Source organism: Streptomyces sp. NPDC058279 (assembly GCF_042881255.1).
Classification (GTDB): domain Bacteria; phylum Actinomycetota; class Actinomycetes; order Streptomycetales; family Streptomycetaceae; genus Streptomyces.
Genome location: NZ_JBHVYA010000023.1, coordinates 1 through 53,878, shown reverse-complemented (window position 1 = coordinate 53,878; position 53,878 = coordinate 1). Strand labels below are relative to the sequence as shown.

Annotated in this window: 56 protein-coding genes (1 of these 56 cut by a window edge); 33 read left to right on the top strand and 23 right to left on the bottom strand. The window is 73.0% G+C overall.

From position 1 onward, the window contains the following. The 3 genes from ACFVXJ_RS28880 to ACFVXJ_RS28870 form a co-directional block, all read left to right on the top strand. A protein-coding gene (locus tag ACFVXJ_RS28880; protein WP_389666125.1) for a plasmid stabilization protein crosses the window boundary here: on the top strand, positions 1 to 56 show its 3' portion. 268 nt of this gene lie to the left of the window's left edge; only the last 56 of its 324 coding nucleotides appear in the window; its start codon lies off the left edge, out of view; its stop codon occupies positions 54 to 56. Between the two features lie 75 nt (positions 57 to 131). After that, positions 132 to 863, top strand: coding sequence for an HAD family hydrolase (locus tag ACFVXJ_RS28875; RefSeq protein ID WP_389666123.1), 732 nt, complete (start codon positions 132 to 134; stop codon positions 861 to 863). Further along, positions 860 to 1,903, top strand: a complete 1,044-nt coding sequence (locus tag ACFVXJ_RS28870) for an NAD-dependent epimerase/dehydratase family protein (RefSeq protein ID WP_389666121.1) — start codon at positions 860 to 862, stop codon at positions 1,901 to 1,903. Before ACFVXJ_RS28875 ends, ACFVXJ_RS28870 begins: the two co-directional genes overlap by 4 nt. 111 nt (positions 1,904 to 2,014) lie before the next feature. Here the strand turns inward: ACFVXJ_RS28870 and ACFVXJ_RS28865 are convergent, their stop codons facing one another. After that, on the bottom strand, positions 2,015 to 3,199 hold the full coding sequence (locus ACFVXJ_RS28865) for a zinc-dependent alcohol dehydrogenase (protein WP_389666120.1): 1,185 nt from the start codon (positions 3,197 to 3,199) through the stop codon (positions 2,015 to 2,017). Between the two features lie 136 nt (positions 3,200 to 3,335). Between ACFVXJ_RS28865 and ACFVXJ_RS28860 the strand changes: the two genes are divergently transcribed. The 3 genes from ACFVXJ_RS28860 (at position 3,336) to ACFVXJ_RS28850 (ending at position 5,992) form a co-directional block, all read left to right on the top strand. Next, positions 3,336 to 4,076, top strand: coding sequence for a HemK2/MTQ2 family protein methyltransferase (locus tag ACFVXJ_RS28860; RefSeq protein WP_389666118.1), 741 nt, complete (start codon positions 3,336 to 3,338; stop codon positions 4,074 to 4,076). After that, positions 4,073 to 5,086: an iron-containing redox enzyme family protein gene (locus tag ACFVXJ_RS28855; RefSeq protein WP_389666116.1), complete on the top strand. Its 1,014-nt coding sequence runs from the start codon at positions 4,073 to 4,075 to the stop codon at positions 5,084 to 5,086. The genes ACFVXJ_RS28860 and ACFVXJ_RS28855 overlap by 4 nt, the downstream gene beginning before the upstream one ends. Positions 5,087 to 5,149: 63 nt before the next feature. Then, complete coding sequence (locus tag ACFVXJ_RS28850) at positions 5,150 to 5,992, top strand: class II glutamine amidotransferase (protein ID WP_361307405.1); 843 nt, start codon at positions 5,150 to 5,152, stop codon at positions 5,990 to 5,992. On the opposite strand, the gene ACFVXJ_RS28845 is transcribed toward ACFVXJ_RS28850, so the two are convergent. Genes ACFVXJ_RS28845 through ACFVXJ_RS28820 form a run of 6 tightly spaced genes read right to left on the bottom strand, consistent with a single transcriptional unit; the run spans position 5,973 to position 13,599 of the window. After that, entirely contained in the window at positions 5,973 to 7,790 is a 1,818-nt protein-coding gene (locus tag ACFVXJ_RS28845; protein WP_389666114.1) for a glycoside hydrolase family 15 protein, read from the bottom strand. The two genes, ACFVXJ_RS28850 and ACFVXJ_RS28845, sit on opposite strands and share 20 nt — an antisense overlap. Before the next feature lie 10 nt (positions 7,791 to 7,800). Then, the gene (locus tag ACFVXJ_RS28840) at positions 7,801 to 8,907 is read right to left on the bottom strand and encodes an enolase C-terminal domain-like protein (protein WP_389666112.1); all 1,107 of its coding nucleotides are present in this window, start codon (positions 8,905 to 8,907) and stop codon (positions 7,801 to 7,803) included. Continuing rightward, complete coding sequence (locus ACFVXJ_RS28835; RefSeq protein ID WP_389666110.1) at positions 8,904 to 10,667, bottom strand: GMC family oxidoreductase; 1,764 nt, start codon at positions 10,665 to 10,667, stop codon at positions 8,904 to 8,906. The genes ACFVXJ_RS28840 and ACFVXJ_RS28835 overlap by 4 nt, the downstream gene beginning before the upstream one ends. Continuing rightward, positions 10,664 to 11,383, bottom strand: a complete 720-nt coding sequence (locus tag ACFVXJ_RS28830; RefSeq protein WP_389666109.1) for a gluconate 2-dehydrogenase subunit 3 family protein — start codon at positions 11,381 to 11,383, stop codon at positions 10,664 to 10,666. Before ACFVXJ_RS28830 ends, ACFVXJ_RS28835 begins: the two co-directional genes overlap by 4 nt. 2 nt (positions 11,384 to 11,385) lie before the next feature. After that, complete coding sequence (locus ACFVXJ_RS28825; RefSeq protein ID WP_389666108.1) at positions 11,386 to 11,805, bottom strand: hypothetical protein; 420 nt, start codon at positions 11,803 to 11,805, stop codon at positions 11,386 to 11,388. 6 nt (positions 11,806 to 11,811) lie between these two features. Next, positions 11,812 to 13,599, bottom strand: a complete 1,788-nt coding sequence (locus ACFVXJ_RS28820) for a thiamine pyrophosphate-requiring protein (RefSeq protein ID WP_389666106.1) — start codon at positions 13,597 to 13,599, stop codon at positions 11,812 to 11,814. A 205-nt stretch (positions 13,600 to 13,804) separates the two neighbouring features. Here ACFVXJ_RS28820 and ACFVXJ_RS28815 point away from each other — a divergent pair, with 205 nt between their 5' ends. Beyond that, positions 13,805 to 14,347 (top strand): isochorismatase family cysteine hydrolase, encoded by a 543-nt coding sequence (locus ACFVXJ_RS28815; protein WP_389666105.1) that lies wholly within the window; start codon positions 13,805 to 13,807, stop codon positions 14,345 to 14,347. Positions 14,348 to 14,425: 78 nt separating this feature from the next. Here ACFVXJ_RS28815 and ACFVXJ_RS28810 read toward each other — a convergent pair whose 3' ends face one another. Next, complete coding sequence (locus ACFVXJ_RS28810; RefSeq protein ID WP_389666103.1) at positions 14,426 to 14,950, bottom strand: DUF1360 domain-containing protein; 525 nt, start codon at positions 14,948 to 14,950, stop codon at positions 14,426 to 14,428. A 193-nt stretch (positions 14,951 to 15,143) separates the two neighbouring features. On the opposite strand from ACFVXJ_RS28810, the gene ACFVXJ_RS28805 reads away from it, so the two are divergent. Then, positions 15,144 to 16,802: a cytochrome bc complex cytochrome b subunit gene (locus ACFVXJ_RS28805; protein WP_389666101.1), complete on the top strand. Its 1,659-nt coding sequence runs from the start codon at positions 15,144 to 15,146 to the stop codon at positions 16,800 to 16,802. A gap of 9 nt (positions 16,803 to 16,811) precedes the next feature. On the opposite strand, the gene ACFVXJ_RS28800 is transcribed toward ACFVXJ_RS28805, so the two are convergent. Both ACFVXJ_RS28800 and ctaD read right to left on the bottom strand, forming a co-directional pair. Further along, the gene (locus ACFVXJ_RS28800; protein WP_389666099.1) at positions 16,812 to 17,201 is read right to left on the bottom strand and encodes a cytochrome c oxidase subunit 4; all 390 of its coding nucleotides are present in this window, start codon (positions 17,199 to 17,201) and stop codon (positions 16,812 to 16,814) included. After that, positions 17,191 to 18,864 carry a cytochrome c oxidase subunit I gene (gene ctaD, locus ACFVXJ_RS28795; RefSeq protein ID WP_389666098.1) on the bottom strand — a complete coding sequence of 558 codons (1,674 nt, stop codon included), beginning with the start codon at positions 18,862 to 18,864 and terminating at the stop codon, positions 17,191 to 17,193. Before ctaD ends, ACFVXJ_RS28800 begins: the two co-directional genes overlap by 11 nt. Positions 18,865 to 19,049: 185 nt before the next feature. Between ctaD and ACFVXJ_RS28790 the strand changes: the two genes are divergently transcribed. Further along, complete coding sequence (locus ACFVXJ_RS28790) at positions 19,050 to 20,543, top strand: MFS transporter (RefSeq protein WP_389666096.1); 1,494 nt, start codon at positions 19,050 to 19,052, stop codon at positions 20,541 to 20,543. Between the two features lie 559 nt (positions 20,544 to 21,102). On the opposite strand, the gene ACFVXJ_RS28785 is transcribed toward ACFVXJ_RS28790, so the two are convergent. After that, on the bottom strand, positions 21,103 to 21,642 hold the full coding sequence (locus tag ACFVXJ_RS28785; protein ID WP_389666094.1) for a DUF6328 family protein: 540 nt from the start codon (positions 21,640 to 21,642) through the stop codon (positions 21,103 to 21,105). Positions 21,643 to 21,742: 100 nt separating this feature from the next. Beyond that, complete coding sequence (locus ACFVXJ_RS28780; RefSeq protein WP_136212348.1) at positions 21,743 to 21,916, bottom strand: CsbD family protein; 174 nt, start codon at positions 21,914 to 21,916, stop codon at positions 21,743 to 21,745. Positions 21,917 to 22,030: 114 nt separating this feature from the next. Between ACFVXJ_RS28780 and ACFVXJ_RS28775 the strand changes: the two genes are divergently transcribed. Next, positions 22,031 to 23,125 carry a glutamate--cysteine ligase gene (locus tag ACFVXJ_RS28775; RefSeq protein WP_389666092.1) on the top strand — a complete coding sequence of 365 codons (1,095 nt, stop codon included), beginning with the start codon at positions 22,031 to 22,033 and terminating at the stop codon, positions 23,123 to 23,125. A 92-nt stretch (positions 23,126 to 23,217) separates the two neighbouring features. Here the strand turns inward: ACFVXJ_RS28775 and ACFVXJ_RS28770 are convergent, their stop codons facing one another. After that, complete coding sequence (locus tag ACFVXJ_RS28770) at positions 23,218 to 23,610, bottom strand: DUF5997 family protein (protein ID WP_389666090.1); 393 nt, start codon at positions 23,608 to 23,610, stop codon at positions 23,218 to 23,220. 57 nt (positions 23,611 to 23,667) lie between these two features. Between ACFVXJ_RS28770 and ACFVXJ_RS28765 the strand changes: the two genes are divergently transcribed. The 6 genes from ACFVXJ_RS28765 to ACFVXJ_RS28740 all read left to right on the top strand — a co-directional run bounded on the left by ACFVXJ_RS28765 (position 23,668) and on the right by ACFVXJ_RS28740 (position 28,985). Then, positions 23,668 to 24,453: a LysR substrate-binding domain-containing protein gene (locus ACFVXJ_RS28765; RefSeq protein WP_389666089.1), complete on the top strand. Its 786-nt coding sequence runs from the start codon at positions 23,668 to 23,670 to the stop codon at positions 24,451 to 24,453. Positions 24,454 to 24,495: 42 nt separating this feature from the next. Then, positions 24,496 to 25,122 (top strand): alpha-ketoglutarate-dependent dioxygenase AlkB, encoded by a 627-nt coding sequence (locus ACFVXJ_RS28760; RefSeq protein WP_389666087.1) that lies wholly within the window; start codon positions 24,496 to 24,498, stop codon positions 25,120 to 25,122. Positions 25,123 to 25,186: 64 nt separating this feature from the next. Further along, positions 25,187 to 26,140 carry a tellurite resistance/C4-dicarboxylate transporter family protein gene (locus tag ACFVXJ_RS28755; protein ID WP_389666086.1) on the top strand — a complete coding sequence of 318 codons (954 nt, stop codon included), beginning with the start codon at positions 25,187 to 25,189 and terminating at the stop codon, positions 26,138 to 26,140. A gap of 199 nt (positions 26,141 to 26,339) precedes the next feature. After that, complete coding sequence (locus ACFVXJ_RS28750) at positions 26,340 to 27,548, top strand: RNA ligase (protein WP_389666084.1); 1,209 nt, start codon at positions 26,340 to 26,342, stop codon at positions 27,546 to 27,548. Positions 27,549 to 27,552: 4 nt separating this feature from the next. Beyond that, on the top strand, positions 27,553 to 28,572 hold the full coding sequence (locus ACFVXJ_RS28745) for an AAA family ATPase (RefSeq protein ID WP_389666083.1): 1,020 nt from the start codon (positions 27,553 to 27,555) through the stop codon (positions 28,570 to 28,572). Positions 28,573 to 28,595: 23 nt separating this feature from the next. Beyond that, complete coding sequence (locus ACFVXJ_RS28740; RefSeq protein ID WP_389666082.1) at positions 28,596 to 28,985, top strand: NTP pyrophosphohydrolase; 390 nt, start codon at positions 28,596 to 28,598, stop codon at positions 28,983 to 28,985. An 80-nt stretch (positions 28,986 to 29,065) separates the two neighbouring features. Here the strand turns inward: ACFVXJ_RS28740 and ACFVXJ_RS28735 are convergent, their stop codons facing one another. Continuing rightward, entirely contained in the window at positions 29,066 to 29,593 is a 528-nt protein-coding gene (locus ACFVXJ_RS28735) for a hypothetical protein (protein ID WP_389666080.1), read from the bottom strand. Positions 29,594 to 29,918: 325 nt separating this feature from the next. Here ACFVXJ_RS28735 and ACFVXJ_RS28730 point away from each other — a divergent pair, with 325 nt between their 5' ends. Together ACFVXJ_RS28730 and ACFVXJ_RS28725 are read left to right on the top strand one after the other, a co-directional pair. Then, entirely contained in the window at positions 29,919 to 30,152 is a 234-nt protein-coding gene (locus ACFVXJ_RS28730) for a DUF397 domain-containing protein (protein ID WP_389666078.1), read from the top strand. A gap of 90 nt (positions 30,153 to 30,242) precedes the next feature. After that, positions 30,243 to 31,205: a helix-turn-helix domain-containing protein gene (locus ACFVXJ_RS28725; protein ID WP_389666076.1), complete on the top strand. Its 963-nt coding sequence runs from the start codon at positions 30,243 to 30,245 to the stop codon at positions 31,203 to 31,205. Here the strand turns inward: ACFVXJ_RS28725 and ACFVXJ_RS28720 are convergent. Both ACFVXJ_RS28720 and ACFVXJ_RS28715 read right to left on the bottom strand, forming a co-directional pair. Further along, positions 31,202 to 32,095 carry an NAD(P)H-binding protein gene (locus tag ACFVXJ_RS28720; RefSeq protein ID WP_389666074.1) on the bottom strand — a complete coding sequence of 298 codons (894 nt, stop codon included), beginning with the start codon at positions 32,093 to 32,095 and terminating at the stop codon, positions 31,202 to 31,204. The two genes, ACFVXJ_RS28725 and ACFVXJ_RS28720, sit on opposite strands and share 4 nt — an antisense overlap. Beyond that, entirely contained in the window at positions 32,092 to 32,928 is an 837-nt protein-coding gene (locus ACFVXJ_RS28715; protein WP_389666072.1) for an SAM-dependent methyltransferase, read from the bottom strand. Before ACFVXJ_RS28715 ends, ACFVXJ_RS28720 begins: the two co-directional genes overlap by 4 nt. 160 nt (positions 32,929 to 33,088) lie before the next feature. Here ACFVXJ_RS28715 and ACFVXJ_RS28710 point away from each other — a divergent pair, with 160 nt between their 5' ends. The 3 genes from ACFVXJ_RS28710 to ACFVXJ_RS28700 all read left to right on the top strand — a co-directional run bounded on the left by ACFVXJ_RS28710 (position 33,089) and on the right by ACFVXJ_RS28700 (position 37,769). Next, on the top strand, positions 33,089 to 33,466 hold the full coding sequence (locus ACFVXJ_RS28710) for a YbjQ family protein (protein ID WP_389666070.1): 378 nt from the start codon (positions 33,089 to 33,091) through the stop codon (positions 33,464 to 33,466). A gap of 187 nt (positions 33,467 to 33,653) precedes the next feature. Beyond that, a complete protein-coding gene (locus ACFVXJ_RS28705; RefSeq protein ID WP_389666068.1) occupies positions 33,654 to 37,103 on the top strand; it encodes an endo-alpha-N-acetylgalactosaminidase family protein in 3,450 nt (1,149 codons plus the stop codon). A gap of 24 nt (positions 37,104 to 37,127) precedes the next feature. Further along, entirely contained in the window at positions 37,128 to 37,769 is a 642-nt protein-coding gene (locus ACFVXJ_RS28700) for a class I SAM-dependent methyltransferase (protein WP_389666066.1), read from the top strand. On the opposite strand, the gene ACFVXJ_RS28695 is transcribed toward ACFVXJ_RS28700, so the two are convergent. Further along, the gene (locus ACFVXJ_RS28695) at positions 37,766 to 38,608 is read right to left on the bottom strand and encodes a helix-turn-helix domain-containing protein (RefSeq protein ID WP_389666064.1); all 843 of its coding nucleotides are present in this window, start codon (positions 38,606 to 38,608) and stop codon (positions 37,766 to 37,768) included. The two genes, ACFVXJ_RS28700 and ACFVXJ_RS28695, sit on opposite strands and share 4 nt — an antisense overlap. Before the next feature lie 386 nt (positions 38,609 to 38,994). Between ACFVXJ_RS28695 and ACFVXJ_RS28690 the strand changes: the two genes are divergently transcribed. Beyond that, complete coding sequence (locus tag ACFVXJ_RS28690; RefSeq protein ID WP_389666063.1) at positions 38,995 to 39,474, top strand: LAETG motif-containing sortase-dependent surface protein; 480 nt, start codon at positions 38,995 to 38,997, stop codon at positions 39,472 to 39,474. Positions 39,475 to 39,482: 8 nt separating this feature from the next. Beyond that, the gene (locus ACFVXJ_RS28685; protein ID WP_389666061.1) at positions 39,483 to 40,142 is read left to right on the top strand and encodes an RNA polymerase sigma factor; all 660 of its coding nucleotides are present in this window, start codon (positions 39,483 to 39,485) and stop codon (positions 40,140 to 40,142) included. A gap of 37 nt (positions 40,143 to 40,179) precedes the next feature. Here ACFVXJ_RS28685 and ACFVXJ_RS28680 read toward each other — a convergent pair whose 3' ends face one another. After that, complete coding sequence (locus tag ACFVXJ_RS28680) at positions 40,180 to 40,617, bottom strand: hypothetical protein (protein ID WP_389666059.1); 438 nt, start codon at positions 40,615 to 40,617, stop codon at positions 40,180 to 40,182. Between the two features lie 80 nt (positions 40,618 to 40,697). Then, the gene (locus ACFVXJ_RS28675; RefSeq protein WP_389666057.1) at positions 40,698 to 41,162 is read right to left on the bottom strand and encodes a MarR family winged helix-turn-helix transcriptional regulator; all 465 of its coding nucleotides are present in this window, start codon (positions 41,160 to 41,162) and stop codon (positions 40,698 to 40,700) included. Positions 41,163 to 41,357: 195 nt separating this feature from the next. On the opposite strand from ACFVXJ_RS28675, the gene ACFVXJ_RS28670 reads away from it, so the two are divergent. The 3 genes from ACFVXJ_RS28670 (at position 41,358) to ACFVXJ_RS28660 (ending at position 44,770) form a co-directional block, all read left to right on the top strand. Next, entirely contained in the window at positions 41,358 to 42,575 is a 1,218-nt protein-coding gene (locus tag ACFVXJ_RS28670; protein ID WP_389666056.1) for an MFS transporter, read from the top strand. 48 nt (positions 42,576 to 42,623) lie between these two features. Next, positions 42,624 to 43,055, top strand: a complete 432-nt coding sequence (locus ACFVXJ_RS28665; protein WP_389666054.1) for a heme-binding protein — start codon at positions 42,624 to 42,626, stop codon at positions 43,053 to 43,055. 86 nt (positions 43,056 to 43,141) lie between these two features. After that, the gene (locus tag ACFVXJ_RS28660; RefSeq protein ID WP_389666053.1) at positions 43,142 to 44,770 is read left to right on the top strand and encodes a glycoside hydrolase family 20 protein; all 1,629 of its coding nucleotides are present in this window, start codon (positions 43,142 to 43,144) and stop codon (positions 44,768 to 44,770) included. 37 nt (positions 44,771 to 44,807) lie between these two features. Here ACFVXJ_RS28660 and ACFVXJ_RS28655 read toward each other — a convergent pair whose 3' ends face one another. From ACFVXJ_RS28655 to ACFVXJ_RS28645, 3 genes are all read right to left on the bottom strand, one after another. After that, positions 44,808 to 45,122, bottom strand: coding sequence for a DUF3040 domain-containing protein (locus ACFVXJ_RS28655; protein WP_389666052.1), 315 nt, complete (start codon positions 45,120 to 45,122; stop codon positions 44,808 to 44,810). A gap of 114 nt (positions 45,123 to 45,236) precedes the next feature. After that, a complete protein-coding gene (locus ACFVXJ_RS28650) occupies positions 45,237 to 46,049 on the bottom strand; it encodes an endonuclease I family protein (RefSeq protein WP_389666050.1) in 813 nt (270 codons plus the stop codon). Between the two features lie 190 nt (positions 46,050 to 46,239). Further along, positions 46,240 to 47,052 (bottom strand): glutamate ABC transporter substrate-binding protein, encoded by an 813-nt coding sequence (locus ACFVXJ_RS28645; RefSeq protein WP_389666048.1) that lies wholly within the window; start codon positions 47,050 to 47,052, stop codon positions 46,240 to 46,242. A 425-nt stretch (positions 47,053 to 47,477) separates the two neighbouring features. Here ACFVXJ_RS28645 and ACFVXJ_RS28640 point away from each other — a divergent pair, with 425 nt between their 5' ends. Further along, positions 47,478 to 48,020 (top strand): TerD family protein, encoded by a 543-nt coding sequence (locus tag ACFVXJ_RS28640; RefSeq protein WP_389666046.1) that lies wholly within the window; start codon positions 47,478 to 47,480, stop codon positions 48,018 to 48,020. 148 nt (positions 48,021 to 48,168) lie between these two features. On the opposite strand, the gene ACFVXJ_RS28635 is transcribed toward ACFVXJ_RS28640, so the two are convergent. Continuing rightward, a complete protein-coding gene (locus tag ACFVXJ_RS28635) occupies positions 48,169 to 48,828 on the bottom strand; it encodes a TetR/AcrR family transcriptional regulator (protein WP_389666044.1) in 660 nt (219 codons plus the stop codon). A gap of 179 nt (positions 48,829 to 49,007) precedes the next feature. Between ACFVXJ_RS28635 and ACFVXJ_RS28630 the strand changes: the two genes are divergently transcribed. From ACFVXJ_RS28630 to ACFVXJ_RS28605, 6 genes are all read left to right on the top strand, one after another. Further along, positions 49,008 to 50,036: a phosphatase PAP2 family protein gene (locus ACFVXJ_RS28630; protein ID WP_389666042.1), complete on the top strand. Its 1,029-nt coding sequence runs from the start codon at positions 49,008 to 49,010 to the stop codon at positions 50,034 to 50,036. Further along, on the top strand, positions 50,033 to 50,935 hold the full coding sequence (locus tag ACFVXJ_RS28625) for a hypothetical protein (protein WP_389666040.1): 903 nt from the start codon (positions 50,033 to 50,035) through the stop codon (positions 50,933 to 50,935). The genes ACFVXJ_RS28630 and ACFVXJ_RS28625 overlap by 4 nt, the downstream gene beginning before the upstream one ends. Next, a complete protein-coding gene (locus tag ACFVXJ_RS28620; protein WP_389666038.1) occupies positions 50,932 to 51,066 on the top strand; it encodes a hypothetical protein in 135 nt (44 codons plus the stop codon). The genes ACFVXJ_RS28625 and ACFVXJ_RS28620 overlap by 4 nt, the downstream gene beginning before the upstream one ends. Positions 51,067 to 51,144: 78 nt before the next feature. Beyond that, positions 51,145 to 51,411: a GlsB/YeaQ/YmgE family stress response membrane protein gene (locus tag ACFVXJ_RS28615; protein WP_389666037.1), complete on the top strand. Its 267-nt coding sequence runs from the start codon at positions 51,145 to 51,147 to the stop codon at positions 51,409 to 51,411. A gap of 67 nt (positions 51,412 to 51,478) precedes the next feature. Continuing rightward, a complete protein-coding gene (gene rraA, locus ACFVXJ_RS28610) occupies positions 51,479 to 51,973 on the top strand; it encodes a ribonuclease E activity regulator RraA (RefSeq protein ID WP_389666035.1) in 495 nt (164 codons plus the stop codon). Positions 51,974 to 52,076: 103 nt separating this feature from the next. Beyond that, positions 52,077 to 53,726, top strand: a complete 1,650-nt coding sequence (locus ACFVXJ_RS28605) for a peptide-N4-asparagine amidase (RefSeq protein ID WP_389666033.1) — start codon at positions 52,077 to 52,079, stop codon at positions 53,724 to 53,726. Positions 53,727 to 53,878 lie beyond the last annotated feature (152 nt).

Below are 53,878 nucleotides of genomic sequence, written 5' to 3'. Positions count from 1 at the left end.
TGCACGGCCGCTCGTCCATGAACAAGGCCGAGCTCAAGGAGAAGTTGGGCAAGTGAGCCCCGGGCGTCCCGGGCCGCGCGAGGCCCGGGACGCCCAAGCCGCCGCCCCGCCGGCCGTTCGGGAGGAAACGCATGAACCGCGCCGCCTTGTTCGATGTCGACGGCACCCTCGTCGACACCAACCACCTGCACGTGACCTGCTGGTGGGAAGCCCTGCGCCAGGCCGGTCACGACGTGCCGATGCATGCCGTCCACCGCGCGATCGGTCTCCCCGGCGAGGACCTGATCGCCCACTTGCTCGGCGACGACCGCGATTCCGACCGGGACGAGGCGTTGAAGGCCGCCCACGACACCCTCTACGCCACCTACTTCGACCGGCTCCCCGGCTTCGACTCCGCCGCCGAACTGCTGCGCGCGCTCGACGGGCGCGGATGGCGGGTGGTACTGGTCACCTCGGCCGGAAGCACCGAACTGGAGGCGCTGCGGCGGGCTATCGGCGCCGACGACGCCATCACCGCCACCGCGAGCGCCGACGACGTCAGCGCGGGCAAGCCGGCCCCCGACCCGGTGCACCACGCGCTCGACCTCGCCGACGCGCCCGCCCACGCCTCGGTGTTCGTCGGCGACACCGTGTGGGACATGAAGGCCGCCACCCGGGCCGACGTCGCCTGCGTGGGCCTGCTGTGCGGCGGCATCCCGCGCCACGACCTCGAGGAGGCCGGGGCCCGCGCGGTGTACGCGGACGCGGCCGAGCTGCTCGCCCGCCTCGACGACAGTCCGTTCGCCGGGGAACCGGACGAACGCGCCGCCGAGACGTCCCGCTCTTCCCGGACGGGGCTCTCCGCGGGAAGGGGACCGGCATGACCACGACACCCTCGCCCGAGACCGGCGCGGCGGGCGGCGGGCTGCGCGTCGTGGTCGTCGGGGCCACCGGCAACGTCGGCACCAGCGTCGTCCGGGCCCTGCTCGACGACCCGGCCGTCGGCTCGGTGCTGGGCCTCGCGCGCAGGCTCCCCGACTGGCGGCCGGCCGGCACCGACTGGCGCGCCGTGACCATCGAACCGGGCGGGGCCGATCTCGTCCCGCTCTTCGAGGGCGCCGCCGCCGTGGTCCACCTGGCCTGGAAGTTCCAGCCCACGCACGATCCCGCCGAGACCTGGCGCACCAACGTGCTGGGCGGTATCCGCGTGTTCGACGCCGTGGCCGCCGCCGGGGTGCCCGCACTCGTCCACGCCTCCTCGGTCGGCGCGTACTCGCCGGGCCCCAAGGACCGCGCCGTGGACGAGTCCTGGCCCACGCACGGGTGGCCGCAGGCCGCCTACACCCGTGAGAAGTCCTACCTGGAGCGGGTCCTGGACACCTACGAGGCGGCCCACCCCGAGATCCGCGTGGTACGGATGCGCCCCGGTTTCCTCTTCAAGCGGGAAGCCGCCTCCGAACAGCGCCGGATCTTCGCGGGCCGGCTGCTGCCCGGCCGGCTGGTCCGGCCCGGCCTCATCCCGATCGTCCCCGACCTGCCCGGACTGCGCATGCAGGCACTGCACACCGACGACGCGGCGGCCGCTTATGTCGCCGCGGTCACCCGGCCCGTCCGGGGCGCCTTCAACCTCGCCGCCGACCCGCCGCTGGACGCGGCACGCCTCGCCGAGATCTTCAAGGCCAAGACCGTGCGGATGCCGGCCGCGCCGGTCCGGGCCGCGCTGTCCGCCGCCTGGCGGCTGCGCGCCGTACCCGCGTCCCCCGACCTGTTCGACGCGGTGCTGCGGCTGCCGCTGCTGGACAGTGCGCGGGCCCGCGCCGAACTCGGCTGGGAGCCGCGGCACACCGCGGTGGAGGCGGTGGAGGAGTTCCTCGACGGCCTGCGCGCGGGCGCGGGCATGGGCACCGTCCCCCTCGCCCCGTAGCCCGCCCCGTAGCCCCTCGCCCTCGCCCTCGCCCTCGCCCGCCCGGCCCCGCGCCGGGTGGCCCTGAGCGGCTCCGCGCCGACCCAGGGCCCTCGGCCCGGGGCCGCCGGCTCAGGGCGTCAACAAGGTCTTGATCATGCCGTCTTCCTTGGCCTGGAACATGGCGTAGGCCCGCGGTGCCTCGTCGAGCGGCATGGTATGGGTGGCGAAGCCCTCGACGCCCAGCGGGTCGGAGTCCTCCAGCAGCGGCAGGATGTCGTTCACCCAGGCCCGGACGTTCGCCTGCCCCATCCGGAGCTGGATCTGCTTGTCGAACATGGTCAGCAGGGGCATCGGGTCGGCCGCGCCGCCGTAGACGCCGGACACGGAGACCGTGCCGCCCCGGCGCACCAGGTCGATCGCGGTGTGCAGCGCGGTCAGCCGGTCCACGCCGGCCCGTTCCATCAGCGGCCTGGCCATGGCGTCCGGCAGCAGCCCCGTGAACCGCTGCGCGGCGGACGCCAGCGGAGCCCCGTGGGCCTCCATGCCCACGGCGTCGATGACGGAGTCCGGGCCGCGGCCGCCCGTCAGGTCGCGCACCGCCTCGACCAGGTGCTTGCCCTGCTCCTTGAGGTCCAGCGTGTGGACCCCGAACGCCTTCGCCCGCTCCAATCGGGCCGGCACCAGGTCCACGCCGACGACCAGCTTCGCGCCCCGGTGCAGGGCGATCCGCGCGGACATCTGCCCGATCGGCCCGAGGCCGAGGACGGCGACGCTGCCGCCCGGCGGGACCGCCGCGTACTGCACCGCCTGCCAGGCGGTCGGCAGCACGTCGGACAGGTACACGAAGCGCTCGTCCGGCGGTCCTTCGGGGACCTTCACCGGCAACCTGTCACCGAACGGGACCCGCACGTACTCCGCCTGCCCGCCCGGGACCTGCCCGTAGAGCTTCGTGTAGCCGAACAGCGAGGCGCCCTTCTCGTACTCCCGCACCTGCGTGGTCTCGCACTGCGAGTGCAGGCCCTGGTCGCACATGAAGCAGTCGCCGCAGGAGACGTTGAACGGGACGACCACCCGGTCACCCGGGCGCAGCGTCGTCACGTCCGCCCCCACTTCCTCGACCACGCCCATGGCCTCGTGGCCGAGGATGTCCCCGGGTTCCAGGAACGGCCCGAGGACCCCGTAGAGGTGCAGATCGGAGCCGCAGATCCCGGTGGACGTCACCTTCACGATGATGTCCGTCGGGTCCTTGATGCCGGGATCCGGAACGGTCTCCACCCGCACGTCTCGCGTGCCCTGCCAGGTCAATGCGCGCATGGTCTTTCCTCCAGCGAAGAAGTGGACTCTTCCTTCCGCGCCTCCCCAGCTCACGCGGCCGCACACCTGACAGGTACGTGTGGTGCGCCCGGGACGGGGTAGCCGCCCGTTGACCGACCGACAACGGAGGTGCTGGATGTCGCTGAGCCTCGGATTCCCCCAGGCGCGTCACGAATTCGCCCGCCTGTGGACCCTTCCCGGGGTCTACGCCCCGCAGGAGGACACCTGCCTCCTCGCCGAAGCCGTACGGGACGAGGTCGCACCGGGCATGGACGTGCTGGACATCGGCACCGGCAGCGGGGCGCTGGCCCTGTACGCGGCGCGCCGAGGGGCCCGGGTGACCGCGGTGGACGTCTCCTGGCGCGCGGCCCTGACCGTACGCCTCAACGCCCTGCGGATGCGGCAGCCGGTCACCGTCCGCCGGGGGAGCGTGGCCACCGCCGAGACCCTCGGCCCCTTCGACCTCGTCGTCAGCAACCCGCCCTACGTCCCCGCCCCCGACCCCGGTCTGCCCACGCGCGGGCCCGCGCGTGCCTGGGACGCGGGCCACGACGGGCGCGAGATCGTCGACCGCATCTGCGCCACCGCCCCCGGGCTCCTCAAGCCGCACGGCACCCTGCTGATCGTCCACTCCGCCCTCTGCGGCACCGAGGAGACGCTACGGCGGCTCACCGCCGCCGGGATGCGGGCCGAGGTCGCGGACCGGACCCGCATCCCCTTCGGCCCGGTGCTGCGCTCCCGGCTGCCGTGGCTGCGCGAGCGGGGTCTGGTGGGCCCGCAGGAGACGACGGAGGAACTCGTCGTCGTCCGCGCCGTCGCACCCGCCGCCCCCGCGCCCCGAGACGCCCACCGGCACCTGAGGAGGGTCCACCCGTGACGGCGAGCACCACCCGCCCCCACACGTCCACCACCCCCCGGCTCCCGGCCCCGCGCGGAACCCTCTCCGCCGCGGTGGTCGCGGCCCTGCGCGACCCGGCGGCCCCGCTCCCCGACCCCACCGCCGCGCACACCGCGGACCCGTACGGCGACGACCTGCACCTGGCCCTCTACCTGCTCTACGAACTCCACTACCGGGGCTTCGAAGGCGTCGCCGACACCCGGGAATGGGACCCGGCCCTGCTGACCCTGCGCCGCGCCCTGGAGCAGCGCTTCCTCACCGCCCTGCGCGCCGACGCCCCCGAAGGTCGCACCGTCGACGAGGCGTTCGGCGAGCTGCTGGTGGAGCCAGTCGACCACTCCGGCAGCGTCAGCGGGTACCTGGAGCGCGACGGCGACCTCGGACAGGTGCGCGAGTACGCCGCCCTGCGCTCCCTGTACCACCTCAAGGAGGCCGACCCGCACGTCTGGGTCATCCCGCGCCTGCGCGGCCGTGCCAAGGCCGCCATGGTCGCCATCGAGTACGACGAGTTCGGCGCCGGGCACGCCGACCGCGTGCACGCCGAGCTGTTCGCCCGCCTGCTGGCGGACCTGGGCCTGAACACCGACTACGGCCACTACCTCGACGCCGCCCCGGCCGAAGCCCTCGCGATCGTGAACCTGATGTCCCTGTTCGGGCTGCACCGGGCGCTGCGCGGCGCGCTCGTCGGCCACTTCGCCTGCGTCGAGGTCACCTCCTCGCCCGGCTCCCGCCGGCTGGCGGCGGCCATGCGCCGGCTGGACGCCGGCCCCGCGGCCGAGCACTTCTACGACGAGCACGTCGAGGCCGACGCCGTACACGAGCAGCTGGTGCGCCGCGAGGTCATCGCCGGTCTGCTGGAGGACGAACCCGAGCTGGAAGGCGACATCGCCTTCGGCGCCGACGCCACCGTCCTGCTGGAGGACCGCCTCGGCGCCCTGCTGCTGGACCGGTGGCGGCAGGGCGCGAGCGCGCTGCGGACACCCCTGTGACCGCCGGGCCCGCCGCCGTCCGCCGCGTTAGGCTCGAACCATGTGCTGAAAGGGGTGCCGCCGATGTGCCGCTGGCTCGCGTACTCGGGTTCGCCGGTCCTGCTCGACACCGTCCTCTACCGTCCCGAGCACTCGCTGATCAACCAGAGCCTGCACGCCCGGATGGGCGTGGAGACGACCAACGGCGACGGCTTCGGCATCGGCTGGTACAGCGAGCACGGTGACGGCACCCCGGCGGTGTTCCGTGACATCGGGCCGGCCTGGAACAACCGGAACCTGCGCGAGCTGGCGGCCCACGTCAGCTCGCGGCTCTTCTTCGCCCACGTCCGGGCCTCCACCGGTTCCGCCATCCAGCAGACGAACTGTCATCCCTTCCGGCACGGCCGGTGGCTGTGGATGCACAACGGGGCGATCACCGACTTCCACCGGCTCCAGCGGGACCTGTGCATGGCCGTCGACCCGGCCCTCTTCTCCTCCATCGAGGGCTCCACGGACTCCGAGCTCATGTTCTACCTGGCCGTCACCTTCGGCCTCGACCAGGACGTGCCGGGCGCCGTGGGCCGGATGGTCGGCCTGGTCGAACGGCTCGGCAAGGAGCACGGCGTCGACGACCCGCTCCAGATGACGATCGCCGTCAGCGACGGGCAGAAGGTCTGGGCGTTCCGCTACTCCAGCCAGGGCCGCTCCCGGTCGCTGTTCTACAGCAGCCGGGCCGACACCGTGCGCGAGCTGTACCCGGAGCTGCCCTACCTGCGGAAGGTCTCCGACGACACCCGCCTGGTGGTCTCCGAACCCCTCGGTGACCTGCCCGGCGTGTGGAACGAGCTCCCCGAGGCGAGCTACGTCGTCCTGCCGACCGGCGACGAGGAGGAGGACTACCTCCCCTTCATCCCCGAGCCGCCCTGAGCGCGTCCGGCCCGCCGAGCCCGCCCGGCCCGCTGCCCGGAGGTTCGGCGAGCCGCACGGCCGACTCCAGCAGCAGGGCGTGGACGAAGGCCTGCGGCAGGTTGCCCCGCATGTCCTGGCGGACGATGTCGAACTCCTCCGCGTACAGGCCGGGGGGCCCACAGGCCGCCCGGTTGCGCTCGAACCACCGCACGGCCTCCACCGGCCGGCCCTGTTGGTGCTCGGCCAGTGCCATCAGGAACCCGCACAGCAGGAACGCGCCCTCCGCGTCCCCCAGCGGCCGGTCGTCGTGCCGGAACCGGTAGAGGTAGTGGTCGCGGCCGAGTTCCGCGGCCACCGCCCGCACCGTGGCCCGGCTGCGCGGGTCGGCGGCCGGCACGGCGCCGCGCAGCGCCGGGAGCAGCAGCGCGGCGTCACAGCGCGGGTCGTCGGGGGAGCGCTGCCAGCGACCGCTCGGGTGCAGCCCCTCGGCGGCGGTCCGGGCCACGATGTGGTCGGCGAGGGTCGCCCAGCGCGCCGCCCGACCGGCGCCCGTCGCGCAGTCCGCGGCGGCGGCGCGCAGTCCCGCGGCGCAGATCAGACGGCTGTGGGTCCAGCGGGCGTCCCGGAGTTCCCAGATGCCGGCGTCGGGGCGCACGTGCCGTTCGGCGATCGCGTCGGCGGCGATCCGCACCGCCCGCCGGCCGTCGTCGTCCAGCGCGTCGTGCCGGGCGGCGGCGGCCAGGAGCAGCAGCGCCTCCCCGAACACGTCGAGCTGGAACTGCCGGTTGACCCGGTTGCCGACGACGTCGTAGCCCCCGGGGTAGCCGGGCAGGTCCAGCCGCCGGATGCCCGGGACGGGTCCGCCCGCGGAGGTGTAGGCCGGGCGCAGCCGGGCGCCGTGTTCCAGCAGTCGCGCGGTCAGGAACCGGACCGTGTCGTCCAGCAGCGGGTGGTGGCCCGCCGCGGCGACGGCCTGACCGACGTAGCACAGGTCCCGGATCCACACGTACCGGTAGTCGTAGTTGCGGCCCTGCTCGGCGCCTTCGGGCAGGCTGGTGGTGGCCGCGGCCACCGTCCCGCCGGCCGTGCCGGTCATCCCGCGCAGCACGGCGTAGGCGAGCCGGGCGTCCCGGGCCCCCAGAGCGCCCCGGAAGCCGTCGGGAACCCGCTCGCGCCAGTGGTCCTCGGTGGCCCGCCACAGCCGGTGGGCGGGCTCGGGCGGCCCGAGCGGCCGGTCGGAACACTCCAGGACCAGATCGTGGGCGCCGCCGCCCTCCAATCGCAGCTCCGCGGACAGCAGCGGCCGGCCGCCCACCTCCTCGACCCGGGCCCCCGGCGCCCCCGACCAGCGCAGGTGGAGTCCGCCGGCGCGCGCGGTCCAGCTCCCGTCCTCCGCGCGCCGCAGTCCCCGTACGGGCGTGTCGCCGAAGGCCGCCGACAACTGGAGGGACACCCCGGTACGGACCGGGCCGTCCACCGCCCGGACCTGTCGGAGTACCACCGCGCGGTGCGGGTCGGCCGGGTAGGCCAGCGCCTGGCGGCACTCGCTGCTACCGGTGCGCCCCGTCCAGCGTGCGCGCCAGATCAGCGACCCCGCCTCGTACCAGCCGCTGCGGACACCGGGCTCCTCCGGCGTGATCCGGTACCAGCCCGGGCCGCCGATCAGCGCCGCGAACACCGCGTCGCCGTCCCAGCGCGGGACGCACAGCCACACCAGGTCCCCGCCCGGCCCCACCAGCGCGCCGCGCTCACCGTCCGCCAGCAGCGCGTAGTCGCGCAGCGACCGGGGCGGCGGGGGACCGGAGGGGGGCACCACGACGGCCGCCTCAGCCGGTCCGGTAGGCGGCCGCCCGGTCGGCGCGCAGGGTCAGGCCGAGCCCCGGCGCCCCGTCGGCGCCGGGACGCAGTACGCCGCCGCGCGGGGAGAGGGTGCCCTCGAAGAGCAGTTCCTCGACCCGGACGTGGTCGTGGAACCACTCCAGGTGGCGCAGGTTCGGCACGGCGGCCGCCACGTGGGCGTGCGCGTGCGGGGCGCAGTGCCCGGACAACTGGAGGCAGTGCGCCTCCGCGAGGGCCGCGGCCCGCAGCCAGCCCGTGATCCCGCCGCAGCGGGTGGCGTCCGCCTGGAGGCAGTCGACGACCGCCGCCATCCTGGCGAAGTACGGCAGGTCGTAGCCGTACTCGCCGGCGGCCACGTCGGCGGTGACCGCGTCCCGCACGACCTCCAGGCCCGCCAGGTCGTCGGAGGAGACCGGTTCCTCGAACCAGGTCACCCCCAGCCCCGCCAGGACCCGCCCCACGCGCACGGCCTGTTTGCGGGTGTAGCCGCCATTGGCGTCCACGTACAGCTCGGCGTCCTCGCCGATCGCCAGCCGCGCCTGCTCGACCCGGGCGAGGTCCCGGTCCTCGCAGTCGCCCCAGGACTCGCCGATCTTGATCTTGAAGCGCGGGATGCCCTGCTTTCGCCAGCCGTCCAGTTGCTCGTCCAGGCGCTGCCGGTCGTAGGTGGTGAAACCGCCGCTGCCGTACACCGGGACCTCCTGGCGGACCCGTCCCAACAGAGCGGCCAACGGGAGCCCCAGCAGGCGCGCCTTCAGGTCCCACAGGGCGATGTCCACCGCCGAGAGCGCGCCCGCGACCAGCCCGGGCCGGCCGGCGTTGCGCACGGCGCGGCCCATCGCCTCGTGGGCGCCGGGCACGTCCAGGGCACTGCGCCCCAGCACCGTCTCGCGCAGCGGCCCGCGGACGACATCGGCCGCGGCGCCGGCGCCGTACGTCCAGCCGGTGCCCGTCACCCCCGCCGCGGTCGCCTCGACGAGGATCATGGTGGTGGAGTCCCAGCGGATCGTGCCGTCCGCTTCCGGGCCGTCGGTCGGGATCGTCAGCACCCGCGCCTCCAGCCCCTGCACCGGCGTGTCACCGCGTACGCTCACCGCCCGCCTCCCTCCGCCGGGAGCGGAGCGCGCAGCCCGCTCCGGGCCCCGGCGACCAGCCGCGAGGCGGCACGGTCGACCAGCGCCATGATGGTCAACGCCGGGTTCGCCGAGCCCTGCGTGGGAAGCACGCTGCCGTCGGTGACCAGCAGGTTGGGTACCGCGAAGGAACGCAAGGACGCGTCCACGACACCGTGCAGGGCGTCGCGGCCCATCCGGCAGCCGCCGACGAGGTGGGCGAACCGCTCGATCGTCATCACCTCCGTCGCGCCGGCCGCGCGGAGGATCTCCTCCATGGTGGTGCGGGCGGCGCGGACCAGCGCCCGGTCGTTGTCGCACAGGCTGTGCGAGAACTCGGCGACGGGCAGCCCGTAGCGGTCCCGCTGCGCGCTGAGCGTCACCCGGTTCGTGGCCTGCGGCAGGAACTCGCAGAGCGCGCCCAGAGTGGCCCAGTGGATGTAGTCCTGCATGTAGCGGCGCAGGTCGTGGCCCCAGTGACCCTGGGCGGCCACGTGCTCGGCCCAGGTGACGGGCATCGGCGAGACCGTCTGGATCGCGTACCCGCGCCGGTAGGGGCGGCGCCGGTCGCTCTCGTAGAACTCCTCCGTGGAGACCTCGGGCGGCGGCGCCTTGTACGCCCGGATCTCCTCGGCGAAACGGCCCGAGGTCTGCGGCGCGCCCTGCACCATCACGTACCGGCCGACCAGGTCGTGGTCGTTGCACAGTCCGTCGGGGAACCGGCGGTTGGCGGAGTTCAGCAGCAGCCGGGGGGTCTCGATCGCGTACCCCGCGACCGCCACCGTGCGGGCCCGCTGGAGGTGCTCGCGGCCGTCGCGCAGGTACCGCACCCCCGTGGCGAGGCGGCCCTCGTCGTCCGTCACCACGGCCGTCGCCATGCAGTGCGTACGGATCTCCGCGCCGTGCGCGAGGGCGTCCGGGACATGGGTGATCAGGGTGGACGCCTTGGCGTTGACCTTGCAGCCCTGGAGGCAGAAGCCCCGGTAGATACAGTGCGGCCGGTTCCCGAAGCGGCCGTTGGTGATGGCCACCGGTCCGACCCGGGCCTCGATGCCGAGGGCCGCCGCGCCGCGCAGGAAGATCTCGCCGTTGCCGCCGACCGGGTGCGGGGCGTGCGGGTAGGCGTGCGGATCGCCCCAGGGCCAGAACTGGCCCGCGACGGGCAGTTCCTGCTCGATCCGCTCGTAGAACGGGCGCAGGTCCTCGTAGGACATCGGCCAGTCGGCGCCGATCCCGTCGTCGGTGAACATGGAGAAGTCCGACGGGTGCAGCCGTGGCGCGAACCCGGCGAAGTGCACCGTGGAACCACCCACGCCCCGACCCGAGTTGTTCGAGCCCAGCGGTACGGGGTCGGTCCCGGACAGCACCCGCGGCTCGGTCCAGTAGAGGTGGTGGGAGCCGGCCTCGTCACTGACCCAGTGCCGGTCGGGATCCCAGAACGGGCCCGCCTCCAGGCACACCACCGACCAGCCGGCGCGTGCCATGCGCTGGGCCAGGGTGGCGCCGCCGGCCCCGCAGCCGACGATGACGAGGTCCACCTCGTCGGAGTCCTCGAACCGGCGCATGTCCCGGACCAGGCCGGCGTCGAAGCGGGCGTCACCGTCGGGCAGCAGCCAGGCCGACGCGTTGCGTTCCCGCACCGCCCGCTGGGAGCCGGCGGTCAGCTTCAGCGTCTCCCGCAGGGCCCGGGCCCGGCCCCCGCCCGCGCCGCCCGGTCCTTTCGGCCCGCCGCGCCCGGTCACCGGGACCGTCCTTCGGCGCCGCCGGGCGCGGCCGGGTCCTCGGGTGCCTCGTCCGGGTGCTCCCAGGGCTCGCGCAGCCCCACGCCGAGCCGGGAGTGCCCGCGGGGGTAGGCCGGGCCGGCGAAGCCGATCTCGTTCCACGCCCAGGGATGGGCGTAGAAGGCCGTGCAGGCGTAGCGCATCCACAGGTCCCACAGGTGCCCGACCGGCATCCCGTGCCACTCCTTGCCGGGCGTCCCGTGCGCCGTCACCCGGACACCCTCGATCAGCTCGTCCTGGCGTTCGGGCGTCAGCCCGGCGAAGGAATCCGTCCAGTACCGTTCCGCGGCCTCCACATCGAGCCCGCGCAGCGACCTCCGCCAGGCGTCGCCGTCCTCGGGCATGTCCCGGTGGTGCCAGCCGTCGGTCTGTCCCTCCGCCAACCGGGAGTCGACCATCTGCAGGATCGGCACCTTCGGAGCCCCCGGTGGCCCGTCCTGGGCGAGGAGCCGGTCGAAGAGGGCGGAGGCGGTCGCCTCCTCGGCGAGGGTGAAGAACCGCAGGTCGGGCGGGAGCGTCAGGCGCCCCGTCACGACCGCGCGGGTCGCGCCGTCCCAGGTGTCCGCCTGGTCGAACACGTCGAACCCGGGGAAACGCCGCCCCGACTCCCCGGACGGAACGGTCCGGGGCTGCGCGGCACCGCTCTGCGGGCCGGGGCGCGGCTTGCGTAGCGGCATGGTCACGGCTCCCGTCGCAGGACGGAGGCCAGCAGCCCCATGCCGCCCACCATGGTGACCAGCAACGGCGCGAACAACGGCGGCCCCATCTCCACGTTGAAGCGGGCCATGGACCAGCCGCCGGGCTTGCGGGCGATGCCCCGCACGTGCAGGTACGTGCCCTGCAACCCGTTGGCGAAGATCGCCGCGGACACCACGGGCAGCACGGTGTGCGCCGCCCGGGGGCTGTAGAACCCCGCGATCCCGGCCGCCGCGCCGAGCGGCCCCAGCACCACCGGCCACCACATCATCCGGTTGCCGAAGCTCGCCCGGTCGTGCTCCAGATAGATCTCGGCCGCCGTCACCAGCGCGCCCCCGGAGGTGAGCAGCGACAGCGACCGTTCGAACCGGCCGTGCCGGATGTCCTGAAGGGTCGGCGCCATCGCGCCTCACTCCTTCCCGCTGCCGGGCAGGAACTCCTGGATCTTCGACTTGAGGCCCTGCTTGACCACGGAGGAGCGGTCGCTGTCGCCGTGCAGCACCGACGCCGCGGTCGCCTTGAACTGGTCCCAGGTGGCGTGCGGCGGAATCGGCGGCACCGCCGGGTCGGTACGGAAATCGATCACGAACGGCCGGTCGGCCGCCAGGGCCTGCTGCCAGGCCGCCGTGACGCCCTCGGGTTCCTCCACCCGGACACCGCCCAGCCCGAGCCCGGTGGCGAAGTCCGCGTAGCGCACGTCGGGCAACCGCTGCGACTGCTCGAACTGCGGCATGCCCTCCATCGCCCGCATCTCCCAGGTCACCTGGTTGAGGTCCTGGTTGTTCAGGACGGCCACGATCAGCCGCGGGTCGCTCCACTCCCGGTAGTACTTGGCGATCGTGATCAGCTCCGCCAGGCCGTTCATCTGCATCGCGCCGTCACCGACGATCGCGATCGCCGGCCGCTCGGGGAAGGCGAACTTCGCCCCGATCACGTACGGGACACCGGGCCCCATCGTCGCCAACGTCCCCGACAGGGAGCCGCGCATCGCGCCGCGCATCCTCAGGTGCCGCGCGTACCAGTTCGCGGCCGAACCGGAATCCGCCGCGAGGATCGCGTCGTCCGGCAGCAGCGGGTCCAGCGCGTGCACCACCAGCTCCGGGTTGACGGGATCGGCCGGCACCTTGGCCCGGCGTTCCATCACCTCCCACCACCGCTCGGTGGCCTGCTCGATGCCGTCGCGCCAGCTCCGGTCGGTCTTGCGCTCCAGCAACGGCAGCAGCCGCTTGAGCGTCTCCGTCGCGTCGCCGACGACGTTCACCTCGAACGGGTAGCGCAGCCCGACCATCGAGGGATCGACATCGATCTGCACCGCCCGGGCCTGTCCGAACGCGGGCAGGAACTGGCTGTACGGGAAGCTGGAGCCGATCACCAGCAGGGTGTCGCAGTCCCGCATCATCTCGTACGAGGGCCGGGTCCCCAGCAGCCCGATCGAGCCCGTCACCCACGGCAGCGTGTCCGGCAGGACGTCCTTGCCCAGCAGCGCCTTGGCGGCGCCCGCGCCCAGGATCTCGGCGACCTCCTCGACCTCCGCCCGGGCGTTCCGCGCGCCTTGGCCGACGAGCATCGCGACCTTCTCGCCCGCGTTGAGGATCTCGGCGCACCGCTGCAGCTCCTCGTCCGCCGGCACCGGCGCGTAGCGGCCCAGGCCCTGGCTGGAGGGCACCATCTTGAACTCGTGCGTGGGCGCCTCGTACTCCAGGTCCTGCACGTCGGCCGGGATGATCACCGCCGTGACCGTGCGCCGCGCCGTCGCCACGCGCATGGCGCGGTCCAGGACGCCCGGCAGCTGCTGCGGGACCGTGACCATCTCGCAGAACTCCGAGGCCACGTCCTTGTAGAGGGCCAACAGGTCCACTTCCTGCTGGTAGGAGCCGCCCATCGCGGTCCGGGCGGTCTGCCCGACGATGGCGACCACCGGTACGTGGTCCAGCTTGGCGTCGTAGAGGCCGTTGAGCAGGTGGATGGCGCCCGGACCCGAGGTCGCGGCGCAGACTCCGGTGCGTCCGGAGAACTTCGCGTAGCCCACCGCTTGGAAGGCGGCCATCTCCTCGTGCCGGGCCTGGATGAACCGGGGCTTGTCGTCGGCCCTGCCCCAGGCACCGAGCAGGCCGTTGATGCCGTCCCCCGGGTAGGCGAAGACGTGCTCCACCCCCCACGCGCGCAGCCGTTCCAGCAGATGATCCGAGACCTTCATCGCATGGACTCCGTTCGCAAACCGGTGCGGCCGCCCGGGCCGGGGGCGCGCCGCGCGCCCTGTTTCGCGGCTAACCCGCCACAGGCGGGGCAAACCCCCCGCCCGGGTGCTTGCCGAGGGCATCCGGGGCGGCCGGGCGGGTAGCAGCCGAAGACCGGAGGGTGCCTTCCTCCGGGCGGTCAGCGCACGCGCGGGAGGTCGGGACATGGCAGGAAGCGCACTCGTCGTCATCGACATGATCAACCGGTACGAGCACGCCGACGCGGATCTGCTCCTGCCCTCCGCCCGCGAGGTCGTGCCCCGCATCCAGTTCCTCCTGGAGCGCGCCCGCCGCGGCGACACTCCCGTCATCTACGTCAACGACAACTTCGGCCAGTGGCGCTCGCACCACGGGGAGATCCTGCGGACGGCCCTCGACGGCCCGCACGCCGACCTGGTGAAGCCGTTGCTGCCCGACGAGGACTCCCTCTTCGTGCTCAAGGCACGCCACTCGATCTTCTTCGAGACGCCGCTGGCCTACCTGCTGGGGGAGCTGGACGTCGACCACCTGGTGCTGTGCGGACAGGCGACCGAACAGTGCGTGCTCTACTCCGCGCTGGACGCGCACATCCGCCACATCGACGTCACCGTCGTCCGGGACGCGGTGGCACACCTGCACCGGGACCTCGCCGACGCCGCCCTGCGGATGATGGAGACCAACATGTCCGCCCGCATCAGCGAGGCCGACGCCGACGACCTCCCGCTCTGAGCGCGCCGCCGCCTCTCGTCCGGACGGCCGCGCCCCGTTGTCCGCGTGATGGTCCGCGGCGCGATGGTCCGCGCGCCGTCATCCGCCGTCGGCCTGCAGCCGGCCGCGACAGAGTTGGAGCAGGTCCGCTCCCGTCAGCGCCGCCAGTGAACCGACCGCGAAGCGGGTGAGGGCCGGCGCGAACACGTATCCGGCGCCGAACCCCGTCGTCACCCACAGGCCCAGGCAGAACGGGCAGGTCAACAGCTCGCCGATCGCGTGCCGGGCCCCCGAACCGCGGACCTCCTCCATCAGCTCGGCCGGGCCCGACGTGCCCTCGTAGCGGGCGAAGGGGGCCCGCAGCGGACTGGTGACGGGGTCCTTGGCCAGGGTGTGCGCGACCCAGTGCGTGGCGCCGCCCAGCAGCACCACGTCGAACGGGGACAGCCGGGGCACCGGCCTGCGGGTGACCCGGGCGGCCGTCACCAGGCCCGCGACGGCGGCGCCGTACGCACCCATGAGCGCCACGTATCCCTTGAGCGGGCGCTCCTCCGTCCCGGCGTAGGCCCGCTCCTCGCGGTCGGCGCGGCGCCGGACACTGTTCAGTGCTCGGGTGACATCCATAGAAGACTCCTCGTGGCCGTACGTGGTGTCCGTCGACGCCTACCCGGCCCTGCCGCGCACACGCCCCCCGACCCGAGGGTGTGACCGACCAGGTGACCGCGATCGACCCCCGGGCGCGCCGCACGCCGCCGCGCCCGCGGAGCCCGGCACAGTGACCCCCGGACCGGTCACGCGGACAGGGAGGTGCACCGGGGTGCTGGCGTCACGGCGCAGGACTCGGCCGCTGGACCGGGCGCGCCGCGCGGCGGTGCGCGGCGCCCACCGGGCGGACGCCCGGCTGCCCCTGGGGGAACTGGCGCGCGGCGTGCTGCGCAAGGTGTTCCCCGACCACTGGTCGTTCCTGCTCGGCGAACTCGCCCTCTACAGCTTTCTGGTCCTGCTGCTGACGGGGGTCTACCTGACCTTCTTCTTCGACCCCTCGACGGCCGAGAGCGCCTACCGCGGCACGTACGCGCCCCTGCGCGGGGTGCGCATGTCCCAGGCATACCTCTCCACCCTCCGGATCAGCTTCGACGTACGCGGCGGACTGCTGATCCGCCAGACCCACCACTGGGCGGCGATCCTCTTCCTCTCCGCGATCGGCGCCCACATGCTGCGCGTGTTCCTCACCGGAGCCTTCCGCCGCCCCCGCGAGGCCAACTGGACCATCGGGGTCACCCTGTTCCTGCTGGCGCTGCTGGAGGGCTTCTGCGGCTACTCGCTGCCGGACGACCTGCTCTCCGGCACCGGACTGCGCATCGCCCAGGGGATCGTGCTCTCCGTCCCGCTGGTCGGCACCTACCTGGACATGCTCGTCTTCGGCGGCGAGTTCCCCGGCCACGACATCGTGTCGCGCCTCTACCCGGTGCACATCCTGCTGGTCCCCGGCCTGCTCCTGGGCCTGATCACGCTGCACGTCCTGCTGGTGTTCACCCTCAAGCACACCCAGTGGGCCGGCCCCGGCAGAACCGGCCGCAACGTCATCGGACTGCCCTTCTTCCCCCAGTACCTCGCCAAGTCCGGCGGCCTGTTCTTCATGGTCTTCGGCCTGCTCGCCGCCCTCGGCGCGCTGGCGCAGGTCAACCCCATCTGGGCGTACGGCCCCTACCGCCCCGACATCGTCTCCACCGGCTCCCAGCCCGACTGGTACGTCGGCTTCCTGGAGGGGGCCCTGCGCCTGATGCCCGGCGTGGAGACCCGGCTGTGGGGGCACACCGTGGCCTGGAACCCGCTGCTGACCGGGGTGGTCCTGCCCGGACTGCTCTTCGCGGCCCTGTACTCCTACCCCTTCTTCGAACGCTGGGTCACCGGGGCGACGGGCGAGCGGCACCTGTGCGACCGCCCCCGCAACCGGCCCGCCCGTACCGGCCTGGGAGTGGCCGCCCTGTCCTGCTACGCCGTGCTGCTCCTCGCGGGCGGCCAGGACGTCATCGCCTTCGTCTTCGACGTCCCGGTGTCCGGGGTGACCTGGGTCCTGCGCGTCGGGTTCTTCGCCGTCCCGGCGGGCGCGTTCTGGCTCACCCGACGCCTCTGTCTGGCGTTGCAGGTCCACGACCGGGACCTGCTGACCGAGGGCGAGGAGACCGGCCTGGTGCGGCAGGGCCTCGAAGGCGGCTTCCACCCCGACCACGCGCCCCTGCCCGGCCCCGCCCGGCTCGCCCTGCTCGTACGGGAGGTGCCGATCCCCTCGGAGCCCGCCGACCCGGCGCCGGGCGGCGCGCCGCGGCGGCTCGCGGACCGGACCCGTACGGCGCTCAGCGCCTGGTACTACCGCGACCGGATCCGCTTCCCGGCGACCGCCGAACAGCGCCGCAAGATCGCCGCGACCCTCGCCGGCCCCGACCGGGAGCCACCACCCCCACCCGGCGACTGACCGGGCCGGCTACTCGGCGTGGCCCAGCCCCTGGAAGGCGAAACCGAGGACCCCCGGCAGCAGTACGCCGAACCCGACGAGGCACAGCCACAGGCCCTGCACCACGCCCAGGCCGATCAGCGCGCTGCCCGCGGCCGCCAGGACCGGCGCGAAGCTGCGGGCGGGGAAGTAGAGCCGGCGTCCGGCGGTGTCCCGTACTTCGGCCGTCTCGTGGTCCTCCGGGCGTTCCCCGCCCTTCACCCGCTGCCGCCAGAGGAAGGCCGCGATCAAGGCGGACATCACGAAGGACACGCACAGCGCGGCGCGTCCCGCCGGATCGGGGGAGAACCAGCCGTAGACGACCGTCGTCACCGCGAAGAACGCGGCCGTACCGGTGAACAGCCAAGCCTCAACTTTCACGGGGCACCTCCGGGTGGTGCAGGTCGAAGGCGGGTGACTCGGACCGGATGCGGGGCAGCGCGTGGAAGTTGTGCCTCGGCGGCGGGCAACCGGTCGCCCACTCCAGCGAACGCCCCCAGCCCCACGGGTCGTCCACCCCGACCGGCGTGCCGTGACGCCACGTCTTCCACACGTTGTAGAGGAAGGGCAGGGTGGACAGACCCAGCAGGAACGAGCCGATGCTGGAGAGGGAGTTGAGGACGGTGAAACCGTCGCTCGCGAGGTAGTCCGCGTACCGGCGCGGCATGCCGGCCTCGCCCAGCCAGTGCTGGACCAGGAACGTCGTCTGGAAGCCGATGAACAGGGTCCAGAAATGGATCTTGCCGAGCCGCTCGTCCAGCATTCGGCCGGTGAACTTGGGCCACCAGAAGTAGAACCCGGCGAACGTGGCGAAGACGATCGTCCCGAAGAGCACGTAGTGCAGGTGCGCCACCACGAAGTAGCTGTCCGTCAGATGGAAGTCCAGCGGCGGTGACGCCACCAGCACTCCGGACAGGCCGCCGAGCAGGAAGGTGACGAGGAAACCGATGGACCACAGCATCGGCGTCTCGAAGGACAGCGACCCGTGCCACATCGTCCCGATCCAGTTGAAGAACTTCACGCCCGTCGGGACGGCGATCAGGAACGACAGCAGGGAAAAGAACGGCAGCAGCACCGCGCCGGTCGCGAACATGTGGTGCGCCCACACCGTCGCCGACAGCCCCGTGATGGCGATGGTGGCCCCGATCAGGGCCTGGTAGCCGAACATCGGCTTCCGACTGAACACCGGGACGATCTCGCTGATCACCCCGAAGAACGGCAGGGCCACGATGTAGACCTCCGGATGCCCGAAGAACCAGAAGAGGTGCTGCCACAGGATCGCCCCGCCGTTGGACGCGTCGAAGACGTGCGCGCCGAACTTCCGGTCGGCCTCCAGGACCAGCAGCGTCGCGGTGAGCACGGGGAACGCCAGCAGCGCCAGGATCGAGGTGAACAGCACGTTCCAGGTGAAGATCGGCATCCGGAACAGCGTCATCCCCGGCGCCCGCAGGCACACGATGGTGGCGATGAAGTTCACCGACCCGAGGATCGTGCTCAACCCCGCCACGGCCAGTCCCATGACCCACAGGTCCGGCCCGGTGCCGGGGGAGTGCGCGGCGCCGTTCAGCGGCGCGTACGCGAACCAACCGAAGGCGGCCGGCCCGTCCGGCGTCAGGAAGCCGCCCACCACCATCAGCCCGCCGAACAGGTAGACCCAGTAGGTGAAGGCGTTCATCCGGGGGAACGCCACATCGGGCGAGCCGATCTGCAACGGCATCAACGCGTTGGCGAATCCGGTGAAGGTCGGCGTCGCGAACAGCAGCATCATGATCGTGCCGTGGATGGTGAAGAGTTCGTTGTACTGCTGGTTCGACAGGAACTGCATTCCGGGGCGGGCGAGTTCGGCCCGCACCGTCAGCGCCAGCACCCCCGCGAAGAGGAAGAAGCCGAACGCGGTGACGAGGTAGAGATTGCCGATCACCTTGTGGTCGGTGGTCGACAGTACGCGCAGCACGGTCGCGCCGTGGCGGGTCCGCCGCTCGGTGCCGATCGCCGGCCGGTCGTCCGGGGGTGCCGCATCCGGTGCGTGGTCCACCGACGTCATCCGTCCTCCAGGGAGCCTCGCGACGGCGGGAACCCGCGGCCCCCGCGCCGTACGTCTGCCCTACAGGCCGACGGGCCGTCAGGACCGGCGGCGCGCCCGAACGGGCGGTCCGTGTCCCCCGAGCAGGCTGCCGCGGCCGCTTTACGGCGGGTTTACGGTCCCGGGCGCAGGGCAGACGCCGTGGCATGGCTGATCTTGTGGAACAGGGGACCGTCACCACCAAGGTTCCCGCGCGGCTGGACCGGCTCCCCTGGTCCCGATGGCACTGGATGATCGTGATCGGACTGGGAACCGTATGGATCCTGGACGGTCTGGAAGTCACCATCGTCGGCAACATCGCCAGTCGGCTCTCCGAGGACGGCAGCGGACTCGACATCACGGACGCCCAAGTCACCGGCATGGCGGCGGCGCTGTACGTGGCCGGGGCGTGCGCCGGCGCCCTGATCTTCGGCCGGCTGACCGACCTCTTCGGGCGCAAGAAGCTGTTCCTCATCACGCTCGGGGTCTACCTGGCCGCGACCGCCCTGACCGCGTTCTCCTTCTCCGCCTGGTGGTTCTTCGTCTTCCGGTTCCTCACCGGATTCGGCATCGGCGGGGAGTACGCGGCGATCAACTCCGCGATCGACGAACTGATCCCCGGCAAGTACCGGGGCCGCGTCGACCTCATCATCAACGGCAGCTTCTGGCTCGGCGCGGTCGCCGGGGCCCTGCTCTCCGTCCTCGCCCTCGACACCGACCTCTTCCCCACGTGGCTGGGCTGGCGGCTGACCTTCGCCCTCGGCGTGGTCCTCGGACTGGTGATCCTCCTCGTGCGCCGGCACGTACCCGAGAGCCCGCGGTGGATGTTCATCCACGGCAAGGCGACCGAAGCCGAGGAACTGGTCACCGAGGTCGAACGGCAGGTCGAGGAGGAGAAGGGCCGGCCGCTGCCGGAGCCGGGCGAGGCCATCACCGTCACCCAGCGGCGCAGCACCGGCTTCGGCGAGATCGCCAAGACGGTCTTCCGGGACTACCCGCGCCGGGCCGTCCTCGGGCTGTCCCTCTTCATCGGCCAGGCGTTCCTCTACAACGCGATCACCTTCGGGTTCGGCAGCATCCTGGTCACCTTCTTCGACGTCCCCTCCGGTCACACCGGCTACTACTTCGCCGTCATCGCCTTCGGGAACTTCCTCGGACCGCTGCTGCTGGGCAAGTTCTTCGACACCGCCGGACGTCGTCCGATGATCGCGGGCACGTACATCCTCTCGGGGCTGCTGCTCTTCGGGACGGCATGGCTCTTCGGCGCCGGGCGGCTCAGCGCGGTCACCATGACCGCCTGCTGGTGCGTGGTGCTGTTCTTCGCCTCGGCGGGCGCCAGCTCGGCCTACCTGACCGTCAGCGAGATCTTCCCGATGGAGACGCGGGCGATGGCGATCGCCTTCTTCTACGCCGTCGGCACGGCGGCCGGGGGCATCTCGGGTCCGCTGCTCTTCGCCAAGCTGACCTCCAGCGGAGTGGTGTCCGACGCGGTCATCGCCTTCTGCGTGGGCGCCTCCCTGATGGTGGCGGCCGGGGTGGTGGCGGTCTTCTTCGCCGTCGCCGCCGAGGGCCGCTCGCTGGAGCAGATCGCCACCCCGCTCTCGGCCCGGACCACCGCCCCCGCGGCCGCCGCTCAGGCCGCGGGCCCGGCGGGCGGCTGAGTCCCGCCCCGACACGGTCCCCGGAAGCCGCCGCGCGGCCCGGGGGCCGCTTCGCGTACCCGCCCGCGCGTACCCGCCCCTCGCGCGTGCCCGCAGCGCGGAGGCGCCGGGCCGACGGGTACCGGCGCCCGCCTACCAAACCATGCGGAAACCGCCCGGACCAGGTCTACTCGGAACGTCGGAACCACCCGGACGGTGCGGTTGCAGGCCGCGCTCCCGGGCAGGCGGAGGGACGCGCGGGCCGCGCCGAGCGGCCCGCACGAGACGAAAGCCGAGGTGAGTCGCATGGACCGGGCCACGGAGCCGCTACGGACCGACCGGGCAGCGGGCGCGCGGGAGCCGGACACGCCGGGCCACGACCCGAAGACCCCGCAGCCCGAAGGGCCGGGCCCGACCCCCGGCCCCGGCGCGGTGCCCCGCGACCCGCGGCCCGCCCGCCCCGGGGAGAAACCGCCCGCGCCGGCCCCCACGTCGCCGGCGCCCGGTGGACAGCCCCCGAGCGAGCGGCCGCCCGCCCAGGAGCCCCCGGACTAGGCACGGCTCGTGGGAGGCCCGGACGCTAGTCGCGGCGGCTCGTGTGCCGGTGGCGCACCCACAGCGGGAGCGCGAACCAGCACAGCAGGTACCAGGCCAGCACGCCCGACACCAGCCACGGGACGAGCGCGTCGTGCGTCGCCACCCGCAGGATCAGGAGCAGGGCCGTGCACAGGGTCATCAGGAGCAGCACGATGCCCACCATGGTGAGCCGCGAGGCCCAGGTGACCGCCTGCGGCTTGATACGGCGCCGGAAGACGATCCGGTGGAAGGCGACGGGGCCGATGAGGGCGCCGGTGGCCAGCGAACCGAGGATGACGGTGATCAGATAGATCGTCCGGTCCCCCTGCGCGAGGTGCTGGAAGACCGGGGTGAAGGCGACCGTCAGGAGGAAGCCGAACAGGATCTGCACACCCGTCTGGGCCACCCGGATCTCCTGCACGAGTTCGCCCCACTGGCGGTCCGCCCGCTGTTCGGGGCTCTCGTGGCGCCCGTCGTCCCGGCGGGCGCCCCCCGGGTCCCGTGCGCCACCGTCGCTCTTGTCCTCGGTGTCATCGGCGGGCATGGGACCTCCTGGCGAAACGGAAGCGGAACGGAACGTGCCTCCCGGCACCACGAGGGTGCTCGGGAGGCACGGGAAAAGCGGAAGAGCCGGAGAAAGGGAGTCAATCCTTGAGGGTGTCCTTGATCTTCTCCTTGGCCTGCCGGGCATCGCCCTTGGCCTGTTCGGCGCGGCCCTCCGCGGTGAGCCGTTCGTTGCCGACGGCGCGTCCCGCGGCTTCCTTGACCTTGCCCTTGGCCTGCTCGCCCTTGGACTTGGCCTTCTCGTCACCCGACATGGCTTTCACTCCATCCGAAAGGGAAATGCGGACCTTGAAGCGTCTGACCACGAATGACCGCCGCAAACCCGGGGAGCCGGAATTCATGCCCGAATTCATGGGTAGCCGACGGACATGATCACCGTTGGGGTCGAGGAAGAGTACGTCCTGCTGGACCCTCATACCCACCTGCCCATCGCGCTCGCGGAGGAAGTGCGCTCCGCGGCCGGTCTCGGGTCGTTCGTGGACGAGGGGGAGGTGCAGGACGAGCTCCTCCAGGCCCAGATCGAGGTCGCCACGCCCGTCTGCACGGACCTCGGCGAGGTGGGCGGCCACCTGCTGCGCCTGCGGCACGCGGTGGCGTCCGCGGCCGAGGACAAGGGGTGCAGGGTCGCGATGACCGCCACCGCGCCGCTCAAGGACGGCACGCCGCCCGCGGTCACCCCGAAGCCGCGCTACCTGCGGATGCGGGAGGAAGCCCGGCGGCTGGTCGACGAGCAGCTCATCTGTGGCATGCACGTGCACGTCGCGGTCCCGGGCCGGGAGATGGGCGTGGCCGTGCTCAACCGGATCCGCGTCTGGCTCCCGACGCTACTGGCCATGTCGGGGAACTCTCCGCTGTGGGACGGGCGGGACACCGGCTTCGCCAGTTGGCGCACCATCGTCTTCGGTCGCTGGCCCGTCAGCGGACCACCGCCCGCCTTCACCGACCTCGCCGACTACGAGAAGCGCATCGGGGCGCTGCTGGAGTCGGGGGTCATCGGCGACCGGGGACAGCTGTACTGGCAGGCCCGGCTCTCGGACCGCTACCCGACGATCGAGGTGCGCTGCCTGGACGTCCAGCTGGAGGCGGACGACGCCGTCCTGTTCGCCGGTGTCATCCGGGCGCTCGTCACCACCGCGATCGCCGAGGAGGAAGCGGGCGCCCCGCCGCCCGCCTGCCCGCACGAACTCCTGCAGGCCGCGAACTGGCACGCCGCCCGGCACGGGCTGAACAGCACCCTCGTGGACCCGTCGGGGCAGCGGCACAGCGCCGGCGACGTGCTGTGCCGGCTGACCGGCTACATCGCCCCCGCCCTGGAGGAGTCCGGCGACCTCCGGGAGGTCAGCGCGCTCACGCACCGGCTGCTGCGCGAGGGCACCCCGGCGGACCGCCAGCGCCGCGCGCTCGCCGAGGGCGGCATGGCCGCCCTGGCCGACCTGATCACGGCCACGGTCCCCGACCGCTGACGGCCCCGTGCACACATGCGCGAGGGGCCCCGGACAACGGTCCGGGGCCCCTCGCGCACGCGCCCGTGCGGGCGCTCCGCCGTTGCCGGCGGTCAGCTCTCGCGGGCCGCGCGCTCCGCCTGCTTCTCCTTGATCCGCACCGCTTCCTTGCGGACCTCCGCCTGCGTGGCGCGCTCCTTGACGAGCCACTCGGGCGCCTCGTCCTTGAGCGCCTCGATCTGCTCGGTGGTGAGCGCCTCGGTGATCCCGCCGCGGGCGAGCCCCGCGATGGAGACGCCGAGCTTCGCCGCGACCACCGGGCGCGGGTGCGGGCCGTTGCGTCGCAGCTCCTGGAGCCAGGCGGGCGGGTCGGCCTGGAGCGCGTTCAGCTCGGTCCGCGAGACGACACCCTCCTGGAACTCGGCGGGTGTGGCCTCGAGGTACACACCCAGCTTCTTCGCCGCGGTCGCGGGCTTCATGGTCTGGGTGGTCTTGTGCGACGTCATGTCCCCAGGGTATCGAGCATGTGCGCTACCTCTGACCACGGCCGGTAATCTGGCCGGGTGACAGGCTCGGAAGTACCTCCCCAGTTCCGGCTCGCCTACGTTCCAGGGGTGACGCCCACCAAATGGGTGCGGATCTGGAACGAGCGGCTGCCCGACGTCCCGCTGACCCTCGTCCCGGTGTCCCCGGCCGAGGCGCCCGGCGTCCTGCGGGCCGGCGGCGCCGACGCGGGCTTCGTCCGCCTCCCGGTCGACCGCACGGAACTCAGCGCGATCCCCCTGTACACCGAGACCACCGTCGTCGTGATCCCGAAGGACCACATCGTCGCGGCGGTCGAGGAGATCTCCACCGGGGATCTCGCCGACGAGATCGTCCTGCACCCCCTGGACGACACCCTGGACTGGGAGAGCCTGCCGGGGCGGCCCGCCATCGAGCGCCCCGCGACGACCGCGGACGCCATCGAGTTGGTCGCGGCGGGGGTGGGCGTCCTCGTCGTCCCGCAGTCGCTCGCCCGCCTGCACCACCGCAGGGACCTCACCTACCGGCCGGTCACGGGCGCGCCCGAATCGCGCGTCGCGCTGTCGTGGCCCGAGGCCGAGGCCACCCCCGACCTGGTGGAGGAGTTCATCGGGATTGTCCGCGGCCGGACGGTCAACAGCACGCGGGGCCGCAGGCAGGACCCGGCCCCGGCTTCCGCCCAGCCGAAGGGCAAGCGCCCCGACAAGGCGGCGGGCGCGGCCCGCAAGACCGCCAAGCCCGCCCCCGGGAAGGGCGCGCGCGGTGGGTCGGGCGGCGCCAAGGGTGCCAAGAGCACCGGTCGCGGCAAGCCCCGCCGGGGCCGCTGACAAATCGAGCACATGTTCGGGCCGCAGGAGTACGCTGGACCCATGCACGCGCTCCAGGGATCACTGTTCGACCAGACCGACGAGATCCGGCTCGGCCCGCTCTCCGGGCTGCGCCGGACCGACCTGGGGGCCGGCGCCTGGGTCGACCACCTGCCCGGCTGGCTCACCGGCTCGGACGCGCTGTTCGAGCGGCTCGCCGCCGACGTGCCCTGGCACGCCGAGCGGCGCCACATGTACGAACGCGAGGTCGCCGTCCCCCGGCTGCTGTCCTTCTACCGGGCCGGGGAGGCGCTGCCGCATCCCGTCCTGACCGAAGCCCGCACGGCGCTGAGCCGGCACTACGCCGCCGAACTGGGCGAGCCCTTCGTCACCGCCGGGCTGTGCCTGTACCGCGACGGCCGGGACAGCGTCGCCTGGCACGGCGATCGCACCGGCCGCTCCGCCACCGAGGACACCATGGTCGCCATCCTCTCCGTGGGAGACCCGCGCGACCTGGCGATCCGCCCCCGCGACGGCGGCCCCACCCTGCTCCGGCTGCCCCTGGGTCATGGCGACCTCGTGGTGATGGGCGGCTCCTGCCAACGCACCATGGAGCACGCGGTACCCAAGTCGACGCGCGCCGTCGGACCCCGCGTCAGCATCCAGTTCCGCACGCAGGGCGTCGGCTGACGACCGTCCCCGCGCCGGGGCGGTTCGGCCGGCGGTGCGCCGGCCACTGGTGTCCGCTGGAGGGGTGAGAGCCCTGCTCGGCCGCCGCCGCCGGCGGACCGGACCGCCGCCCGCCGCGGGCGCCGCCGTGATGGCCTCCGGCATCATCTCCGTCGGGCTCGCCCTGATCGGCGACGACCTGCTCTCCCTCGCCGCGCTGGCCGTCACCGCGGCGCTGTGGCTGGTCCTCGCCGCCGTCTTCGCGACCCGGCTGATCGTGGACCGGGATCGGTTCCGCGCCGAAGCCGACACCCCGTCCGCCCTCACCGCCGTGGCCGCCACCACCGTGCTGGGCGCCCGCCTCTCGCTGCTCGGCCGGCAGGGCGCCGCCGTCGTCCTGCTAACCCTGGCCGCGGCGCTCTGGCCCGGGCTGCTGTACGCCGTCCTGCGGCACCGGCCGCGCAGCCGGCTGCCCGGCGCCGCCTTCCTCGTCTGCGTGGCCACCCAGGGGCTCGCCCTGCTGGCGGCGGTGCTGTCCGCCGCCTGTCACCAGGACTGGCTCGGCCGTGCGGCCCTGGCCCTCTTCGTCCTCGGACTGCTGCTGTACGCGGCGGCCCTCGCCCGCTTCGACCTCCGCGAGGTGACCGGGGGCGCCGGCGACCACTGGGTGGCCGGTGGGGCCCTGTCCATCAGCGCCCTCGCCGGATCGAAGCTCACCGCGTCACCCGTCTGGACGGGCGCCGGGCACACCGTCCTGCGGACCCTCACCCTGGTCCTGCTCTGCTCCTCGCTCGCCTGGTACGTCGTGCTCCTGGCGGCCGAACTGCGCAGCCCCCGGCCGCGCTACGACATCCGCCGCTGGTCCACCGTGTTCCCCCTCGGCATGACGGCCACCGCCTGCCTCTCCGCCGCCGCACCCACCGGCGCCGGCTGGCTCCGGCCCGTGGGCGAGATCCTGCTGTGGGTCGCCGTGGCGGCCTGGGTCCTGACCTTCGCGGCGTTCCTCGGCGCCCGCCTCGGCGACCCGCGAGCCACATAGCGGGACGCCCGGTTCCCCGCCCCACGCCCCCTCTCGGCAAGTCGGTCCCGTCGGCGAGGAGTTCATCGGCCGCACGACGACCCGGGGGTCGTGACGGAGCACCCGGCTCGGCAATGGCATGCCGTGCGACCAGTCATAATTGAGTACCGGGCCACTCTCCCGCACGCGAGAATGAACCATCTCGAACCGGGAGGACCCCATGAGCCAGGCGTTCCTGACTCTGCATGACCTGCTGCCCGCGCAGGAGCTCAAGGCGGCGATCGACGCCGGCCACGTGAGCCGCAAGGCGCACCCCGAACTGCCGCTGTCGATCTACACCTACACCCGCACGGCCCAGTACGAGCGGGTCTGGAACCGGGTCACCACGCGCTGCCGGGGCCTCGTCGCCGACGACACCACCGGGCGGATCGTCGCCCTGCCGCTGCCGAAGTTCTTCAACGTGGGCGAGCACGAGTCGGACCTGCCCTACGCGCCGGCCCTGCCCGACGAGCCGTTCGAGGTCTACGACAAGGTCGACGGCAGCCTGGGTGTGGTGTTCCACTACGCGGGCGCGTGGCGGGTCGCCTCCAAGGGCTCCTTCATCAGCGAGCAGGCGACCTGGGCGCAGCGCCGGCTCGACGGCCGCGACACCGCGCACCTCGTACCCGGCGTCACCTACCTCGCGGAGATCCTCTACCCGCAGAACCGGATCGTCGTGGACTACGGCGACCGCCGCGACCTGGTCCTCCTGGCCGCGTTCGACCGGGACGGCACCGAGGTGCCGCTCGCCGGTGCCGCCCGGCACTGGGGGGACATCGGCTCGGTCGTCACCGTCCGGCCGGCCATGCCGCTCGCCGAACTCCTCGCGCTGACCGACTCCAACACCCTGCCCGGCGGCGCCGCGGCCACCGGCACCGACGCCGAGGGCTTCGTGTTGCGCTTCGCCTCCGGCCTCCGCGCCAAGGCCAAGATCGCCGAATACGTACGTCTGCACAAGGTGCTCACCGGCGTCACCGAGCGCGACATCTGGCGCGGCCACGGCGTCCGGCGCTTCGCCGGCCTGCCCGCCCGGCGGCTCGCGCAGGCCCTGGGCTGCGCCGTCTCCGACATCGAGGCATGGGGCGACAAACCGCTCGACGCGCTGCTGGACCAAGTCCCCGACGAGTTCGACACGTGGGTCCGCGCGGTCATCGCCCGCCTGGAGGACGCCGCCGCCCAGCGCGAACACGCCATCGACGAGGCGTTCGCGGCACTGGCCCACCTGGCCGCCGACCGCGGGGCCTTCGCCCGGGCCGCGAAAGCGCTGCCCGACAGCCGGTTGCGCGCGGCGCTGTTCCTGCGCCTGGACGGCGAGCGGACCGAGCTCGTCACCTGGCGGGCCGTACGGCCGGAATCGGCCGACCCCTTCACCACCGACGAGGAGAACTGAGCCCGTGTCCGCAGAACCGGCGGCCCCCGCGACCCCGGCGGCCCCCGCGACCCCGGCTGTCCCCGGCGCCGTCCCGGCGCCGGTCGAGGCGGCCCCCGCGGTCCCCACCCGACCCGTCGTGCACGTCATGACGGGGCTGCCCGCCTCGGGCAAGACCACCGCAGCCCGCGCCCTCCAGGCGGAATCCGGCGGCCGGATGCGCCGGGTGAACCTGGATGACCTCCGGGTCATGCTCGACGGCGCCGACCACGGACGCGGCCTCTCCCACGCGCACGAGCAGACCGCGCTGGCCGTCCAGGACGCGGCGGTGCGGGCGGCCGTCGAGGGCGGTTTCGACGTGGTCGTCGACAACACCCACCTGACCCCGAACATCCCCAAGCGCCTCAAGGCCGCCGTCGCCGGCCACGCCACCTTCGTCGTCCACGACTTCACGGACGTGCCCGTCGAGGAATGCGTGCGCCGCGACGCCGCCCGCGAGCGCCGGGTGGGCGAGGAGATCATCCGGATCCTGGCCGCCAAGCACGCCAAGTCCCGCAAGGGGGGCTGGAAGCTGACCGCCGAGTGGCTGAACGACCAGCCGCCGGTCGAGCCGTACGTCGCCGACCCCGCCCTGCCCGCCGCCGTGATGTGCGACATCGACGGGACGCTGGCGCTCACCGGGGACCGCGGCCCGTACGACTTCTCCCGCTGCGGGCTGGATCTGTTGAACGAGCCGGTGCGGCACGCCCTCGACGCCTTCCGGCGGGCTGACGGGGACGCCATCGTGCTCCTGTCCGGGCGGAGCGAGGAACACCGGCCGCAGACCGAGGAGTGGCTGGAGCGGCACGGGGTCCCGTACGACGAGCTGTGGATGCGGGCGGCCGGTGACCAGCGCCGCGACGACGTGGTGAAGGCCGAACTCTTCGACGCGCACGTGCGCCACCGCTACGCGGTCCGCGTCTCCCTCGACGACCGCGACCGCGTCGTGGCCGTCTGGCGCCGGATGGGCCTGCCCACCTGGCAGGTCGAGTACGGCGACTTCTGAGCCGGTCGGGGACACTCGTACCCGTGGACGTACACAGCGTGGACGTGGACAGCGCGGACGTACTGATCGTGGATGCCGCGAACGTCGTCGGGTCCGTGCCGGACGGCTGGTGGCGTGACCGGCGCGGCGCGGCCGAACGGCTGCGCGACCGGCTGGCGGCGCGCGGGACGGGTGAGGAGATCGTCCTCGTGGTGGAAGGCGCCGCCAAGGGCGTCGAATCCGTGCCCGGCGTGCGGGTGGACGCGGCGCCCGGGAGCGGCGACGACCGGATCGTGGAGCTGGTGGCGGCCTACGCCGAGCGCGGCGGGGGCGGCGGCGTGGTCGTGGTCACGGCGGACCGCGCGTTGCGCGAGCGGGTGGGGGCCTACGGGGCGCGGTGCGTCGGGCCGCGCACGGTCCGCCCGGCCGACTGACGACGGCCGGGAGGCCGGCTCCTCCGAGAGGAGCCGGCCTCCCGGCGAAGGGCTCGGCGATCGGCGACCCGGGGTGCGGGTCAGCGGCACCACGGCACCGTGTCGAGGTTCTTGACGTAGCGGGCGGCCACCCAGCCGTAGTCCGGGTCCTTCTTCGACATCTTCGAGGTCTTCTTCTTCAGGGACGCGCCGTCCCCGTCGCGACCGTCGTTGAGGTCGTTCCGGCCGTCTTCACGACCGCCGTTCCAGCTGTCGCTTCCGTTGTTGTCGCCGTCGTTCCACTCGTCCCGGTCCTTGCGGTTGTCCAGGAAGTACCACAGGTCGTTGCCGTTGACGGTCTCTCCGCGCTGCTTGCATTCGAGCGCGATCCGCGTGCCCGACTCGATCTTGCCCAGGGAGTAGGAGCGGGTGCTCGGCTTGCTGCGGATCGTGAGGCGACCGGACGAGACGACCTTGCCCCAGATGTGCCGGTTGGCTTTGGCCTGCGGCTGGTGTACCGGGACCTCGGCCATCGGGTCCTCGTCGGCGATGGCGGCGCCCGCGCTGACGAGGCCGAGCACCAGGCTTCCGGCGGTAAGTGCGAGGACGGTCCTGGTGGGCTTCAGCATGAGCCGACTCCTCTACGAAGACAATCGCCCGACCGCGCCACGCGGCTCGGGCCGGCGACCAGGCGGTCGCCACGGACGACTATGGCGAGCGGACGCCTGGACGCCCCGGCGGCGCACCGCCGTTTAGCCCGATTTGCCCAATGAGGCCGGTTTGGGATGGATGGTTGTCTCATGGGGTGATGCGCGGGGGAGCGGTCTCAAGGAGGCACCCTTTCGGGGGACTTCCACGGCCGCTCGTGCCGGCTAGCATTCTCACAACTGCTTGTCGGGCAATCTCATATGCGATTGCCCGATCATGCGCGTCCCGGCGAGGAAAGGCCCTCTCATGCAGTTACGCAATGGTGTTGTGGCGAGCGAGATTCCCGGTGCGGCCTGGGTCAAGAGCAGTGCCAGCGTCGGCAACGGCAACTGCGTGGAGGTCGCGGCGTTGGCCGACGGTGCCGTGGCGATGCGCAACTCGCGCTTCCCGGACGGTCCGGCCCTCATCTTCACGGCGGGGGAGATCGAGGCGTTCCTCGACGGTGTCAAGCGTGCCGAATTCGATCGACTGACCGGATGAAGTCCAAGCCTTAGGCCAAAGCTTGGCCGGACGGGCGTCCACGCCCCACTCTGACGACTGAGATCCGCCCCGGTCACATTGGAGTTCCGCATGCCCGCGCTGCCCGAACCCCTGCCCGCTCCGATGTCCGATCCCCGGTCCGATCCGTCGGGCGACGCCCTGCCCGACCCGCTCGCCCCGGTGCTCCCGTTCGAACGGGAGCAAGGGCGGGCGGCGGCCGCGCGGGTGCTGGGACAGGAACTCAGGGGGTGGCGCGAGGCCCGCGGGCTCACCCTGAAGGACGTCGCCCCCGTCATCCGCGGCTCGGTGTCGAAGATCAGCCGGTTGGAGCGTGGTGAGAGCCCGCCGAAGGCACGTGACGTCCTCGATCTGGCCCGCCACTACGGGCTGGACGACGCGGAGATGCGCACCGTCGAGCGTCTCCTGGAACACGCCCAGGACTGCGAGTGGTACGAGCAGTACAGCGACGTGACCCCCACCTTCCTCAAGCGCCTGATCCAACTGGAGGGCGAGGCGCAGGAGATCTGCGTCTACGAGAACCTCGTGGTGCCCGGGATCCTCCAGACGCCGGCGTACGCCGGGCACATGGTCAGGGCCGTGATGCCCAGCGCCTCCCAGGAGGAGATGGAACGCGTGGTGCAACTGCGCACCCAGCGCCAACTGCGCCTGTTGGAGGGCGAGGTCCCGCGCCTTACGGTCCTGCTCGACCAAGGGGTCCTGCAACGCCGCTGCGGCAACGCCCAGGTGATGCGCGAACAACTGCGACACCTGCTCCGGGCCGGGGACGTCGCCAAGGTCAACATCCGGATCCTGGAGATGTCCTGGGGCTACTCCGCGGCCCCTCCCTACCCCATCACCCACCTCAAGTTCGCCGACGGCGGACCGGGCGAGCTGGCGTACGTCGAGCACATCAACGGCGCCAACTACGTGACCCGCCCCCGCGCCCTGGACGACCACCGCAACGCCCTCAGCAACCTGCGCAAGGCGGCGGCGTCCCGCGAGCGCAGCCGGGAACTCATCGAAGAGGCGCTGCGGCAGTACGTGGACGACTAGGGGGTGTCACGCCGGGCACCTTCCAGCAGCGGACGCAGCACGGCGTGCGCCCACCCGCCCAGCCGGGTAGGGGTGGTGGTGAGGAGGTCGCGGGGCTGCTCGGGCACCAGATCGCGCGATCCGGTGGTCATCCCGACGATGCCCTCCACCGCCGACGGTGACAGCCCGGCCGTGCGCAGCGCGTCGCGTACCGCCTCGACACCGACGGGATCCAGCCGGATCGTGCGCCCGAGCGCCTCCGACAGGATCCGCGCGACCTGGTGGAAGGTGAGGTCCTCCGGGCCGTGCACGGCCTGCACCACCCGGCCCCGCCAGGTGTCGCCGAGCAACCGGGCCGCGACGATGTCGCCGATGTCGCGCGGATCGACCCACGGCATCGGCCGGTCGGGCTCGAACGCCGTGGTCAGGACGTTTCGGGAGAGTCCTTCGAGGTCGAGCAGCAGGTTGGTGAAGAAGTACGCGCACCGCAGGTGCAGCACGTCCGCCCCGGTGGCGTCGAGCCGCTCCTCGATCCCGGCCAGGGCGTCGATGTGCCCGACCCCGTGCCGCTTCTCCGCCCCGATGCTGCTCAGCAGCACCACCCGCTCGACAGCACCGGCCCGGGCGGCCTCGACCAACGGCGCCGCCGTCGTCAGCGAGGCGTCGATCGGATCCGGCGCGGTGTGGGGGGTGGGGTCCACCCAGAAGACGGTCCGCACCCCCGACACCGCCGCCCGGACGAAGGCGGCGTCCGTCAGGTCGCCCCGGCACACGTCGACCCGCGCGCGGGTCTCCTCGTCCAGCCGGGCCGGGTCCCGCACCAGGACACGGGGGCGGCCGCCGGCCTGGAGCAGCAGCCGCACCACCCGCGACCCCACGTGCCCGGTCGGTGTGGTGACGAGGACGGTCATCGGACCGGCGGCAGGAGGCGGCCCACGCCCCCCCACTCGACCCAGTCCTTGGGCCGGAGTTCGCGCGGGGGCGGGGAGGCGTCGGGGCGCCAGTCGACCACGTCGACGAGGCCCGGTTCGAGGATCTCCAGCCCGTCGAAGTAGCGCCGTACCTCGTGGGTCTCGCGCACGCGCCCCCAGTTCCCGTGCGTGGTGACGTCCATCAGCCGGGTCACGTCCTCCCGCACCACCGGGTCGTCGCTGACGAGTTGGCAGATCACCATGAAGCTTCCCGGCGGCAGCAGGGCCGCCGTCTTGCGCACGACGGCGGACGGCGAGCGGTCGTCGTCCGAATCCGGGATGCAGTGCAGGACGGACACGAACAGCGCCGCGATGGGCCGGTCCCAGTCGAGGAACCCGCTGGTCGCCTCGTGGATGCGCTCGGTGTCCCGCATGTCCATGGGCAGCACCACGGTGCCGGAGTTGTCGTGCAGCGTGGTCTGGGCATGCGCCAGGACCATCGGGTCGTTGTCGATGTAGGCGACCTTGCAGTCCTTGTCGATGCGCTGGGCCACCTCGTGGACGTTGTCCTGGGTGGGAAGGCCCGAACCGTGGTCGAGGAACTGCCGGATGCCGTAGTCCTCGACGAGGATGCGTACCACGCGGCTCAGGAACGCCCGGTTGTTGCGGGCCAGCAGTTGGGTACTGGGCGCGATCTCCAGCAGCCGGGCGCACGCCTCACGGTCGCCGGCGTAGTTCTCCACACCGCCCAGGAGCCAGTCGTACATCCGCGCGACGCTCGGGGTGTGCATGTCGATGAACGGGGGTTGGGACGGGTTCGGCCCTAACTCCATGTGCCCTCCTTGATGGCCCCTCCAGGGCCCCCGGCGTCGGGGTGGCCCATCGTAGAGAGTCGCGGGGGGCGCGCGCCAGCCACTCCCGCGCCGTGGTCGGCCCCGCCGTCGCGGGCCGCTCCGGATGCGGCCACCGGCCCCCGGCGCGACAGTGGGTGCCATGGGTATCGACGACTACGGCGGAGGTCCCGGGGCGGAACAGACCGGGGTCATGGTGGTGACGACCAACGACGCTCCCGGCTATCGGGTCGAGCGGGTCGTCGGGGAGGTGTTCGGGCTGACCGTGCGCTCGCGCCACCTCGGCAGCCAGATCGGCGCCGGACTCAAATCCATGATCGGCGGGGAGCTCAGAGGACTCACCAAGACCCTCGTACAGACCCGCAACCAGGCCATGGAGCGGCTCATCGAACAGGCCTTGGCGCGCGGCGCCAACGCGGTCCTGGCCATGCGGTTCGACGTGACCGAGGCGGCCGACATCGGGACCGAGGTGTGCGCGTACGGCACCGCCGTGGTGCTCGCGCCCGACACACGCGCCTGAGCCCCTCGCCCGGGGCGCCCGGGTCCACCGCCCCTTTCCGCGCCGCCGTAAGTCCATGACGGCGCTCCGCTTTGTCCATGGGCCCACCCCGTCCCCGGTCCGCAAGCTGTCAGGTCAGTGAGCGGACCGCGGGGCTCCGGAGCCGTGCGGTCTTCCGTGCAAGGAAGCGCCGACTCCCGGAGGCCCGATGCGCACCCCCCTCTGGCCGGCCGCAGCCGCGGTCGCCGGTCTCATCGCCACCCTCGTCGTGTCCGTACCCGGACCCGTGGCCGCCGCCCCGGCGACCGGGCCCCTGACCATCACCTCGCCCGAGCTGTCCGTGAGCGTCGACAGCGCCTTCCCCCGCGTCATCGGCTACACCCGGCGGGCCACCGGCGACGTACTGAACGGCAACGAGGACCCGCTCACCGCGATCGTCGTCAACGGCGCCACGTACACCCCCGTCGTGACGGCGACGCCCTCGGCCTCCGCCGTCGACTACACGCTGAGCTTCTCCGGAGTCACCCTCAAGTCCCGGCTGTCCGTGACCGGCTCCGTCGTGGAGTTCAAGGTGACCGCGATCGAGGACACCGCCGCCCTGCGCGTGCGCAGCCTCGCCATCCCGGACCACAGCCTCGTCAGCGTCCGCAGCGACCAGCCCGGCGCCGCCCTCTCGACCGCGCGCATGTACACCGCCACCACCGGCAGCGGGGACACCTTCACCCCGGTCACCGCCGCCACGCCCGTGGACGCCACCGCCACCACGGTCATGTACGGGCTGGTCAACACCGGCAAGCTGGCCGCCGCCATCGACTCCAACTCCCTCTACGACCGGCCCTCGGGCGGCGTCGCCCGCGAGAACGGCCGCATCGGCAAACAGGTCACCGACAAGGGTTCCTACCGCCGGGCCGCCCTGTGGAGCGGGGACTGGCTGTACCGGGCCGCGGGCGCCGCCGACACCGACACCGACACCGAGCCCCTCCCGTACGCCCGGGTCGCGATCACCGCCGACCGCAACGCGGACTCCGTCGTGGACTGGCAGGACGCCGCCATCGCCTACCGGGACATCTGGACCCCGCCGACCGGATGGCAGGACACCGCGAACCGGGTCGTCCAGCGCATCCCCTTCAACTTCGCCTCCCAGGCCACCCACCCCTTCGCACAGACCCTGGACGAGACCAAACGCGTCAACCTCGCCACCGATGGTCTCGGCCAGTTCGTCCTGCTCAAGGGCTACGCCTCCGAGGGACACGACTCCGCGCACATGGACTACAAGAACATCGGCGCCAAACTCGGCGGCGCGGTCGACCTGAACACCCTCACCACCGCCGGGCACGCCTACAACGCCGACTTCGGCGTACACATCAACGCCACCGAGGAGTACCCCGTCTCGGCCACCTTCGACCCGGCCCACCAGAGCGGAGGGCTCGGCTGGGACTGGCTCGACCAGTCGTACTACGTCGACACGCGCAAGGACGGCCAGTCCGGGCAGCGACTGAAGCGGCTCCAGGACCTCAAGGCGGCGGCGCCCGGCCTCGACTTCCTCTACGTGGACGTCTGGTACGGCGACGGATACGTCTCCCGCAAGCTCCAGCGCGAGATCGGCGACCTCGGCCTGCAACTCGCCACCGAGTTCCCCAACACCCTGACCGAGCAGTCCCTGTGGCACCACTGGGCCGCCGACGTCGACTACGGCGGCAGCGACCTCAAGGGCATCAACTCCACCATCGTCCGGTTCATCGCCAATCACGCCAAGGACGACTGGATCGCCCGCGACCCGCTGCTCGGCGGCGCGGAACTCCCCGCGTACGAGGGCTGGCAGGGCAAGAAGGACTACCCGGCCTTCCTGAACACCACCTTCGACGTCGACCTCCCGACGAAGTTCCTCCAGGAATCGCCGATCGTGAAGTGGACCGCCGACACGGTCACCCTGGCCAACGGCACCACCGTCAGTACCGCCGACGGCACCCGCACGATCACCACCGGCGGTCGCACCGTCCTGCGCGGCGGCGCCTACCTCCTGCCGCGCGGCGGCAAGCTCTACCACTGGAACGACTCCGGCGGCCCCACGACGTGGACCCTGCCGGCCGGCTGGACCGCACCCACGCTGTACCGGCTCACCGACACCGGACGCCAACTCGTCGGCGGCCTCACCGTCGACCAGGGGCAGATCACCCTGAACGCGACGGCGAAGACCGCCTACGTCGTCACCAACGGCGCCGCGGCCACCCGGACCGACCCCCGGTGGGGCGAGGGCACCCCCGTCAATGACCCGTCCTTCTACTCCGGTGACCTGAGCTCCTGGACGGTGAACGGCGCCGGCGCCGCCGTCACCCGCAACGCACAGGGCCAGAACGAGCTGACCATGGCCCCCGGGACCGCCCCCGTCGTGAGCCAGCGGCTCACCGGACTGACCCCGGGCAGCTACGCCGCCTCCGTCTGGGTCTCCACGCCCACCGGCCGGGCCGCCACCCTCACCGTCACCCCGGCCGGCGGCGCCGCCGCCTCCGTGTACGCCGACTCCTCGCCGCTGATCAACAACCTCGGCGGGAGCGAGAAGAACGGCACCGACGCGCAGCGCATGAAGGTGCTGTTCGACGTCCCCGCGGGCCGGTCCACCGCCACGCTCACCCTGTCGGCCGCCGCCGGCCCGGGTACGGTCTCCCTCGATGACGTGCGGGTGGTCCGGTCGGCCCGTACGCCACTCGGCGGCCACTACTTCGCCGAGGACTTCGAGCACGTGGACGCCGGCTGGGGCCCGTTCGCGTTCGGCGGCGCGGGCGGCTCGGCCACCGACCCGCGCACCCACATCGCCCAGCGCAACGCCCCCTACACCCAGGCCGGGTGGAACGGCAAGCCGGTGGACGACGTGATCAGCGGCGGCAACTCCCTCAAGTCGCACGAGGAGCGGCCGGGCCTCGTCTACCGCACCCTGCCGCAGACCCTCCGTCTGACGAAGGGACGCACCTACACCGTCTCCTTCACCTACGAGAACGGCTTCGACGGCGACTACCGGTTCGTCGTCGGCGCGGGCACCAAGGAGACGGCGACGGCCCTCGGCCAGGCCCGCACGCCCACCACCTTCACCAGGACGTTCACCGCCGGGGCGGACGCCTGGATCGGGGTGCGGAAGGTCACCGGCGAGGACTCCCACAACGAGGCCGACCTCGTCCTCGACGATCTGACCGTGGACGACCTCGGTACCGGCGGAGGCGGTGAACTGCTCGTTCCGCAGAGTGCGATGAGCGTCAAGGCCGTCGACAGCCAGGAGACGGCGGGCGAGAACGGCAGCGCCGCCAACGTCCTGGACGGCAGCGGCGCCACCATCTGGCACACCCGGTGGTACGCGGCCACCGCCCCGATGCCGCACGAGATCACCCTCGACCTGGGCGCCTCGTACCGCGTCTCGGCCCTGCACTGCCTGCCCCGACAGACGCAGAGCAACGGGCGCGTCGCGGACTACCAGGTGTTCACCTCCGCCGACGGTGTCGACTGGGGCCCCGCGGCGGCCGCCGGGCGGTTCGCGGACAGCGCCCTCCAGCAGGACGTCGCCTTCTCGCCCCGCGCGGCCCGGTACGTCAGACTCGAGGCCACGAGCGAGGTGAACGGCAACCCGTGGACCTCGATGGCCGAACTCAACGTCGGCTACCTGCCGTAGGGACGAGAAGGACGGGGCATCAGGATGAGTGCACAGGAGTCGGCGGCAGCGGTGTTCGACGCGCTCGCGGGGCGCTACGAGGAGGCGTTCGGCCGGGTCCCCGCCCAACTGGAGGCGCTCGACTGGCTCACCGACCGGCTGCCCGCCGGGGCCCGCGTCCTCGACGTGGGCAGCGGCACCGGCCGACCCACCGCCGAGCGGCTCGCGGCGGCCGGCTGCGCGGTGACCGGTATCGACGTGTCGGCCGCGATGGTCGCCCTCGCGCGCGAGCGGGTCCCGGGCGCCCGCTTCGAGCAGGCGGACGTGCGCACGTACACGCCGGGACGGGGCGGCTTCGACGCGGTGTGCGCCTTCTTCCCGCTGCTGATGATGGAACAGCGGGAGGTGGCGGCCTCGTTGGAACGGATGGCCTCCTGGGTGGCGCCGGGCGGGTACCTCGTCCTCGCCACCGTGCCCGGTGACATCGACGGCCTCGCCATCGAGTGGATGGGTCACGAGGTCACCGTCAGCAGCCTGTCCGCGCAGGAGTACGCGACCCGGATCGAGTCGGCCGGCCTGGAGCTGCTGCACCTCGGCATGACCCTGTTCCACCCCGAAGGCGGCCTCGCCGACCCGGAGGAACACCTCTTCTGCTACGCGCGACGCCCCGCGCCCACCACCGATTAGCGCCCCGCGTCGCCGACCGACTGTTGGGCGCGGAAACGGCCCGGTGCCATGCCGACCCGACGGCTGAACAGCCGGCTGAAGTACCCGGGGTCGTCGTACCCGACCCGGCGGGCGACCCCGGCGACCGGCAGGTCGGTCCGGGCCAGCAGCTCCTTGGCCCGGCTCAGTCTGATCCCGAGGAGGTACTCCTTGACGCCCTCGCCCGTGCTGCGCCGTACCGCCTCGCGCAGCTCCGGCAGCGGTATCCCGAGCCGCGCCGCGTGCTCGGCGACGGAGATCGGCAGCAGCGCGTCGCGCGCCAGGGCGTCCATCACGGCGTCGCCGTGCCGTGACACCTCGGCGCGGGCGTAGCGCAGGGCCACCAGCAGCCCGTGCACCGCGGCCGCCGCCTCCACCTCCAACAGCGGGCCGCCGGTACGGGCCGCCCGGACGATGCCGTCCACCACGTGCCGTACCCCGGCGGTCCCGCTCAACGGGACGAGCGGGCGCTCGGGGGTGACGTAACCGAGGTCGGTGTACGCCTCGACGCCGTGGCCCGCGAAGTCGACGAAGCATTCCTCCCAACCGGTCCGCGGGTCCGGCCCGTAGTGGTGTTCGACACCCGGCACCAGCCACAGCAGCGCCGGCGCGGTCACCGGCTGCGGCGGCCGTCCGCCGTGGCTGAACCAACCCCGCCCGCCGGTGACCACCACCGCCACGTGGTGGTCGAGCGCCCGCGGGCCCACCACCGGCAGCAGGCCCTGCTGCACCCCCACCCCCAGGCAGACCAGCCCGAGCCGGCGGTGATGGGCGGTGGGGGAGAAGTACCGCATCCAACTGCTGTACGGGAGCGTCGGCATCTGCGGATTGTGATCCACGGCTGTCGGCCCCTCAAGAGGACGCGGGCACCGACCGCTCCGCACTCGACATCGACGCGGAGGTCCCCGGAGCGACACCGAGGACGGGACGCCACGACCCGCGCGCATCGCGGCAGGCCACCCGAGCCCCCGCGGCCACCGGTCCCGGTGGACCTCGGCACCGACCGCCGAAGCGCGAACCCTATGCTCAGCGCATGCACCGCACGTCCGCCCCCGACCCATCCGGGCTCATCGCCGGCGACCCGGGCGGGCCGGGTGAAAAGTTTTTCCGCGACGTCGGCAACCTCGCGGACCCTCGCGCGTCGTGCGGGGTGTAGGGCGTGGTTCCGCGCCCTCGTCCCGACCGCACGACGTGGAGAACAACCGTGATGAACCTGAAGCGCGCCACCCTGTCCGCCGGCCGGGCGGCGCTCGTCACCGCGGCCGCCGCCGGGGTGGCCGTCGCAATCGGGGGCCCGGCCCTCGCCCAGGCGGCGCCGTCCGCCTCCCCGACGGTCGCGGCGAGCAGCGCCCCGGCCCCCGCCACCAGCCTCCCGCCGACGGGCAGCGGCAAGCCCACCGCGGTCCCGAGCGCGCCCGCCGGTGGCACCCCGACGTCACCGGCCGGTGGCGGGCCCAGCGCGGTCCCGAGCGCGTCCGCGGGCTCCGCGACCCCGACGGCCGCGCCGGCCGGGAGCGGGACCCCGAGCGCCGCGCCGTCCGCCCAGCCGTCCGGGGCGACCGCCGGCTCGGAGCTGGCGCACACCGGCTCCTCCTCCACCACCATGGCCCTGGGCGCCGGGGCCGCCGCGCTGATAGCCGGCGGCGCGGGCGCCCTGTACGCGGTGCGGCGCCGCACCGGCAACTGAGGACGTACGTGTTCCCACTCGCCCTGACGGTGAGCCCCTGCGCGCCCGGCTTCGGCCGGGCGCGCAGGGGCTTGTGGTCGTTCCTGCTGCGCCGCGACGGGCCCGCGCCGGCCACTTCCGCGCAGCCGCACCCGTATCCGTCGCCGTTCGAACGTCCCGGGTCCGGCGGCGGCCCGTCGCCCGCGCCCACCATCACCGACCTGTACCACGCGCACCGGCTCGGCATGGTCCGGCTCGCGGTGCTCCTCGTGGACGACCCGGCCACGGCGGAGGACGTGGTCCAGGACGCCTTCACCGCGCTCTACCGACGCCACGGGGAGCAGATCAAGGGCGTCGACAACGCGCTCGGCTACCTGCGCACCGCGGTGGTGAACACCTCGCGCTCCGTGCTGCGCCGCAGGCGGACGGCGCGCGCCTGGATACCTCCGGTGACGGCCGACGTACCCTCCGCGGAGGCGTCCGTCGTGCTCGACGAGGCGCACCGGGAAGTGCTCGCGGCGCTGGGCCGGCTGACGCCGCGGCGCCGCCAGGTGCTGGTGCTGCGGTACTGGGCGGAGCTGAGCGAGGCGGAGATAGCCGCCACCCTCGGGATCAGCCGGGGCGCGGTCAAGTCGAACGCGAGCCGGGCGCTGGACGCGTTGGAACGGATCCTGGAGGGACGGATATGACGCACGACGGCGAACGCCCGGTCGAACACCGGCTGCGTCAGGCCCTGGGCGCACGGGCGGACGCGGTGACCGTCCGCGACCTGCGGCCGGCCGATCCGCCGGGGGCCTCGAAGCGCGGGCCGATGGCGAGGGCCTGGCTGCGGCGGCTGACGTGGTCGGCCGCCGGCCTGGCCGGCGCCGCGGCCGCGCTGGCCGGGTACCTCGCGCTGGGGCCCGGGCAACGGCCGGTCCGGCCGGTGCCGCCCGCGGCGCCCGCCGAGATCCCCTCGCCGACGCCGAGCGCGCAGTCCCCCTCGCCGGAGCGCGGCGCGGTGCCCTCGCCGGCTCCCACACCGACCCGTACGGGGCTGCCGACCGGGGGGACGACACCGACCACGGCCGGGCCCGGCACGACCGGCAAGGGCGTCCCGTCGGCGTCGCCCTCGCGGCCCGCGCCGCCCACCCCACCGGGGTCGCCCTCCACCCCGACGCCCACGGGAAGCGGACAGCCTTCGTCGGCGCCCGCTGTCGGACAGCCCTCCCCGGGGGACGGCGGGAAGCGGTAATCCCACCCGCTCAGCCGACGGCGGCCGTGCGGGTGTTGCGCACGGCCGCCACCAGCGGGGCGAGTTCGGGAATCCCGGCCGCCGCGTCCAGCGCCTCGCGCAGGGCCGCGTCGTTGGTCGGACGGGCCTCGGCCAGCAGGGCCAGACCCGCCTCGCTGACGTCGGTGTAGATGCCCCGCCGGTCGGTGTCGCAGAGGTAGCGGTTCAGCAGCCCGCGGTCCTCCAGCCTGCTGACCAGTCGGGTCGTCGCGCTCTGGCTGAGCACCACCGAGTCGGCCACCTGGTGCATGCGCAGGTGTCCGCCGGGTCCGCTGTGCTGGCGGCTGAGCACGTCCAGCAGCGAGTACTCGCGCACGCTGAGCCCGTGCGCCGCCTGGAGCGTCCGTTCGATGTGCGTCTCGATCCGACCGTGCAGGAGGGACAGGGCGCACCATCCCTGGGCGAGGGCGGTGAGTGCGCTGTCGGTGGCCGTCATGGGCCTCTCCTCGGGTGCGTCGGCGCGGCTGCCCCTCCAGGATAGGCGACGAGCGCAATAGCCCGCGTTTGCAAGTATCCCGCGTCTGCAATTAATGTGGACGCATATAAGCGGCGCCGGCAATCGCGTGCCCCGCCGTCCGGCGGTCAGGCGCCGCCACCGCACCACCCCCTCCCCGGAAGGCAAGCACCCCTCATGCCTCTCGCACTCCTCGCCCTGGCCATCGGGGCCTTCGGGATCGGCACCACCGAATTCGTGATCATGGGCCTCCTCCCCGAGGTCGCCGCCGACTACGGCGTCACCATCCCCACCGCCGGTTTCCTCGTCACCGGCTACGCCCTCGGTGTCGTCCTCGGCGCCCCGCTCATGACCGTCCTCGGCACCCGCGTCCCGCGCAAGCGGATGCTGATGCTGCTCATGGGCCTGTTCATCGCGGGCAACCTGCTCTCGGCGCTCGCCCCCTCCTTCGGCGCCATGCTGGCCGGGCGGGTCGTCGCCTCGCTGGCCCACGGCGCCTTCTTCGGCATCGGCTCGGTCGTCGCGGCCGAACTCGTCGCCCCGCACAAGAAGGCCGGCGCCATCGCCATGATGTTCACCGGCCTGACCGTGGCCAACGTGGTGGGCGTCCCCCTCGGCACCCTCGTCGGCCAGACCCTCGGCTGGCGCTTCACCTTCCTGATCGTCGCCGCGCTCGGAGTGCTCGGCCTGCTGGGCATCGCCAAGCTGGTCCCCGAACTGCCCCGGCCCGAAGGCGTCCGCATCCGCCACGAACTGGCCGCGTTCCGCAACGTACAGGTGCTGCTCGCCATGGCGATGACCGTCCTCGGCTTCGGCGGGGTCTTCGCCGCCGTCACCTACATCACGCCGATGATGACCGACGTCGCCGGCTTCGCCGACACGTCCGTCACCTGGCTGCTGGTCCTGTTCGGGCTCGGCATGGTCGGCGGCAACCTCGTCGGCGGCCGGTTCGCCGACCGTGCGCTGATGCCGATGTTGTACGTCTCGCTGGGGGCGCTGGCCGTGGTGCTGGCGGTCTTCACCCTCACCGCGCACAGCGAGATCGGCGCCGCCGTCACCATCGTCCTCATCGGCGCCCTCGGCTTCGCGACCGTACCGCCGCTGCAGAAGCGGGTCCTCGACCAGGCGGCGGGCGCCCCCACCCTCGCCTCCGCCGTCAACATCGGCGCCTTCAACCTCGGCAACGCCCTGGCCGCCTGGCTCGGCGGCCTGGTCATCACCGCCGGATTCGGCCTGACCGCCCCGAACTGGGTCGGCGCCGCGCTGGCCGGCTCCGCGCTCGTCCTCGCCCTGGTCTCGGGCGCGCTGGAACGGCGTACGGGCGCACGCGCCGCCGCGAGCCGCGTCGTGACGGGCGCCGCCCCCCGGGACGAAGCCGTCCCCGCACACCACTGAGCCCGTCCTCGACCGCCCCCCGACACACCGATCCACCAGGAGCCACCCATGTCCGCCACCCCCACCCCCACCGCCGTCGCCCCCCTGACCACCGAGGACGCCGAAACGCTCCTCGACGCCGCCCGCGGCGCCGCCGAAGCCGCGGGAGCCACGGTCAGCGTCACCGTCCTCGACGCGGGGGGCCACCTCCTCGCCTTCCGCCGCGACGACCGGGCCGTCCTGATCTCCGGCGAGACCAGCACCCGCAAGGCATTCACCGCCCTCCAACTGAACGCGCCCACGGCCGATCTCGCCGACGCCGTCCTGCCCGGCGGCCCCCTCCACACGCTGCCCACCGCCCTGGACCGGCCGTTGCTGTTCATCGCCGGCGGACTGCCCGTCCACCGCGCGGGCCGTCTCGTGGGCGCCATCGGGGTCGGCGGCGGCGCCCCCGCCCAGGACCACGAATTCGCCGCCGCCGCGCTCACCGCGCTCGCCTGACCCGCCTCGTCCCGCCCCGCGACCGGGTGCCCGGTCGCGCCACACCGTTCCCCGTGCCACGTTGGTACGGGGAAAAACGGTGCATCATGCGAGAGACCAGGCAGCACAGGAGGGTCCACGCCATCGCGACGGCAACGGTCGCCGCGCTGGTCACCCTCGCCGTTCCCGGCTGCGCGGGAGGTGGCCGGGGCGAGGCCCGCGCCGCCTCCCCGTCCGCGGCCACCGCCTCCGGGACGACCACGACGACGCCCGCCCCGTCACCCACCGCGCCCGCGTCCTCGTACCCGCTCTCCACGGCCCCGCGCACCATTCCCGCCGTACGGGAGCACGTGCCGGCCCGCGGCCCCGGCTGGAAACCCGCCTCCGGCGCCCGCGTGACCATCGCCCCCGCCGACCGGGCGGCCCTGACCGACGAGGCACGCCTGATCGCCGGCGAACTCGGCCTCGGCTTCGCGGAGTCCACCGACCCGCGCCCCGGCGACGTGCAACTCGCCCTGGACGCGGCCCCCTCCGGAAAACCGGAGTCGTACACCCTCACCGTCCAGGGCGGCCGGGTCCGGATCAGCGGCCACGACGAGGCGGGCGTGTTCTACGGAACCCGCACCCTCAAACAGGAGATACGCACCGCCGGTTCGGCCCCCGAGGGCACCGTTCGCGACGCCCCCGACCGGCCCCAGCGCGGCCTCAACCTCGACATCGCCCGCAAGAACTTCACCCCCGACTGGATCGAGGCCAGGCTCCGCGAGATGGGCGACCTCAAGCTCAACCAGCTCGGTCTGCACTTCTCCGACGACCAGGCGTTCCGGATCGAGTCCGACACCCACCCGGAGATCGTCTCCACCCCCCACCTGACCAAGGCCCAGGTACGCCACATCGCGGCGCTCGCCGGCCGGCTGCACATCACCGTGGTCCCGGAGATCGACTCGCCCGGCCACCTCGGAGCGGTGTTGCGCGCCCACCCGTCGCTCCAGCTGCGCGACGTACAGGGCCGGGCCGTCCAGGGCGCCGTCGACATATCGAACCCCGCCGCGGCGAAACTGGTGGACGAGCTGCTGCGCGAGTACCTGCCGCTGTTCCCCGGCGGGGCCTGGCACCTGGGCGCCGACGAGTACCAGGCGCTGGTCGTCCGCGACCCGCAGACGTCCTTCCCGCAGCTCGCCCGCGCGGCGCGGGAGCGCTACGGTCCCACAGCCCGCGTACAGGACCTGGCGACGGGCTGGCTGAACGACCGGGCCGCGGTCGTGCGGCCCTCGGGCAAGGCGCTCAAGGCGTGGAACGACGGCTTCTTCGCCGGCGGAGTGGTCGCGGCCGCCCCCGACCTCCAGGTCGAATACTGGACGGGCAAGGAAATCGGCGCCCGGCCGCCGCTCGACTACCTGGCGGCCGGCCGCAAGGTGGTCAACCTCAACGACGAGTACCTGTACTACGTACTCGGGGAGCCGAACCAGTTCACGTACCCGACCGGCCGCCGCATCTACGAGGAGTGGACCCCGCTCGTCCTGCGCGGCACCACGGCGGTGCCCGCGCGGTACGGCACGCAGATCCTGGGGGCCCGGCTCGCCGTCTGGTGCGACCTGTCCGGCGCCCAGACCCAGGCCCAGGTGGCCGACGGGATACGGATGCCGCTGGCCGCCCTCGCCCAGAAGGTCTGGGACTCCCGGACCCCGCAGCTCACCTGGACCGCCTTCCGGACCCTCGCGGACAAGCTGGGGTAGCCGCGGGCCGGCCGCGGGCACGCGACTTCGCGGTCGGTTACGGGGCTTCGTGCCGGACCGTGCGGTCCCGCAGCTGCCAGCGCCGCCTGATCCACTGGCCCAGCAGCGGCAGGGTCGTGAACACCGTCACGATCCAGGTGGCGGCGAACGCCCAGATCAGCGGTTGCGACACGGTCACCGAGGCGGCCACCAGCAGGGCCAGGGTCAGCACCCCGAGGAGGCAGGCCGCCACGGCGTGCTGCCGGCGGTGCCCGGACCGCAGCCTGCGGTCCAGGGAACGGTCACCCTTGAGTTGGGACTCGATCGCCGAGAGGGCTCGCCTCTCGCGGTCGGAAAGTCCGGCTCCGTCCATCACGACGTACCTCCGCGGGCTGCCGCCGTCGGGCGCGGCCGCAGCCTCTGACCTGCGAATACCCGGCCTGACGCGGGGCAACCCCGCGGAGGGCGCCGTGGTTGCCGGCGTCGGTCACCAAATGGAGTTGACCCACTCCGGGTGGTCGATGAAGGGGTTCCGGTTGTGCTGGTAGGTGTCGAAGATGACCTGGTTGCGGCGCTGCTCGAAGGCGTCGGGCGGATCCATCTGGTTCCACTGCTTGAGCACGCTGATCCGGCCGATCGCGGGCGCCGTGCCGTTGTCGACCTGGTCGTTGGGCTCCAGGTCGGGGAAGCCGTCTCCGCCGTCGTAGCGGACGGCCATGTAGAGCAGCATCCGTGCCACGTCGCCCTTGACCGCGTCCCGCGGCTCGAAGGAGTCGGAGTCGGTGTAGCTGCCGGGGGCCTCGGCGACCGGGCTGCCGCCCATGTCGAAGTCCTTGTTGCCCCGGGTGCTGTTGACCGTGACGTCCTCGGGCTTCAGGTGGTGCAGGTCGGTGCCGGGGCCGGTCGCGGTGCCGAAGTCGCCGTGGCTCTTGGCCCAGACGTGCTCGCGGTTCCAGTCGTTGGCGTTGCCGCCGTTGGTGTTCTTGGGTTGGGAGCGGCCCGAGTAGACCAGGATGACGTTGTTCGGGTTGGCCGGGTCCTGGTCGGTGACCTTCAGGGCGTTCCACACGCCGTCGTAGGTCACCGTGGTCTGGTTCTTGATGATCCCGTGGAGCGCGCTCTTCAACGCGGCGCCGGTCTTGCCCTGGGCCGCGGCGTAGTAGTCCGCGGTGGTGGCGGACGCGACGGCGTGGGGAGCCGTCGCCGTCCGCTGCTGTCCGGCCGAGGCGGTGGCCGGTATGAGGGCGAGGGCGGCGGCCGCGACGCCGGCCGCCCAGGGGGTGAGGCGGGAGAATCTCATGACGTGGGGGTACCTCTCCACACGCACCGTCCCCGCCGGTGCAGTTGGCGGGGTGTCAGGTGGCAGAGCGAGGCTCACATTGTCATGTATCCAACAGATGAAGACCATGTGTCGGGAGGGAGTGTCCGTCCGCGGCGTTCGACCGGCGCCGACCCCGGTGCCGGGGTCGAACGCGGCGGGCGGCCCGGCGTCAGCTGCCCGACGTCACCTGCGGCGCCGGCTCGTACTTGTAGTTGGCCGGACCGAAGTTCTTCTTGACCGCCGCGGTCCAGGAGCCGTCGGACACCATCTTCGCCAGCGCGGTGTTGATCTTCCGCTGGAGGGCGGTGTCGCCCTTCTTGAGGCCGATGCCGTAGTTCTCGTTGCTCAGGTTCAGGCCGAGCAGCTTGAACTTGCCCTCGTTGCCCTTCATGGCCGCGTACCCGGCAAGGATCGAGTTGTCCGTCGTCATCGCGTCGGCCTGGTTGTCCTGCAGCGCGACGACGCAGTCCGAGTAGCTGCCGAGCTCCAGGATGCTGGCCTTGGGCGCCAGGGTCTTGCGCACGTTGTCGGCGGAGGTGGAACCGGTCACCGCGCAGAGCCTCTTGGTGTTGAGGTCCTCGGCCTTGGTGATCGTCGCGTCGTCGGACCGTACGAGCAGATCCTGGTGGGCGACGAAGTAGGGGCCGGCGAAGTCGACCTTCTCCTTGCGCTTGTCGCTGATCGAGTAGCTGGCGACGACGAACTTTACCTCGTTGTACTGGATCAGCAGCTCCCGGTCGGAGCTGTAGACCTGCTTGAACTCGATCTCGTTCGGCTTGTAGCCCAGTTCCTTCGCCACATACGTGGCCACGTCGACGTCGAACCCGGTGAAGGTGCCGTCGTCCTCGCGCATCCCGATTCCGGGCTGGTCGAACTTGATGCCGATCGCGAGCGGCTCCTTGGGGTCGTCCCCCGCGCACCCCGAGGCGGTCGCGGCGAGGGCGATCACTGCGAGGACCGCACCGGCCTTGGGAACCTTCATGCTGCACTCTTTCCTGGGGTCCGCGGATCACGCGGGGAGCGGGGCATACCGGGTGCCGGGTGCGACACGGGTACGGGGTCGGCGCGCAGTGCCGGGCACGTGCGGAACCACACGGTCCGGAGGGCACGTGTATGAGGAAGCTAGGAAGGCGACGGGCGCAGCGTCACTAGATCTGAGGGAAATTTGAGGATAACGATCCGGCTCCGCCGAAGATCCTGCGGCCCGTCAGGGGTGCGGCGAGCGAAGGCCGATGGGCATTTCAGGCTAAACCGGAACGTTGCGTCAGGGTTCTGGGCAAATGCCTCACGGCGGGGCGACGGGGAGGTCTGCCGCCCCTTCGGCCGGTAACGCACGTTTCCGCCGCCGTGATCATCGGTACGTGACAGCATGACCGGGGCACATCCGGTGAGCGGAGGGGGAGTTCGGTGAGCGCGATACGCAAGAGCCTGGCCAAGGTGGAGATAGCCCTGCGCTGGGATCCCAGCCCGGCCGGGACGCCGGCGCACGACCTGGACATACTGGCCGCCGTGTACGGCGCGGCGGCCCTCTACGGGGACCCCGTCTACCTGGTGCACTTCGGCAGCCGCGCCCCCGACGGCACGATCACCCTCAACCGGGACAGCGCGACCGGGCAGGGGCTCGGCTTCGACGAGGTGATGACCCTCGAACTGGACCGGCTGTCCCCCGAGCTGGGCCGGGTGGTCGTGGGCGTGGTGATACAGGACCCCGGGCCCGAGGGCGCCCGTACGAAGACCTTCGCCCGCGTGGCCGGCACCGGAGTCCGCGTCCGGGAGGGGTACGACGACCTGGCCGCGTCCGATCTCGCGGAGGTCGGGGGGTTCAGTGCCGCCACCGTCGCCGAGTTCCTCCGGGATCCCTCGGGCGGCTGGTCCCTGGACGCCCGGCCGCGCGGCTTCGACGCCGATCCCGAGCAGTACACCCGGCTGATGGCGGCGCCGCGACCCTGACGCGCGGGGACGGGATCCGCTCAGATCGGGCGGCGGCCACTCGTCGTGCGAGTGACCGCCGCCCGGTCCGGGTGGCGCGCTGCCGCCGTCCCCACGAGGCAGCGCGGGCAGGTCTCCGTCCGGTCATCGGGGACGGTGGCCCGCCGGTCTAGGGGGTGGACTCCGCAGTGGTGTCCGGGATGGTGTTCACGGTGGTGTCCACAGTGGTATCCGGGGTGATGCCGAGCGAGGGCAACAGCGCCGCGTCCACGAAGCGCACCAGGTAGTCGGAGTCGGCGTACCGCCCCTCCAGAACCGGCCTGATCCGCATGACGCCCATCAGCTGCGCGGGCAGGAACTCCACCGCGGGGTGGTTCGCGATGATCTCGCCGCGCGCCACGGCCCGCGCCACCATCGCGTCGAAACCGGCCAGCTCGGGCTCGACGAGCGCCTCGCGCAGCGCCGCCTGGAGCTCCTCGTCGCCGAGCACGGCATGCCCGAGGGCCTGGCTCAGCCGGGTGTCGCGGCCCGAGGTGCCCGCCGCGAGCCGGGCCGCCTCGCGCAGGTCCCCCGCGAGGGTGCCGGTGTCCACGGCGGCGAGCGTGCCCTGCCGGTTCGCCCGCAGCGCGGCGGCCACCAGTCGGGGCTTGGTCTTCCACTGCCGGTACAGCGTGGACTTGCCGCAACAGGCGCGGGCGGCGATGCCCTCCATGGTCAGGGCCTCGTAGCCGTGCTCCCGCAGTTGGTCCAGGACGGCGTCGTAGAACTCCTGCACCCGCTCCGGGCTGATCTTGGAGCGGCGCGCGGAGGCCGGCTCTGTCTGCGTCATGGGTGCGGCCCTCCTCGGCGTCGTGGTCCTGGGGTCGAGTGTACGGCTACGCGAGCGTATCGGTACACCGGCGTATCGATACGCGAATGTATCGATACACTGGCGTGTCGATGTGTGGCGGCCCCGACCGGACGGGCTCCGGCCGACCGCCCGCCGAGCAGAGGAAGCGAGACCGTGGGATGACCACCGAGACCACCCCCGCGGAGCCCCCCACCGGTCCACCCGGACGCGGGCGGGAGCGGCGCCGGCTCCTGCGCGAGCTGCTGCTCGTCGCGGGACTCTTCACCGTCTACAAGGCGGGCCGAATGCTCTCGACCGGCCGCACCGACGAGGCGTTCCACAACGCCGCCCGGATCTGGGACGCCGAACGCGCGCTCCACCTGCCCGGCGAGGGGGCGGTACAGCGGCTGCTGCTGCACGGCGACACCCTCATACAGACGGCGAACGGCTACTACGCGGCCGTGCACTTCCCCGCGACCGTCCTATTCCTCGGCTGGCTCTACCTCCGCCGCCCCGGCCACTACCTGTGGACCCGCCGCGTGCTCGCGGTCCTCACCGGAGCCGCCCTCGCCCTCCACCTGGCGTTCCCGTTGGCGCCGCCGCGCATGCTCGACGTGGCGGGGCTGGTGGACACCGGTCAGGTCTACGGGCCCACCGTGTACCGGGCGGCGCCGGCCACCGACACCCTGGCCAACCAGTTCGCCGCGATGCCCTCACTGCACTTCGGGTGGGCGCTGATGCTGGCCCTCGGCATGATCGCGGCCACCCGGGCCCGGTGGCGGTACCTGTGGCTGCTGCACCCGCTGGTGACGCTGCTGGTGGTCGTGGGCACGGCCAACCACTACTGGCTCGACGCGATCGTCGCCGCCGTCCTGCTGGGGGTGGCGCTGCTGCTCGTCCCAAGGCCGGTCGCGGGCGGCTCCCGGTTCGCCGCCGGGGCCCCGGCCGGTGCGCCTGCCACCGCCGGGCCCGCCACCGCCGGGCCCGCCACCGCCGGGCCCGCCACCGCCGGGCCCGCCACCGCCGGGCCCGCCACCGCCGGGCACGCCGGGGCCGGGTATCCGGAGGTCGAGCCGCCCGTGGCCCCCGTCGCGGACGGTGCGTCCTCCGAGGGTGGGTCCCGCGGCGGTGGTTCCCCCGGCAGCACGGCCTTGCCGGGGCCGCGCCGGAGTGAGCCCGCCGCCGCGGGCGCCGGGAGCCCGCGATGAACGCCACCGCCCTCGCGGTCGCGCTCTGCCTCGCCTCCGCCGTGGCCTACGCGGCGGCCGCCGTCGCCCAAGAGCGCCTCGCCCGCCGCGCCGTCGCCCGCAGCGCCGCCGCGCTGCTCGGCAACGGTGCCTGGTGGTGGTCGGCCGGGTTGAACGCCGCCGCGGCGCTGCTGCACGCGGCCGCCCTGCGCTACGGGCCGCTCACCCTGGTCCAGCCGCTGGGCGCACTCACCCTCGTGGCGGCCGTCCCCCTCGGGGCGCGCGGCGCGGGGCGCCGGGTCGCGCCCACCGAGTGGCGGGGCACCCTGGCCACCGTCGCCGGGCTCGGCCTGCTGCTCCTGCCGGCGTCCGGGCCGGCCCCCGACGACACCCTCACCCTCGCCGAGGCCCTCGCCGTCTCCGGCGCGACCGCCGCCGTGATCACGCTGCTGACGCGGGGCGACGTCCGCTCCGGCCTGCGGCACGCCACGGCGTCGGGCCTGGCCTCCGCCGCGGCCTCCGCGCTGACCCAGACCGTGGCCGTGGCGGGGGGCAGGGGAGGGGCACTGCTGAGCGGGCGGGTGGTCACGGTGGCCCTGCTCGTCGTGGTCTTCGCCGTCGGCGGCATGCTCCTGTCGCAGCGGGCCTACCGGGGCGGCCTGGGGGCCCCGCTCGCCGTGGTGAACCTGTCCAACCCGCTCGCGGCCGCGGCCATCGGCATGGTCCTGCTCGGGGAACGGCTCCAGGGCGGCGCCGTGGGCATCCTGCTCGCCACCACCGGCGCCCTCGCCGCGGCCCGCGGGGTGCTGCTGCTGACCCGGACGAGCCCCGGCGACCGGGTGGCCGAGCGGGTGGCCGATCGGGTGACCGAGCCGGTTTCCGTGACCGCCGCCGCACCCGCGGGCCGGGTGCCGGCATGACCCGCACGGCGGATCGGTCGTTCGCCGCCACCGCCACCGCCACCGCCACCGCCACCGCCACCGCCACCGCCACCGCCACCGCCACCGCCACCGCCACCGCCGTGCTGCCGGTCCGCGCCCGAACGCGCTGACCTCGCCGGAGAACCGATCACGCCCGCCCGGCGTCCTCCTCCCCGAGTAGTGGGCACGAACGAAGCGGAGTGAGCGGCATGGGCATCATCGGCTGGATCATCCTGGGACTGTTGGCCGGCGGCATAGCCAAGCTGCTGCTGCCCGGCCGGGACCCGGGCGGACTGATCGGGACCACCCTCATCGGCATCGCCGGGGCCTTCATCGGCGGATGGCTGTCGGCGAAGTTCCTCGACCGCCCCATCCAGAACCAGTTCTTCGACGCGCCCACCTGGGGCTCGGCCATCGCCGGCTCGCTCGTCCTGCTGATCGGCTACCGCCTCCTGTTCGGCAACTCCCGGCGCTGACGCCGCGCCGCGGCCCACGTCTACGCTGGTAGCCGCGCGACACGGAACAACGAGGAGCCGGAACGAGATGACCGTCACGCCGATACCCACCGCCGACCTGTACGACCGGTACGGAGAGGCCCTCGACCTGTGCACCGCGCCGCTGCGCCGGATCGGCGGTCGCGCGGTGTTCGCGGGACCCGTGCGCACCCTCTCCTGCCACGAGGACAACGCCCTGCTCCGGGAACTCGTCAACACGCCGGGCGAAGGCGCCGTGCTCGTCGTGGACGGCGGCGGCTCCCCGCGCACCGCCCTCGTGGGCGACCTCATCGCGGGCGCGGCGCGGCGCAACGGCTGGGCCGGACTGATCATCAACGGCTCGGTCCGCGACAGCGTCGCGCTCGGCGAACTCGACCTGGGCATCAAGGCCCTCGGCACGATCCCGCGCAAGAGCGGCAAGACGGGCGCCGGCGCCGTCGACGGGCCCGTCACCTTCGGCGAGGTCACCTTCCGTCCCGGTGACAGCGTGTACGCCGACGACGACGGGGTGGCGGTCCTCCCGGCGGGTTCGGCCACGGCCTGACCGCCCTGATCCACCCGGCACGCGCCCCGAGGGGCGGTATCCGGCCACCACCGCACGGCGCACCCTGGCGCCCCCGGCTCCGGCCGGGTTTCACTGCGGGCCCATGAGACGACACAGGATCATGGGCCTGCTCGGCGCGCTCGCGCTCGCCGCGGGCACCCTGGCCGCCGCGGGACCCGCGAGCGCGTCCGGTGCCTCCGTCGCGGCCACCGCCGCCGCACCTTCCGAGGGCCGGCCCGGGGGCGACCCGCCCGCCGAGTTCGGGACCGACTGGCACGACCCGCTCACCGCCGCCCCGCCCGTGGCCCGACCCGACACCCGCTCCTGCCAAGTGACCCTGGCCGAGGCCCAGTTCCGCGACTTCACCCCGTACCGGGGCAGTTACGCGCCCCCCACCGATTGCGGCCGGGGCGACTGGGCCGAAGTGGTGCTCCGGCTCGACGGCAAGGTCAAGGGCCGCCAGTACGACCGGCTCGGCGACCTGACCGTCGGCGGCGTCGAAATCCTGCGCACCTCCACCCCGGAGCCCTCCCCGGACGGCATCACCTGGTCCGTGGAGAAGGACGTCACCCCCTACCGGGACACCCTCAGCCGCCCACAGCCCGTCGAGATGCTGATCGGCAACGTCGTCGACGACACCTACACCGGTGTCATCGACGTCAAGGTCACCCTCACCTTCTACGCCGCCGAAGGCCGCACCCGGCCCGCCGACGCCCCCGACCGCGTGCTCCCGCTCACCACCCCGTCCGTGACCACGCCGCGCAACACCGAGCGGCTCCTCGCCGAGGTGTACGCCACCGGCTCGGGCGGCGGCTGCGAGGAGTTCTGGTACCTGACCACGCCCGACGCCGCCCCCTACTCCTGCAAGGCGACGGACGGCCCCTACCGCGAGGTCCGCGTACTGGTCGACGGCCGGCTCGCCGGACTGGCCGCGCCGTTCCCCACCGTCTGGACCGGCGGTTGGTCCAACCCGTTCCTCTGGTACGTCACCCCCGCCCCGCGCGCCTTCGACGTCCAACCCCTGCGCTACGACCTCACGCCGTACGCGGCTCTCCTCAACGACGGCCGCCCGCACCGGATCGAGGTGTCCGTGGCCGGGGTCCCGGCCGGACAGGGCGGCTGGAGCACCGCGGCCAACCTGCTGCTGTGGCAGGACGCGGGGCGTGAGGTGGTCACCGGCGCCCTCACCCGGCACGAGGAGAGCGATCCGGCCAACTCCGTGCGCTGGACGCCCGGTACCGAGCACCGGTTGGACACCGACGGAGGTCACACCCTGACCGTCGCCGGGCACCTCGACACCTCCCACGGCCGGGTCACGACCACCGTCACCCGCGCCGTGCGCAACACGTCCGTCCACCGTTGGACCGAGGGCGAGAACCTCGACGCGCTCACCGCGCGGTGGACCGACGAGGAGACCGTGTCCCACGGCGGGAGCGCCACCACCACCCGCCGCACCTACACGATGGACGGCGAGACCACCCTCGGCACGGGGGACCGGCTGCGCACCGTCCTGTCCCTCGGCGACCGGGCCGACATCACGACCCTGCGCGGCGGCCGTCAGGTCGGGTGGTCGCGAATGGAGAACACGTACGCGGGCGACGCGAGTTACACCGCGAACGTGCCGCGCGAGCAGCGGCACGCCGTGGGCGCCACGACCGTGCGCTACCGGCTGTCCGGCTCCGCGGCCGGCTGCTACGACCGTACGGTCGGCACCGCGCAGGGCGTCCTCACGCAGGACCGCCGCCGCTGCTGACACAAAACCGCCCGGGTACCCGTACATCGGGTACCCGGGCGGCTGAAAAGCCTCTTTAGACCGTGTCCTATGTGGTGGGGCATCGTTGGCCTTGCTATGGGGCGGGGTACGTGGAGTTGGATTGTTCCGGACGGGTTGTGGGAGATCGCGGA

What these genes read in the sequence shown, in the direction of transcription:
- ACFVXJ_RS28705 (WP_389666068.1), top strand. Translation starts at nt 33,654, where the DNA reads ATGCGCACCCCCCTCTGGCCGGCCGCAGCCGCGGTCGCCGGTCTCATC.
- ACFVXJ_RS28820 (WP_389666106.1), bottom strand. Translation starts at nt 13,599, where the DNA reads ATGAAGGTCTCGGATCATCTGCTGGAACGGCTGCGCGCGTGGGGGGTG.
- ACFVXJ_RS28825 (WP_389666108.1), bottom strand. Translation starts at nt 11,805, where the DNA reads ATGGCGCCGACCCTTCAGGACATCCGGCACGGCCGGTTCGAACGGTCG.
- ACFVXJ_RS28665 (WP_389666054.1), top strand. Translation starts at nt 42,624, where the DNA reads ATGTCCGCCACCCCCACCCCCACCGCCGTCGCCCCCCTGACCACCGAG.
- ACFVXJ_RS28690 (WP_389666063.1), top strand. Translation starts at nt 38,995, where the DNA reads ATGAACCTGAAGCGCGCCACCCTGTCCGCCGGCCGGGCGGCGCTCGTC.
- ACFVXJ_RS28785 (WP_389666094.1), bottom strand. Translation starts at nt 21,642, where the DNA reads ATGCCCGCCGATGACACCGAGGACAAGAGCGACGGTGGCGCACGGGAC.
- ACFVXJ_RS28720 (WP_389666074.1), bottom strand. Translation starts at nt 32,095, where the DNA reads ATGACCGTCCTCGTCACCACACCGACCGGGCACGTGGGGTCGCGGGTG.
- ACFVXJ_RS28865 (WP_389666120.1), bottom strand. Translation starts at nt 3,199, where the DNA reads ATGCGCGCATTGACCTGGCAGGGCACGCGAGACGTGCGGGTGGAGACC.
- ctaD (WP_389666098.1), bottom strand. Translation starts at nt 18,864, where the DNA reads ATGACGTCGGTGGACCACGCACCGGATGCGGCACCCCCGGACGACCGG.
- ACFVXJ_RS28875 (WP_389666123.1), top strand. Translation starts at nt 132, where the DNA reads ATGAACCGCGCCGCCTTGTTCGATGTCGACGGCACCCTCGTCGACACC.
- ACFVXJ_RS28725 (WP_389666076.1), top strand. Translation starts at nt 30,243, where the DNA reads ATGCCCGCGCTGCCCGAACCCCTGCCCGCTCCGATGTCCGATCCCCGG.
- ACFVXJ_RS28615 (WP_389666037.1), top strand. Translation starts at nt 51,145, where the DNA reads ATGGGCATCATCGGCTGGATCATCCTGGGACTGTTGGCCGGCGGCATA.
- ACFVXJ_RS28630 (WP_389666042.1), top strand. Translation starts at nt 49,008, where the DNA reads ATGACCACCGAGACCACCCCCGCGGAGCCCCCCACCGGTCCACCCGGA.
- ACFVXJ_RS28780 (WP_136212348.1), bottom strand. Translation starts at nt 21,916, where the DNA reads ATGTCGGGTGACGAGAAGGCCAAGTCCAAGGGCGAGCAGGCCAAGGGC.
- ACFVXJ_RS28810 (WP_389666103.1), bottom strand. Translation starts at nt 14,950, where the DNA reads ATGGATGTCACCCGAGCACTGAACAGTGTCCGGCGCCGCGCCGACCGC.
- ACFVXJ_RS28830 (WP_389666109.1), bottom strand. Translation starts at nt 11,383, where the DNA reads ATGCCGCTACGCAAGCCGCGCCCCGGCCCGCAGAGCGGTGCCGCGCAG.
- ACFVXJ_RS28735 (WP_389666080.1), bottom strand. Translation starts at nt 29,593, where the DNA reads ATGCTGAAGCCCACCAGGACCGTCCTCGCACTTACCGCCGGAAGCCTG.
- ACFVXJ_RS28675 (WP_389666057.1), bottom strand. Translation starts at nt 41,162, where the DNA reads ATGACGGCCACCGACAGCGCACTCACCGCCCTCGCCCAGGGATGGTGC.
- ACFVXJ_RS28860 (WP_389666118.1), top strand. Translation starts at nt 3,336, where the DNA reads ATGTCGCTGAGCCTCGGATTCCCCCAGGCGCGTCACGAATTCGCCCGC.
- ACFVXJ_RS28730 (WP_389666078.1), top strand. Translation starts at nt 29,919, where the DNA reads ATGCAGTTACGCAATGGTGTTGTGGCGAGCGAGATTCCCGGTGCGGCC.
- ACFVXJ_RS28870 (WP_389666121.1), top strand. Translation starts at nt 860, where the DNA reads ATGACCACGACACCCTCGCCCGAGACCGGCGCGGCGGGCGGCGGGCTG.
- ACFVXJ_RS28635 (WP_389666044.1), bottom strand. Translation starts at nt 48,828, where the DNA reads ATGACGCAGACAGAGCCGGCCTCCGCGCGCCGCTCCAAGATCAGCCCG.
- ACFVXJ_RS28700 (WP_389666066.1), top strand. Translation starts at nt 37,128, where the DNA reads ATGAGTGCACAGGAGTCGGCGGCAGCGGTGTTCGACGCGCTCGCGGGG.
- ACFVXJ_RS28850 (WP_361307405.1), top strand. Translation starts at nt 5,150, where the DNA reads ATGTGCCGCTGGCTCGCGTACTCGGGTTCGCCGGTCCTGCTCGACACC.
- ACFVXJ_RS28815 (WP_389666105.1), top strand. Translation starts at nt 13,805, where the DNA reads ATGGCAGGAAGCGCACTCGTCGTCATCGACATGATCAACCGGTACGAG.
- ACFVXJ_RS28660 (WP_389666053.1), top strand. Translation starts at nt 43,142, where the DNA reads ATGCGAGAGACCAGGCAGCACAGGAGGGTCCACGCCATCGCGACGGCA.
- ACFVXJ_RS28710 (WP_389666070.1), top strand. Translation starts at nt 33,089, where the DNA reads ATGGGTATCGACGACTACGGCGGAGGTCCCGGGGCGGAACAGACCGGG.
- ACFVXJ_RS28605 (WP_389666033.1), top strand. Translation starts at nt 52,077, where the DNA reads ATGAGACGACACAGGATCATGGGCCTGCTCGGCGCGCTCGCGCTCGCC.
- ACFVXJ_RS28775 (WP_389666092.1), top strand. Translation starts at nt 22,031, where the DNA reads ATGATCACCGTTGGGGTCGAGGAAGAGTACGTCCTGCTGGACCCTCAT.
- ACFVXJ_RS28750 (WP_389666084.1), top strand. Translation starts at nt 26,340, where the DNA reads ATGAGCCAGGCGTTCCTGACTCTGCATGACCTGCTGCCCGCGCAGGAG.
- ACFVXJ_RS28695 (WP_389666064.1), bottom strand. Translation starts at nt 38,608, where the DNA reads ATGCCGACGCTCCCGTACAGCAGTTGGATGCGGTACTTCTCCCCCACC.
- ACFVXJ_RS28655 (WP_389666052.1), bottom strand. Translation starts at nt 45,122, where the DNA reads ATGGACGGAGCCGGACTTTCCGACCGCGAGAGGCGAGCCCTCTCGGCG.
- ACFVXJ_RS28770 (WP_389666090.1), bottom strand. Translation starts at nt 23,610, where the DNA reads ATGACGTCGCACAAGACCACCCAGACCATGAAGCCCGCGACCGCGGCG.
- ACFVXJ_RS28625 (WP_389666040.1), top strand. Translation starts at nt 50,033, where the DNA reads ATGAACGCCACCGCCCTCGCGGTCGCGCTCTGCCTCGCCTCCGCCGTG.
- ACFVXJ_RS28645 (WP_389666048.1), bottom strand. Translation starts at nt 47,052, where the DNA reads ATGAAGGTTCCCAAGGCCGGTGCGGTCCTCGCAGTGATCGCCCTCGCC.
- ACFVXJ_RS28715 (WP_389666072.1), bottom strand. Translation starts at nt 32,928, where the DNA reads ATGGAGTTAGGGCCGAACCCGTCCCAACCCCCGTTCATCGACATGCAC.
- ACFVXJ_RS28760 (WP_389666087.1), top strand. Translation starts at nt 24,496, where the DNA reads ATGCACGCGCTCCAGGGATCACTGTTCGACCAGACCGACGAGATCCGG.
- ACFVXJ_RS28650 (WP_389666050.1), bottom strand. Translation starts at nt 46,049, where the DNA reads ATGAGATTCTCCCGCCTCACCCCCTGGGCGGCCGGCGTCGCGGCCGCC.
- rraA (WP_389666035.1), top strand. Translation starts at nt 51,479, where the DNA reads ATGACCGTCACGCCGATACCCACCGCCGACCTGTACGACCGGTACGGA.
- ACFVXJ_RS28620 (WP_389666038.1), top strand. Translation starts at nt 50,932, where the DNA reads ATGACCCGCACGGCGGATCGGTCGTTCGCCGCCACCGCCACCGCCACC.
- ACFVXJ_RS28790 (WP_389666096.1), top strand. Translation starts at nt 19,050, where the DNA reads ATGGCTGATCTTGTGGAACAGGGGACCGTCACCACCAAGGTTCCCGCG.
- ACFVXJ_RS28670 (WP_389666056.1), top strand. Translation starts at nt 41,358, where the DNA reads ATGCCTCTCGCACTCCTCGCCCTGGCCATCGGGGCCTTCGGGATCGGC.